Consider the following 57,671-nt stretch of genomic DNA (forward strand, 5'->3'; position numbering starts at 1 on the left):
CCCGGACCTCTTTGAATGGATTAATTTTAATGTGGTGCTGGATACCCGTAATGATTTTGGTTGTATCAATGATTTTTATACGAATTATGAAACCTTCGAAAGTCTGTACAGTGTAAGGTCCTCCTACATTAACGATGCTTATGTGAAGGATGAAATTTTGTACAGGAATGAATTTATTGAGCAGAGGGGCTATGAGGTAGTTAAAATGATGCTTTCCAAATTTGGGAGAGTAGATGAAAGCCATGTCTCGAAGCTGATTAAGGACTATTATATTCAGATATATTTCCGAATGTTTCATTATAGAAAGCCTTCTGCGGGGATGCCGATAGAGGCGCATCATGGCGGACCCTGTGTGCCTGGTGTACAGCGATTGTTTGCGGATGTGCATGGAAATCTGTATCCATGTGAACGGGTCAGTGAGCAGTCGGAAGTGGTGCAGATTGGAACGGTGGACACGGGCTTTGAAGTGGATAAAATCAACCGGATTTTGAATGTAGGGACAATCACGGAGGATGCATGTAAAAACTGTTGGAATTTCCGCTTTTGTACGTTGTGTGTTGCTGTAGCAGATGATTTGCATACCTTGTCCAAGGAAAAGAAGCTGAGTCATTGTTCGGTAGTCAAAAACGATATTCGGCACACCCTACTTGATTATTGCATGATGAATGAGCTGGGCTATGATTTCTCCGAGGATACGATTCTCGATTTTGAAAAAGCATGAGGGGTGTCTCCATGACCAATAAATTAATCATTTTTCCGTTTGATTATGAAACGATAGCCCTAGTTAGGAACTTGAATCTATTAGGAAGTTATGAGGAAGTTGTCCTTATTTCTTTTCAAGGGTCGGGGATGATCGGGAAAGATGCCTGTGTAACGGACAAGGGGGAAGTGACAGGCTTCATCGTGAAGCCAGAGTCTTGTTTGGAGCAAGAAATGGAGCGTTGTGATGCTATATTACTGGTGAAATCCAATTTCAAGCTGGATGTAGCTGAGGTGTATCTTCCCGTGATCAAGAAGGCTGGACAACTTGGCAAAAAAGTCATGTGTAATTTCACTTTGCCAGACTCATGTATGGAATTCATCGAACCCTGTGAGGAGCGTGAGGACAAGCTGATTTTTAAAAATACATTTGATGTACGCACGAAAGATATTTTACCGCCTGACCCGGGCTCTGTTATTCATGATTTTTTTACACCGGTTCTATTTGTATTAGGGTTGAACGAGCGAACGCATAAGCTTAATTTACAGTTTAACCTTCGGCAGAAGCTTGAAGCACAAGGATATCGGGTGTCACAAATCACATCTAATGGATGCGGGGAGCTGATTGGTGCACATTCTTTTCCACAGTTTATGTTTGAGAGCGGTATGACGGAAACCCAGAAGATTATCATGTTTAATCGGTATTTGAAAAAAATAGAGCAGAGCGAAAAGCCTGATCTAATACTCGTGGGCATTCCAGGTGGGATTGTTCCTTTTAACAATACGTTCACGAATTATTTTGGAGTAACCTCTTTTTTGGTATCCCGTGCTGTCAGACCGGATGGACTGATCTGTTGTCTTCACTATGATGAATACAATATAAAATATTTGGAGCATGTGAAACAGTACATGGAAAACCGCTTTTCCTCTTCCTTATTGGGATACGCCATATGTAACAATGTATTCGACAGTTACTCTTCTTCCACGGTCAATATGCAATATGCATCTGTTGATCATCGTTTCGTGGAAGAGAAAAAACAGGAATTTTCCAATTATTCCGTGCCCGTACTCCATCTGTCCAACGATGAAGATATGAATAGGCTGACGGAGAATATTTTATATTATTTTTCGGTTGATCATCATGTAGTTCAGTTGTAATGGAGGGAAGAACATGAACTTTACTCAGGATGTAACGGGAACAGGAATGACACTGGAAAATATATTTTGGAAGCTTTTTAAAATAAAAGCGGGCGAGATCAATAAAGAGGCTACATTACTGGGGCCTGATATGGGGTTGTTCCCCAGGGATCTGGTATATCTATTATTTGAAGTGGAAAAAAGTTTTGCTATCCTAATTCCGGAAGAGCGTATAGTGGGAGGGGGGTTGCTTACATATAACAGCTTGTATGAGACGATAAAGGGCTGCTTAACAGTGGAAAAGGAATGAAGGATTTGTGAAAATGATGATAAAACATACAAAAACATACAAAAATATCCGATATACCTCTAGAATCACTTATTTCAGGATTTTGCAAAATTCGATTTCAGTCGCTTACTCGATTTTTGAAAAAATCCTCATTTAGAAGAGAATTGGAGGTTTTAGGATGAATGTATCATTTACATCATCTCACCAATCGCCGTTCCGCACCGCAGATAACAACCGACTTGAACTACGGCATCCCTTTTCCGCTCAGGCTGAAAAGAAGGGTATAGGCAAGCCACAAAACAAGGTTATTCAACAATTGACAGAACAAAAGCAAAATTTGATGGAGAGGCGTTCGGACTATTTAAGTAATGCGCTCAAGCGTGGTCTCGGTCCAGAAGCTGTAAAAGCTGAAATGGAAGAGATAGATAAGCAGATTCAGCAAATTGACGAGAACATTCAAAAGCAGTCACTGGAAGAGCAAAAAAAGGCTTTAGGCATGGATGAGGAGAGTAAAAAAGAAGCTCAAAAAGGTAGAAAGGAAGAATATACGCCTAAGACTGCTGAGGAGCAGCAGCAAAGATTGGTCACCTATACAATGCATAGTGTTGTATCTGCAAACAATGAGTTGAAGAGTGCCAAAATAGCCAAAACGGCACAAATCGCATTGGGAAGCGAGGCTAAGGGGTGGGAAAACGCTAACCCTGCAAAATCAGCGTCTTTGCGTGAAAAGGCAGAAGGACTTAATGGAAAGATCATGGAAATCGCTGCGAATATTAATGAGCGTATCAGTGAAGCAGTGAATAACGAACCGATGATTACAGATCGGGTTGAACCTAAGGAAGAGCAGGAGGCAAATCCAGAGGCAGGCAGGGTGTGGACTGAACAAGAGCTCAATGCTTATCTGGACTCGGCCAAAGACGGGGCGAAGACTGCAGGCACGAAGGTGAATATTGCAGTCTGATCCAGCTATTATGTACATGGTTTGCTAAATTAGGAGGGTGCTTTCAGACGAACGCTATCGTTCGCAGAGGCACCCTCCGCTTACTCTAATAGAACGGAACAGAGCCGTGAGATTCATTCCACAATCCGAAGAGACAGGGGGAGAAAACATGAATGGCAAGATTCATGTAGCCATTATTGACGACGGGGTTAATGCTGGCTTTTTAAACACCCAATTATTATATAACGTCGAAATAGCTCATGGAGACGTAGAAGATGGACATACCTTAAATCACGGTACGCTATGTGCAGCTATTGTACAAACGTATTTTCCAGATGCGATCATTAGCAGTGTAAAAATAATGAACCATAGAAAAGGAAATGCAACTCAGCTTTGTGCTGCGCTGGATTGGTGTGTAAAACATGGTGTACAGGTAGCAAATATCAGCCTGGGGAGTATAAATTATCGAGATCGAAGCATGCTGCGGGAGGCTGTAAATGATGCAGCTATGGCGGGATTAATTATAGTATGTGCTGCACAAAACGGAGGACTTCTTACTTATCCGGCCTCCTTTGCCAATGTGATTGGTGTGCGCTGCGATCATAGCGGTATACTCACAGCAGGACAATATACATATGATGCTGAGTTAGCATTCTCAAGCGGTATCGATTTTATCGCTTTTGCCAAGCATGAACTAGTAGGTGCAGCTGGAGAGGCTGTACAATGTCCCAACAGCAATAGCTATGCCACTCCATTGATTACAGCACACATATGTAAAGTTTTGCAGCAGTCCAAAGCTGTTCCTTCCATAGAACAGCTAAAACATATGTTACATAAGTATAGCTATCTTCCGATACAGGATACTAAATTACCCGTAATGCGTTACGGACATCCGGATTGGATACGGCGCGCCTATGTGTTTATAGAGGAGTGTGCAATTAGTTCGAAAGCACCCTATTATTTTCAGACCCAATGTGAAGCTCAACCCTCTGGCGACAAAGTTGCCGCGATCATCGAACAAGCCATCCTGCGGGAGCGAGAACAACAGGATACAGCGCTCGAAGGTGGACAACGGGTATGCGACCTGACAGATACGATTGTCTTGCTAGGGGAAATGGAGCCAGTGAGCTTGCAGGAAGTGGAGCAATTGGCTTCACGGTATGGAAAACATGTCGTCTATATCTCTAAAGATCAACGACACACCCCATCACTGAATTTTTCGTCTTGCTATTTGCGCTGGTGGCAGCAAGAGGAGGGGCTCTTTATGGCGCAGGAGGAGACTAGCTCAATAGAGGATTCACGCATTCCGCATATTTGTATTTATTATGACAAGGGCATTGACATTATTTATTTTTTGCATGAGTTGAGAGGGGCCTTTGCCCGGGATGAATACCAAAGCTGGATCGCGGTGGACCAGTCCGCGGCAGTGTTGCATGATATGGAGTATACGCTCCCTTTGGATGCAAGCAATGGATTACAGGAACTGTTATATAATGCGGGTAAAATGGCATATAACGCTTATACGGATATTGCTATTTTGTGTGTAAAGGCTGCGAATACTGAGGATTGCACCAAAGAACGAGTTTTATTAGGCGTAGATATTGAGCTTTCTTTGCTGGTGAAAGTGGAAACTGAAGGTATTTACATATCTATACGGACAGAGCAGGGATATTTGAAAGAATGGGTCCTCTCAAACTTAAACGCGGGCGATATAGGTGGTATTTATACATATTTAGAACAACTGTTGGTAGACTGATATTCACTATTTAAAACAGACTGCAAGATACGGCAGTAGCACTATTTTGAACGCACCTATAATCCGTTATTATTATTATTATTTGGTAAAGTGGTTATTCACTCAATAAGTTTGTTTATAAAACAAAATATTTAGAAATACGTAACCAATTGCTTATCGTTTATTATAAATATTAATAAATATATTAAGTATTTAATGATAATATTGACTATGATAAATAGGGTGTGTTATATTAAAACCGTAAATAAAACGGCATCTTAATCTTGGTGGTAGAACGGATTTTATTTTCGCATTCAGAGAGGATGGTTTAGGTGGCAGCAGCTGTAGAAGCAAAGATGATTGTAGACAAATCTTTTCGTATTGCTGAAGTCGATAAACGCATTTATGGCTCTTTTGTAGAGCATCTCGGGCGTGCCGTATATGGCGGTATTTACGAGCCTACTCATTCAACTAGTGATGAAAGCGGTTTCCGTAATGATGTTAAAGAGTTGGTAAAACAGCTTGATGTTCCTATTATACGCTATCCGGGCGGTAATTTTGTATCCGGTTACAATTGGGAGGACGGTGTCGGTCCTGTTGCGTCCAGACCTAGACAGTTGGAGCTGGCGTGGAGAACAGTCGAGCCGAATGAAGTGGGTACGAATGAATTTTTCAAGTGGGCCAAGGATGTAGGTTCCGAAGTCATGATGGCGGTTAATCTGGGTACACGCGGAATTGATGCTGCGCGTAATCTGGTGGAATATTGCAACCACACAGGCGGCTCCTATTGGAGTGATCTACGTCGTAGTCACGGGGTTGAGCAACCACATAAGATTAAAACTTGGTGTCTTGGTAACGAGATGGATGGCCCATGGCAGATTGGTCACAAGACAGCAGAAGAATATGGCCGTCTGGCTGTTGAATCTGCAAAAGCTATGAAGCTGATTGATCCTGACATTGAGCTTGTATCCTGTGGAAGCTCCAGTTCCACGATGCCAACGTTCCCGGAATGGGAAGCAACCACACTGGATCATACCTATGAGGTAGCCGACTATATTTCCTTGCACCAATACTACGGCAATCATGACAATGATACGGCTAATTATCTGGCACGCTCTATGGATATGGATCATTTTATCCATACGGTCATTTCGACTTGTGACTATATCAAAGCAAAGAAACGCAGCAAGAAAAAAATGATGCTCAGCTTTGACGAATGGAACGTATGGTATCACTCCAATGATGCGGACAAAAAAATTGATCCATGGTCTGTGGCACCACCGCAGCTTGAGGATATCTATAACTTTGAGGATGCATTGTTGGTAGGCAGCATGTTGATCACGTTCCTGCGCCACGCGGATCGTGTGAAAATGGCTTGTCTCGCCCAACTGGTCAACGTTATTGCGCCAATCATGACCGAGAATAACGGAAAGGCGTGGAAACAAACGATCTTCTATCCGTATCTGCATGCCTCCCGTTATGGTCGTGGGATATCGCTGATGCCTGTCGTGGATTCGGAAAAATACGACTCCAAGGACTTCACAGACATCCCTTATCTGGACAGCGCTGTAGTTTATGATGAAGAGGGAGACGCGCTGACTGTCTTTGCAGTGAACCGTCATTTGTCTGAATCGCTGGAGCTGACAGTAGATGTACGCAGTTTTGAAGGCTACCGCATTGTCGAGCATACTGTATTGGAGCATGATGATCTTAAAGCGACCAACAGTCCAGCCGGTGAAAAAGTTACGCCTCACAACGGCGGTAACGCCAAGCTTGATGACGGAATTGTAAAAGCTCATTTGGGCAAAGCATCGTGGAACGTTATCCGTCTCGCTAAGTCTCATTAATTCTCTTCTGTAAAAGGGTACAGCTTCGACTGTACCTAAATAAGCTCGCATTCTCTCTTGTAAGAGTATTACAAGAGCGGCAATGCGAGCTTTTTGCGTAAAATGAGCCATTTGTCCCTCCATAGATATAGGGTTCTGAGAGAAGGGTGGATTTTAAATAAATATTATGTTTATTACTAAATTTAACTAGACAAAGATGATCCTTATTCACTAAGTGATCGTACTCCGTACATTTTTGTGAAGTTAATTAGACCCAGTGCCAGACTTCCCGGGTGAAAAAAGGCCCTGTTATATCGTTATCAACGTACTGATACCTGAAATGCAGGGTGTGCAATCCGACTTAAATCCACGTTATACTTTAAAAGACAGTCTATTTAAACCAGATGATGGCAGTAGCATTTCGAGAAAGGAATGATCTCTATGAGTCAAACAGACCAATATCGTTTTCAAGTGAACTTGGGCGGTATGATTGATATTTTGGCCAATCATTTATATAGCAGTCCACGAGTGTTTATACGTGAGGTTCTGCAAAATGCAACAGATGCGATCACGGCTCGCAAGGAGCTGCGGAAGGTTGCTGCTGAAAGTAAAGTATTGAAAGAAGACAAGACCCTTGAAGCTACAGCTTCTGAGAGTAACAACTATGAAGGCAAAGTCATCGTAGAGTTATCTGGTGCCGGGGAGCAACAGGTATTGATGATTCAGGATAACGGCATTGGGTTGTCAGAAGAAGACATTCACCGTTTTTTATCGATTATCGGTCAGTCTTCCAAGAAGGGAGCCGATTTGCTGGCTTCTGAGACTTCGTTTATCGGACGCTTTGGGATTGGGTTGCTATCCTGCTTTATGGTGAGCGATGAAATTGTAGTGCTGACCCGCTCGGTGAAGGAAGGCATCTCCATGGAATGGAGAGGGAAGCCGGATGGGACGTATACGATTCGTCGATTGGAAACCGAGCTGCCTGTAGGGACGCAAATTTATTTGCGCTGCAAGCCGGGAAGTGAGTTTTATTATGAGCCAGTGCATGTAGAGGAGTCTCTATTCTATTATGGGGCGTTGCTGCCGTATCCGGTCATGCTGTCTGTAGATGGGGAGACCAAGCGCGTCAATCTTCCGTCGACGAGCTGGATGCAGGACCCAGAGCAATTACGGAGTCGCCGTAGTGAGGTACTGGATTTAGGCTATCGCCTGATGGGCGAGCGCTTCAGTGATTTTATACCGTTGCGGACGGCATCGGGCAGAACAGGCGGGATTGCATTCATTTTGCCTCGCAGTGTTAATCTGAACAGCAAGCGGCTGCATCGGGTGTACCTGAAGCATATGCTGGTGTCCGACAAGGCGGAAAATGTTTTGCCGGAATGGGCATTCTTCATTAAAAGTCTGATTTGGACAGATGAATTGCAACCAACGGCATCACGTGAGTATTTTTATGAAAATGAGCAGCTTGACGATGTTCGTTCTGAACTGGGAAGCTGTATTCGGGAAGAACTGCTACGAATGGCGCAGTATGAGCCAGACCGCTTGCAGCACTGGATTCGTTTGCATGAGCTGTCCATGAAGGCGCTCGCCGTGGAGGATGATGAATTTTTGCGGATAATGTACCGTTGGTTTTCCTTCGAAAGTACATTTGGGCGGCGTGAGCTGAAAGAACTGATCCAAGAGGCGGACGGACGTCCACTGCATTACACATCGACAGTAGATGAGTATCGTCAGATTACGCATGTGGCGGCGGCGCAATCCATGTTGGTGATCAATGGCGGCTATATTTATGATTCAGACATTTTGGAAAGGCTGCATTGGATTGACCCTAACCTGCAAACAGAGCGTCTTAGCCCTGAGGAAGTATCTCTTTCATTTACCGGGCTAACGAAGGAAGAACGCGAGAGTTATTACGGTGTGCTACGTGTCATGGATGCAGCTTTGCAGCCGATGCGTTGCCGCGCTGAGTTGAAGCGTTTTGAGCCTGCGAGTTTGCCAGTGTTGTATACCATTTCTCAGGATGCACTGACCTTGCGCTCCATGGAAAACACGGTTGAGGAGACAACCTCACTTTTTTCCAATGTGCTTGATAGTCTGAAAGCAGGAGTCCAGCAAAATTCGGGCTATTCCACCTTATACTTTAATCTGAACAACCCGGTGGTGGCACGGATTCTTGAAGCTACCGATACGCAGATGGTCACGGCAGCTACAGAAATGATGTATGTGAATGCGCTTATGATGGGGCACTACCCGATGAACCGCAGTGAGTTGGGACTGATGAATCGGAGTGTACTGCATTTTATCAATTGGGGATTAGGGAATGGACAAAATGCGTAATTGCGTATTTATAGGGGGAGCCAAATGGAAGATACGATATATGAATTGATGGAACAGGCGCAGGATCTGCCCGGGGGTGCAGCAAAGCTGGCGATTCTGGAAGAAGCTGTCCGCTTGGCAGACACATCCGGGTTGAAGGAACTTGCTTATGAAATCCGGGGAGAGATTGTGGACTGCGCTATTTTTAACGGATATCCATTGAAGTCGCTGATTGCTTTTTCGTGGCAGTTGGGCCAATTTGATCAAAATCCAGAGGAATACGACGCAGATGAGCTGTTGTGGAATTATAAATGGATACTCGGGAAGGTGTGCAGCTTTTCCAATATATCAAAGACTCAAATAGAAGATCTGGCGGAGGATATGCGCAGACGTTATGCCGAATATGGGTATAATGAGCGTCCATATTACTATTATAAGTTCCGCATCGCGATGGACATGGGTGAACTGGATGAAGCACGGCGATATCTGGATACCTTCCGCTTGGTCGAGCGGGACAGTATGAGTGATTGTGAGGCCTGCGAGCAGAGCCAGATGGTGCGGTTCTATTATTTGACCGGAGAAGACGAGCAGGCGCTTGCCGTGGCAAAACCGATTTTGTCGGGTCGCATGAAATGTGCAGAAGTACCGCATGTGACGCTCTCGCAGGTGCTGTTGCCGCTTTATCGTCAAGGCGAGGTTGATCAGGCAAAGGACAATCATCGCAAAGGCTACCGCCTAATTCGGGATGATCGCGACTTCCTGAAAACGATAGCGGAGCATATCGAATATTTGGCGATTGCCGATCCAATTCAAGGAATCGAAGTGGTAGAGCGTCATCTACATATGGCACTGGACTATGAGAGCGGGCTGGAGCAGATGTATTTTTACGCGACGATGGTGAGTCTACTGCAAAAGTTGGATACTTCGGGAGAAAAACGGTTGATCCGGTTGCCGGCTTCCTTGGAATGGGGTAAAGAGGATCGCACTTTGACAGAAATCATTGCGTACTTTAGGCCACTGGCAGAGTCAGCGGCGGCTGATTTTGATCGACGGAACGGGAATACGTTTTATTCCGATTGGATCGGGAAAATTGTTCAAACGGCATAGAAGAAGTGGTAGCTGTGACGAATACTTTATACAGCCCAAACAATGAGCAGGTATAATGTTCCTGTGAAATGACAGGAGGGGTTATGTTGTGACTGTAACCGAAAAGGTGATTAATTTCGCACATCGCGGAGCTTCAGGTGTATGTCCCGAGAATACGATGGCGGCATTCTGCCACGCCTTGGAACTGGGAGCAACAGGTATAGAGACGGATGTGCAGCGTACCCAAGATGGGCATCTGGTGCTGATTCACGATGAGTCGCTGAAGCGTACGACAGGTTGCTCACTGGATGTAAAGGATATTACGCTAGAAGAATTAAATAAACTGGATGCGGGCAGCTGGTTTGATGAGAAATTCCGAGGTGAGCGGGTCCCGATGCTGGATGAGCTACTGGAACTAGCCCAGTCCTCGAATACAATTATTAATTTAGAGTTGAAAAATAGCATTTATCTCTATCCGGGAATGGAGGAAGAGGTCATTGCTGCCGTGAAGCGTTTTGGGTTGGAACAGCGGGTAATCATATCCAGCTTCAATCACGAATCGCTGGCGCTCTGTGCGCAGCTTGCTCCTGAAATCAAGACGGGGGCGCTGTATATCGAAATTATGGTTCGTCCATCGGAATATGCCACCCAATTCGGGGTTACAGCACTTCATGCCTACAAACAAGTTGTTACACCAGAAGCTGTATCAGAGGCTTTGGCATTAGGCGTCGTCTACCACCCATGGACGGTGAATGAGCCAGAAGAAATGAAGCGTCTGCTGGAGGCCGGGGTGAACGGCATCATCACGGACTACCCTGATCGGTTGGCGCACTTATTGGCTGTTCGCTCTCTCTAAGTCGAAGATACATCGGAACTGTGACTAAGGTCTGCAAGGATATGACTGTGGCTATTTATTGAAGCAAAAAAGACTCTCCTGTACGCACTCGTTTTTACGAGGCGAGGGAGAGTCTTTTTTGCCCTAAGCCGAAGAGCGTATCATCCACGATGACCTTGATTCCTTTCTACTTGATGCCGAGCCGCATCCGATAGCTGAACAGGATATCTAGTGTTCTGCCCTGAAAATGATTCTCTACCAGCTTCACGAAGCGGGCTATATCGTCGTCAAGCGCTCGATTGCCAAGTTTGAAGAGACTTTGAATACCCCCTTGGCTGAGAGCGAGCCCTGTATAGCGAGCTGCGTCACACTGCTCACGGTTATGGAAGACAATCTCCCGGGTATATCGGAATTGTCCGCTGCGGTGCAGATTAGCTAAATGCTGATCCTTGCTCCATTTATGAGCTTGTTGCTCTACTGGGGCTTCCTGTTCCAAAAGGGTATCCGCTTTGGTGATAAGCTCTGTATAAGCTTGCTCTATCTGCCATTGCAGCACCGGAGGCCAGTCACAGTCAAAGGCCGCGAACACGCCGCCCTGAGCCAAGACCCTGCCCGCTTCCTGAAGCGTGCTCTCGGGATCCATCCAGTGAAAGGATTGAGAGCAGGTAATGACGTCTACAGTTCCGTCTTCAAAGGGCAGGTTGTTGGAGAACCCGCTTTTGAAGGAAATGGTTCCTGCCCTTGTCGTTCCTGCTGTCTCCAGCTTGTGCTGCGCCTTTCCTCTCATATCTGGGTTAGGTTCGATACCGACGATTTGCCGAGCGGCGTTTTCCCATATGAAGGTTGAAAGTCCTGTACCGCAGCCAAGATCGGCAACTAGCTCTACGTCTCGCTCCAGATAGCGACTGATAATTTCCACGACGAGTGACGGCGCTTCCGGGCGGTGCTGATCGTAGTTGTCGGCAAAACCGTTGAAACGATCCACATTACTTTGCAGATTTCCCTCAGGGATCATAGGTCCTTTTCCTCCTTAGTATCGACCGGGCGGCCGTGTAGACTCAAATGCTGCTGTACTCCTATAGTGTACAATTTTACATGTTCATCCATCTACTCTCGTGATTTCACAGCACCCGTCGGATTTCGGAGGGAGGAAATCCCCCTATTTTATCATTGAAGCAAGCGCCCACTCGCGCATCATGGAGTCAAGCATTGGACGCAAATCTTCGCGTTGCATACCCATGTGGAGCACGGCTTCCAGATATCCAGCTTTATCTCCAATATCATAACGTGTGCCTTCCAGTTCTAATGCGAGCAGTTGGTTCTGCAATGCTACTTGATGAAGGGCGTCCGTCAATTGGTATTCACCGCCCGCTCCAGTGGACAGGTTTTCCAATATAGAGAAAATGGAAGGCTCTAATACATACCGACCAATGACTGCCTGCCGCGAAGGGGCATCTGCCGGAGATGGTTTTTCAACAAGTCTGCCGACTTCGTGAATGAGACCGTTCTGGTGAGTGGAGTCAATAATGCCGTATTTACTCACATCTTGTTCTTCCACTGTGCGCACGCCGACCACTTGCTTGCCAGTCGCTTCGTAAACATCCATCATTTGACGAATCGCCGGGGTGGAGGAATTCATAATATCATCGCCCAGCAACACGGCAAAGGGCTCATCGCCAATGAACTGACGAGCGCAGCTTACCGCGTGTCCCAGGCCGAGGGGTTCTTTTTGACGGATATAGTGAATGACTGCTTTGCCCCCGATGCTTTGAACTTCACGTAGGAGATCATATTTACCTTTGCTCTCCAGTACCTGCTCCAACTCCACAGACTTGTCAAAATGATCCTCGATGGCTTTTTTATTACGCCCCGTTACGATAATGATGCTCTCAATTCCGGACTTGATGGCTTCTTCTACGATATATTGAATAGCCGGCTTGTCTACGATGGGAAGCATCTCTTTCGGTAAAGCTTTCGTAGCTGGTAGAAAACGGGTTCCTAATCCGGCGGCTGGAATAACAGCTTTTGTAATTTTTCTCATAGAAACTCACTTTCCTTTCGGGATGGGGAACCGAATACCCAGTATCGGCTCCCGATATAATTGATGATCATTCCGGCTGCGGTCGCGATCAGCTTGCCTAAAGCAAGCGGCAACTCGGTTCCAGTGTGAAGCACTTGCAGTAATAAGGAGGTTATCCCCAATACGATGAGGTTAATGATGATGAATTTAGGTAATTGACCCTTATTAGTGTTGTTTGATAGTTGTTTGTTGAATGTCCATTTGCTGTTCAAAATATAACTGTTGGCTGTGCCGCAGCTGTACGAAATGAACTGCGCTACAATGACTGGCACTCCGCCCCAAGCCAGCAGCATAAAAATGATATAATCTACACCCGTATTCACCAGACCTACGATGCCAAATCGGATCATAGGAAGCAGCTGGGCCATGCGACTTTTCATGGGTTAGGCTCCATGACCGGATTTGGGTCCGGTATATACCGCACTGTTGCCGCGCACTGTGCGTCCTGTCGAAATCAGGCTCTCACGGGCTCCTTGCATGTACAGGGAGTCACGGGGTTCAGGGACTTTCATAGCATGCGTCGGACCGTTTTCGTATTGTCCACCCAGATGCTCACGGACAATGTAAAGCGGACGTGCTTTGGTTTCGTCATAAATGCGTCCAACATATTCACCCATAATACCGAGAATGATGAGGATCACCCCGTCGAAAATCAGGCTGATGCTAATCATAGACGACCAGCCCTTCATCACGTAGGAGTCGGTGAAAAAGTTGAGAAACAGTACGTACATCAGATACAGGAAGCCGGACATGGAGAGAAGTGCACCGATATACCCTGCCAGCTTGAGCGGCTTAATCGAAAAGGATGTGATCCCGTCCAGACTGAGCTTGATCATTCGTTTCAACGGATACTTGGTCTCGCCCGCGAGCCGCTCGTCGCGCTCATATTCTACAGCAGTTTGTTTGAATCCGATCCAGCTGACTAGTCCACGAACGAATCGGTTATTTTCCGGCAGTCTTTTCAATTCTTCTATGACCTTACGATCCATTAGGCGGAAGTCCCCGGTGTCGACCGGGATATTAATATCCGTGGATGCTTTAAGTACACGGTAGAAGAGGCTGGCAGACCATTTCTTGAAGCGAGTTTCGCCATTGCGTTTAAGCCGTTTGGCGTAGACCACTTCATAGCCTTCTTTCCACTTGTTAGCCATCTCTACAATCAGTTCCGGCGGGTCCTGGAGGTCGGCGTCAATGACGACGACCGCCTCCCCCACCGCATAATCCATCCCGGCGGTAATCGCTAGCTGATGACCAAAATTGCGAGAGAAATCAATCAATACAATGGTGTCATCTCTGAGACTGAATTCCTTGATCAATTGGACGCTGCGGTCCGAACTTCCATCATTTACGAAGATCAGCTCGTAGGGCTCACCCATTGAGCCCATGACTTGTTTCAGCCTCCGGTAGGTTTCCGTAATAACAGCTTCCTCGTTGTACATCGGAATAACTATGGAATAACGGATGGGTTCACTCATTCGTAGTTCCTCCTCATTTATAATGTGATTTCGTATAAAGTACCGCTTCCGCCACGATCGTCTCTGCCAGGGCCACCTTGACCATCCTGGGCGTTCGCATTGCTGTTCGTGGTGTCGCTTCCGCTCTCGGTGGCTTTAACGTCTGTACTTGTTTCGTCTGTTGTTGTTTTCCATTCATCTGTAGGGATCAACTTGCCGTGTTCTTTGATCCATGCAGTGACTTCAGAGTTACCGCCGTCCGGTTCGCCGCCTCCACCAGAAATCATGAAGTACTTCACTTGGCCGCTTTCGACCAGCGCCTTGATTTTATCGACGGTATAGACTGGATCGGAGGATACAAAACCGTTCATAATAATTACTTTTTGTCCGGCCTCGACCAGGTAAGGAGCAGCCGTTGAATAATTACTTGCTGCGAAAAGGTAGGTTTCACCTGTGTTATTTTTTTGCAAATAGCTCAACGTTTTTTGATCTAAACTTTGGCTACCGTTGGGTCCTCCCATTCCTCTGGAACGGGTAGAAGATTTTTGCTCCGTGTCTGTACTTGTTTGTGTGCTTGAAGTGTTTCCATCAGGACTGGAATTCTCTACATTATTGGTCTGGTTATTCGTTTGAGTTCCTTCGGCTTGTTGTCCATTAGCGCTCTGGCCTCTATTGCGATCATTGCTGCTTGGCATTCCGCCACCGCCACCGCCGCCAAATTGAGTGGGTCCGGCTTGTGGAATCATGCTGTTCCCTCCGTAGATGATCGGTGTCAATGCCCAATATGCAGGACCGATAAACATAGCGAGTACACTTGCAATGACGGCGAATCTTGTGAACTTCTCAGATTTCATTCGTGCTACTACCAGCAGCACCGTGCCGATGATCCCTAAGATCAATACCGCGATGGACCAGCCGCTGCCAATGGTATCGTTGTAATTTTGCAAAACAAACCAGCTAAATACCGAGGTTGCCAATACTGCTGCGGGTAACAGCCAGGAGAGCCAGCTGGAACGCTCACGATACTGGTTCCACAATTCTACGAATCCTGCTCCAAAGAGCGCTGCAATTGGTGGCGCGAGCATAATCAGGTAATAATGATGAAAGAATCCTGCTACGCTGAAAAATGCAGCTACGGGAATCAACCAGGTCAGCCAGAAGATGACCTCTTTGTGTTTTTGTGTGATATTACGACGTCGAATGCTTGCAAGCAGGCCGATGGAAGCAATTAATGCAAATGGAAGCAGCCAGCTGGCTTGACCTGACAGGGAGGATTGGAACAACCGTAAAGGTCCTTTTTCGCCAGTACCGAACATGCCGCCACCAGAATTCCCTCCCGGTCCACCGCCTGGACCGCCCTGGCCACCTTGCCCGTCTCCAGGACCACCTTGTCCGTTGCCGCCAAATCCACCCGGTGGCATTTGACCACCTGCACCCATGTTGTTGGCACCTGAGTCATCCGTAGAAGTAGTGCTGTCCAATGATGTGGTCGTCTGAGCCTGATCCGTGTTTGTGTTGCTGCTATTCGTTGCAGCGTTATTGTTCCGATCCGTACGTTCTCCGCCACGATTGCCACCTGTACCCTGATCTCCTGTCAGACGGGACAGGCCGTTATAACCAAAGGCCAAATTCAGCACAGAGTTCGTACCGCTACTCCCCATATAAGGGCGTTCATCTGCCGGAGTAGAGTCCACTACGACTGCCCAAGAGAGTGATACGATCAGGAGGACAACTGCTGATCCTACCAGTGTTGCTGCTTTTCGCTTCCAGTTAAACTTGGAAGCCAGCAGATAGAACAGACCCAGTGCGGGAACGATCATATAGGCTTGTAACATTTTTTCGTTAAAGGCGATGCCTACGACTGCGAAAGCAGCAAGGATCAGCCCGGTTTTGCTATTTCTAAGGCCTCTGAACAATAGCCATGTTGCGAGCAACAGTGTGAAAACCAACATAGCGTCGATGTTATTCGTACGGCTAACCGCTACGGCTATCGGTGTCGTTGCCATGGTGAAGGCGGCCAAACGTGCGGCCATCGTACCGAAGCTCGGTTTGACGAGCAAGTAAACGAGCAAGACCGATCCGACTTGAGCCAGCGCCTGTGGCAAGATAACGCTCCATCCGTGAAGCCCGAATATATAGGCGCTCAGTGTCTGAATCCAGAACACCACAGGGGGTTTGTCTACCGTTACCGATCCGGCAGAATCAAGTGAGGCGAAAAAGAAGTTGTGAAAGCTTTGTAGCATGCTTGCTACGGCCGTCGTGTAGTAGGTGTTTACATATTTGTCTTGCCAGATGTTGTATCCGTTCAAAAATGCGGATATCAGCATAATGATGATCAGGGGGATGTCCGCCCTGGTCTTAAACCATTTCTTAATCATGTTCATTCCACTCCTTGTGAAAGTTTCTTTGTATTTATTCCGATCTTGGCCCGGTGAACTACCGGCTTGCTATTATCATGCCAGACCTACCTTAATTGGTTCTGAGCGCTCCCTGAACGTTAGCTGAAAGCTGAGCAGGGGTGCTTTTTTTACGACAGGATTCAGGTATATTAGATACAGGTGAAAATGAATCGACTTTTATATGAAAAAAATGCAGCAACATGAAAGGGAAGATGAATAATGAATCCAATACACGGAGTTAAAATTATGCTGGCAGATGATGAGCCTCATATTTTGCAATTTTTAGAGCTTGGACTGATTAATGAAGGATATGAGGTCAGAACCGCGGAGAACGGGAGTGAAGCGCTCGATTTGGCAAAGGAGTTTCGCCCACATGTAGCGGTGCTGGATGTGATGATGCCGGAAATGAACGGTTTTGAGGTGTGCCAAAGTCTCAAGGAGACGGAGGATAACATCGCGGTCATTATGCTGACTGCCAAGGATGATGTAGACGATCGGGTAAAGGGCTTAAAACTCGGCGCGGATGATTATGTCGTAAAGCCCTTCAGTTTTAATGAGCTGCTGGCTCGCATTGAAGCGCGCTTGCGCAATCAGTTCCCCGATCTGCTGGGAGAAGTGGTTCACGGCCCCTTTCAAGTGGATGATCGACGGAAGGAAATCCGTTATCAGAGTCAGGTGCTGGAACTGTCGCCTACCGAATATGAACTATTGAAGTTTTTGGTGTTGAATCACGGGATTGTGTTAAGTAAAAGTCGTATTCTGGACCGGGTATGGGGGTACGATTTTGGAGGCGAGGATAATATTGTTGAGGTGTACATTCGCTCCTTGCGTGAAAAACTCAAAGACAAGGAGCACCGGGTCATCCGTACGCTGCGCGGTGTGGGATACCGGGTGGATCTGCTATGAAGCCGGGCGGGAAAAGTCGGAGAAAATATGCACTCCGTTCTCTCCGGTCCCAGCTTTTGGCCAGAACGTTACTTATTTTGGCTTTGCTGCTCGTATTGATTGGTTTTCTACAATATTTTCTGATGAAAGATTTTCTGTATCGCAGTCGGGCAGAAGCTATGAATACGCAGCTGAATTCAATTCCTGCCGATTTATTGATTAAGGATTCGCAGGAAAAGAGCGGGGCTGGGGTAACCGTTCCTCAAGATGAGTCCAATCGAAGGAGTAATCGACCGGGACCGTTTCTGTTTTGGCCGGATATGTCGCTTGCTTCTATAGGTATAGACGGCACCTTCCAGAGCTTGTCCAATGAAAATGGACTTAAACCGCCGCGTCTCACCACTCAGCAGTATCAAGCAATGCAGCAGAGTAAGCGCATGCGTCACGGCTATCAATTAATCACGGATGCCCAGGGGAAAGAGCAACTGGTTGTATTCCGTCCGCTTGGTCCACCTGACCGTTCTTCCGGTTTACTTCAAATGGGCGTATCCACGACTTCTATGCAAGAGCAGTTGATTAACCAGCTCCGCACCTTTATTTTATTGTCTCTGATTGCACTTGCGATTGGGTTGGCGCTTATGCTTCCGGTGCTGCGCCGCACGTTGGTACCCCTTTCCAGGATGGTTGAGGCAGTCAAACGTATTGATGCCGGCAATCTGGCCGAGCGCTTTGATGCAGAGCAGGGGCAGTATGAGGTGGATCGTTTGGCGGTTTCATTTAACGGAATGCTGGAACGGCTGGAGCATTCTTTTGCAGCCGAACGGGAATTGCAGATGCAGATGAGACGATTTATTGCGGACGCCTCCCATGAACTGCGCACCCCGCTCACGTCTATTCACGGCTTCTTGGAAGTGTTGCTTCGTGGGGCTGCATCCAATCCGAAGCAACTCCAATCAGCATTAGAAAGTATGTATGGTGAATCCAAGCGGATGAATAAGCTTGTCTCTGACTTGCTATTGTTGGCTAAGCTGGATCGAACACCGGAGTTAAAGCTGGAAGACATACCCCTAGATGCGTTGCTGCTGGAAATGAAACCGCAGCTTCTTATGCTAGCAGGTACACGTAAGGTGGTTTTTGATATGACGGCAGGTATACGGGTATTGGCAGAAGGGGATAAAATCAAGCAGGTCGTGCTCAACCTGTTTCACAATGCGGTTCAGCATACCGATATGGAAAGAGGTGTAATCCAGGTAAACCTGTCTGCAGGTAAGAAGTTGGTGGATATCCAAATTCGTGATAACGGGCCAGGCATGAGTAAAGAACAGCTGGAGCGGATATTTGAGCGTTTTTATCGTGGAGATGAATCGCGTACACGTAGCTCAGGCGGGGCAGGTCTTGGTCTGGCCATTACACAGTCTATCGTGGAAGCACACGGCGGGAGCATTACGGCCGAAAGTATCCCGGGAACGGGAAGTGTATTCAAAGTAACGCTACCTTTAGTGGGAACAGTATAGTATTGCAGATTATGGCGTAACATAAAAATAGCCTCCCGAACCGCAGCTTTGGTTATAACACGGCTCGGGGGGCTTTTTAATTGTTAGTTAATCAGCGAAGCTTTTTGTAAGAGCACATGCAGCACCTTGGCAGATGCCTCACGGGTTGTAGGTGCATTCGGCTGGAAGTAGGAGGAGCCTTTAATCGCTTCCCCGTTGATGATGCCTGTTGCACTTACTTTTTCAATACTGTCCTTGGCGTAGCCTGCAAAGGATGAAGCATCATGGTACGGTGTGCGTGCAGGACCATCGGCTGCTGCTTTGATTTGAAGCAGATCTACAGCTTTACCCAGCACGACAGCAATTTCTTGACGACTGATATTAGCATTCGGATCGAACTTGTCGCTGCTGCGGCCCGTAATCAATCCAGCTTCATAAGCGGCTGCCACATCGCCGGAGTACCAGCTACCTGCCGGGATATCACTGAATGGTCCAGCAGTACCTGGTGTCAGGCCGAGTGCTCGGGTTACCAGGGCTGCAAATTCTGCACGTGTCACGTTTTTCTTCGGTGAGAAAGTCGTGTCGGTCGTGCCGTTAATCAGCAACTTGTTTGCCAGCGATTGAATTTCGGATTGGGCATACGACGATGAGATATCTTCAAAGCTAACGGGACGTGTCGCCGCTGCATACGTCGAGAAGCCCGGACGGCTTACCTTGACGACGGTAGATCCATCAGCCTGCTTGGTGAAGACGGATGGAACGGGATAGACATTTCCGTTTGCCGTATAGAGTACACCGGCTGTATTAGAATCAATTTGACCAGGTACGGTAAAGGATCTGCTAATAAACTGTCCTGGAGCAACTTTGAGCGATTGACTCTTGCCACCAGTGACAATGTTAGCTTCAAACCCTACCGGGGTGCCGATCACATTGGAGCCTTTCAACTTGCCTGTAAATGTACCGCTCGCCTCTGCCTGGCTGCTGATGATCACTTCAATGCCTGCACCAGCAGGAACATTTTTCAGAGCGGATACTGGCAAAGCCAGAGAGGAGCCTGTATTGCTTACAATCAAGCTGCTTCCTGCTGCAGCCTTGCCCAGCGTTACCAGTTGTGTGGAAGTGAGCGATGCTTTCGTCGTTTGGCCTGCTTGGCTAGTAGCCGACAGTACAATAGCTGTCGGGCTGGAACCTGCTGCTGTCACGGCAGCCTGCAAATCTGCATCGGTTACTGTCAGCGACTGTACATTATTGTTCAATGCAACGGCTGTAGTGACAGTTTTAACAGCCTGTCCTTGCTTCACTACGCTTTGAAGTGAAGGAGCAGATGTAGGAACAGGGGGGGATGTGTTCGTTGCAGCAGAAGGTGTAGTATTGCTTCTGCCGCCACCTCCACCACCTCCGCCTCCACCACTACCGCTGGATGCGGCGCTATTATCCACACGAATAGCTTTAGTGGCGGTGAACAGTTTAGGGCCATCGGTATTGCGTTCAACTTCGCCCTTTTCATTCAGTTCAGGAGAACTGACTTCCAGCTTGTACACGCCATCTTTCAAGTGTTGAATAACGGGTTGACCATTAGCATCCAGCACAGGCTTGCCATTGTCATCTAATTCCACGTAACTTCCGTCAATACCCTTAAAGGAATATACGCCTTGTTTGAGGCGAGCGTTAGCTCCTTGTTCTTTGGAAGTCGTTATTCCATCAATCAGACCGATCAATTTATCATCTACGCCGTATACATAAAGCGCGATCTGGTTGGTTTTATCTGTGGTCAGGCGGAAAGCCAAATCTGTTGAGCGCTGAGCACCTGTCCGACTTGGGTAAATAATCGGGTTGGTAACACTCAGGTCCTGTAAGCCAAAGCCTGTCGTTGGATTTTCTTTGCCCACATGAACGACGAACGGCAAATGTAGTGTTGGCAGTCCGGCGCTTTTCAGAATAATTTCCCCTTCATATACACCTGTGGCTGCACCCGAATTTGGTTGCACAGACAGGAAGAACGGTTGCGATTTACCCGGTTCTGCCGAAATTGCTCCATTCGCGCCAACACCTTGCAACTGAACGGCAATGTTGCTCACGTCAGGTGTAGCAATCGGCTTAGTTGGATCAGAGGTTACATTATCATGTAACACGGTGCTGGCTTCATATTGCACAGTGTTAGCCGACAAGTTTTTGAGTTGAAGCTGAATCTGCTTCGCATCACTACCAGGTCGTAACACCCCGAAGCTGGCGGAAGGATTGTAATTCACAACCTCCTGCCGATTAAAGTTTTTGTCGAGAATCGTAATCTTTTCGACGGTTTCCAGCAGGGCTGGCGTCTGAATCGCATTAGCGATGTTTACAAGGCCTGCACCTTGGGAATACACATCATATTGGATTTTATCCTCATCAAAGAGTGTAACCGAAGTGTTTGCCAGAGCAGCGCGGATATCAAACGGTGTCCAGTTCGGATGTTGCTGCTTCAGCAACACGGCAAGTCCAGCCACATGCGGAGATGCCATACTCGTTCCGTTGCTGCGTTTGTAAGCTTGCTCATAGGATGCATCCGGATAGAACTTGGCGAAGGCAGGGTAGGTTGACATGATGCTAACCCCTGGTGCGCTCACGTCCGGCTTGATGCTCAGCAGTTCATCGCCATTGGGTCCGCGGGAGCTAAATCCGGCCATGGTATTACCAGGATTGTCAGTACGATGATACTCTTCTCCAAAAGCAATAAAGAATTTTTGTTTGTGGTTTTGGCTTTCAATGATTTGTCTTGCCAGTGCTCTACCTTCTTTTCCTGTCATGTCAAAGGTAGGGATATAATCTACATTGTCTCCTTGATTCGAATTAATGTAACCATCGTAACCAGGGATAGCTTCACTCAGATTGGCTCGTGTGCTGTCGCCAGATTTCGCTTGACCATTAAAAATAATAATAGCCTTTGCACCATTTTGTTGTGCGTTTGCGATCTTGTCTACGAAGCCCAAGACGCCACGCGATACGATCACAACCTTATCTTTTACATCTTTAGAAGTGAAATCATCTGGATATCCCAAATTGGCATAAACCAATTCCAATGGTTCTGTCCCCATAATAGAAGAAAAATCCTCATGAAAAGTTTGCCAAGCCATCATATTAAAATTGTAATAGGTATCTGATGTAACTGTTAAAGGCTTTTCATCATTACCATAGGTTACAAGATTGACGGATGCTTTATTTGAATAGCTATGGCTCGGGGAAGTGGCTGCACCGACGGAAATCGCCAGCTGGGATGTTGCGGGAGAACCCATGGAATAAAAGTAGGGTCCTTGTTGGGCCGCATTACCATTCGCTATGACCGCGACTACGCCGGAAAGTACAGCATTATTAATAGCAATGGAATCCGGGGAGTTCGGGTCCTTTTCAGAATCCGAGCCCAGCGACAGGTTAATGACGTTCATACCATCTTTGACAGCACGTTCAATACCATCAATGACCTGTGCGGAGGAACCGGAGGAGCGACCCGTCTTGGTATTGCGTCCAAGCACTTTATACACGTATAAGTCCGATTTATAGGCAATACCCTTTTGCACAATATCCGAGGATTTATTGGTGGCTTTACCAGCAATTGTGCCAGAGACGTGAGTACCATGTGTCGTTCCGCTAAAACCTGTGCCGAATGGATCATTCTCCTTTTCGAGGAACGGTTCCTCGTAAGGGTCGTTGTCCTGTTCAAAAGAGTCATATCCGCCTTTGTAGGCTTCTTTCAAGTCCGGATGCTCATAATCGATACCGGTATCAATAACCCCGACCTTGATTCCCGCGCCATTCAATCCTTTGGCCCAGGCTTCAGGAACACCAATCTGGTCCAGCGGTGCGTTATCATAAGTGGCTTCACTGGCTGTAAGTGTTGGCGGGTCCTGTACGGGGATGGAATAATACGTTTTGTTTTCATGAATGGATTTTACGCCTGGCAGTTTAGCCAGTTCTGGAATCTTATTGGCTGGCAGTGTGACCTCCAAGCCGTTAAGCACCGTGTTGTACTGGTAATTCACCTGAAGAGAAATACCATGCTCAGCGGCTTGGTCTACGAACGTAGTTTGCTCAGTGGCAATCGCGGATTCCGCTTTTTGCTCAGATTGAGCTGTAAAAGCTTGGACGCCTGAACGTGCTGCATATTTGTCCACGGCTAAGGGCTCACCATCAAGCTGTACGATGACTCTGACCTGACGGGAAGAATCTGTGCTGAGCTCTGGCGAAATGAAGGCCGGAGCCGCCTCAATAGTCAATGCTTGCTGAGCTTCCAGAAATGAGTTGATTTGCAGATCTGCGCTAGCAGCAGAACTGACAGACGGCAGAGACAAGCTTACCGTCAAGGCAAGAGCGAGTGATACGACAGGTATTTTTTGCAAAATGATCGGCTTTTTCAAAGATTTCCCTCTTTTCAATCAAAATATGATATCTCTACATACTAGGATTTGAAGCCACTGCCGTTATTCTCACGCCTCCCTTAATATCTAAAATAATAGAATTGACCACTGGTGACTAACTTGCCAGTTTTGAGGCATATCTTACCATATTGGTGGGATATATTACTATATGTTTTTTATATTTTTAGAAAAAATAAGGTTAACATTACATGTAGATTCCATGGAAATGTTATGAATTTACTAGATTATTTTTGAAAACAATCGAAGAGGAATGGGAGAATGCGAGATTTAATGATATAATCTGCATTGGAATTGTTGAGGTTTCACAATCATGTAAAATGCCTAAGGCAAAGGAGTCGATTATGTTGGCAAAAACATTGATTTTCGGGCATAAAAATCCGGATACGGATACCATTTGCTCAGCTATTGCTTATGCAGACTTAAAAACCAAACTGGGCGCGGACGTAGAGCCGGTTCGTCTGGGCGAGGTGAACGGGGAAACGCAGTATGCACTGGATTATTTCAAAGTGAGCGCGCCACGTCTGGTTGAGCAGGTTGCTGCTGAAACGGACAACGTCATTCTGGTCGATCATAATGAACGCCAGCAAAGCGCCGCTGATATTGACAAGGTACGTGTAACTGAAGTCATCGACCATCACCGGATCGCTAACTTTGAAACAAGCCAGCCGTTATACTTCCGCGCTGAGCCAGTGGGTTGCACAGCCACCATTTTGAACAAGCTCTACAAGGAAAATGGTGTAGCAATTCCGAAAGATATCGCAGGTCTAATGTTGTCCGCGATTATTTCCGATTCTCTGTTGTTTAAATCCCCAACCTGCACGGATCAAGACGTAGCTGCTGCTCGTGAACTGGCTGAAATTGCTGGTGTGGATGCAGATCGTTACGGATTTGACTTGCTTAAAGCGGGAGCTGACTTGAGTGGTCATACCATTGAACAGTTAGTAAGTCTGGATGCCAAAGAATTTCAGATGAATGGTCGCAAAGTGGAAATTGCTCAAGTGAACGCAGTAGACGTAAACGATGTGTTGTCCCGTCAAGCTGATCTGGAAGCTGCATTGGCCCAAACCATTGAAGCTAAAAATCTTGATCTGTTCTTGTTCGTCGTAACAGACATTGTGAACAGTGATTCCATTGGTATTGCGCTGGGAAGCCAAGCCCAGGCAGTCGAAAAAGCCTATAATGTTCAGTTGGACGACAATAAGGCTGTTCTGAAAGGCGTCGTATCGCGCAAATCGCAAATTGTACCTGTATTGACTGACGCTTTTAACAGTTTGTAATGATAAATAATAAGCCTCCTGAACCCGACTGCATAATGGCAGTGGCAGCAGGAGGCTTATTTTTATTTCTTCAGTTCTGCCAGACGTTCCGATGCGGAACTCAAATGCCAATTTCAACTTCAGCGCTGCCCATCATGAAACCGCTACCATGAAAAATGAAGAATACAGGGAGTGGATGATCCTTTCTTTCCGATGTACTTTGGGAGAATACGAAGGTTTGAAATCGGACGCAGCACCCATTCTGCCAGCAGATATGCGGGCAAGTTTGACGAACAGTTTTTGCCTCAGTCTTCGCACCATTTTTCTCTCTTCTCTCTGGAGTCGGTTAGACGCGAACCTTTGACATCTTCAAACGCAGAACGTACGCGTGACAAATAGGTTTGGAACTGACAGATTTCCGACTCACTAAAGTCTGACATCAGACGTGAAGCCAGCCCTACGAAAAAGGGATCCATCTGTTGAATTTTACTTTTTCCTTTATCGTTCAGGGACACGAACACTCCCCGCTTGTCATTGGGATCGTCATATTTATTAATGAATCCCTCTTGTTCGAGAGAAATAACCATGGAACTGATTGCTGCCCGGCTTACACCCATCTTTTCAGCCAAAGCAGAAGGAGAAGACATTTCATCTCTTTGTGCTGAAAGTACACAAAGCGCGATATATTGCCCGTAGGAGAGACCAAATTCACGTGAACGCTTCTCCATGTTTTTACGTATTTCATAAGTTATGGAAAATAAATCTACCAAAACACCAATTGGTTTATTGCCACCTGGAAAGAGATTATAGGCCAGTTGACGAATTTCGGAGTCCAAAAAAAAGAACATGCGATCCACCTCGATGTAGTTAATTAGTTAACTGTAATTTAATTAACCACTGGTTGCAATGATTTATACAAACTTTGTTCCGCATTTTTTGAAAATATATCTGTAAAACGTCACATCCAGGGGCCGATACACTGATCGAGGTCCTGATTCACAAAGGCTTGTATGGAGGGCTGACGCAGGGTACGTCCTTCTTGCCACCGCCACTCACTATATTGAACCTTGGCGGTATACATGGGTTGCACCCAAAACGCATCTTGATGCCGATCCGGTTTATTGCTAAAGGGTCGTTCCGATATGGTATGTGGTAGCAGGCGCTCGGTAAGCTGACGCCAATCTTCCCGAGTCAGCTTGCCCGTACCCACATGCCCGATATAGCGCAGCATTCCTTGTTTATCATATTGGCCCAGCAACACAGCGTTGATAATGCCTCCGTTCAGGGTATAGCCACCGATAACGGCAATGATATCGCCATAATTTTTGACCTTGAGCCATCGTCCGTCCTTTCCGCCCAATGTGTACGGACTATCCAGCTTTTTACACACAATACCTTCCATTCCTTGGCTGCACATAACCTGAAATAGAGCTTGTCCATCAGGATGAGCGGGAGCCAGTTGAATCCGTTCATTCGGTATGATGATCTGATGCAGCAGTTCAAGCCTTTCCTGTAACGGTTTAAGATGAACCCACTCCCCGTTCAGATAAATAATATCAAACAACATGTAAGTAGCAGGCACAGCTTCATAGGCTGACTGAATTCGATCCGTCCGACGAATCAGATCCCGTCGCATAATTTCATGGAACGATGGTTTACCGTCGGCACCGAGTGCGATCATTTCCCCGTCCAATATGACCGAATCAGCCTTGCAGTAGGAGGGGAAGAGAGCAAGCTCCGGGTATAAAAGCGTTCGTTCGTGCTGTTTGCGGTTGAACAGGCGTGTGCTGCCCTGGTTGTGATACGTCAAAATTCTCGTACCGTCCCATTTTATTTCGTAACGCCAAAGGCCTGTTGCATCTACAGGTACTTTTTCGCTCAGTTCCGGTTCAAACGGGATGACGGGTTTTATTTCTGTACGCAACGCAGCACCTCCCTTGCCTTTATATGAATAAATATAGTGTCGACGATAGATCTTATTTTATGTATCAGGATTTTGCAAAATTTGATTCCAGTCGCTCCGAAGTGCAAGATATAGACGAACTAAACCATTTCGATCTATATCTTGTTCATTGGAAGTCGCTTATGGGATTTTTGCAAAATCCTCGTATGTGATGTTTCTCTGATCCCTAAATAGGGGAATGATAAGAATATCTAGCGTCGGCATGAAGTGATTGCATTAATTCGTTAGCATGAGTTTTACGGGATTTTCTTCAGTCAGAAAGGGGATTGGTCTCATGAGACAAATTCGCGAGGAGGACCATGCAGTAGTCATGGTGGATGATGGACAGGTAGTTGCAGAAGTAGGTTATAAATCCGTAGATGACCACTCATTGGTCATTGACCATACATTTGTATCCGAGCAGTTACGGGGTCAAAAAATTGGCAAGGAGCTCATCGACAGAGTGGTTGAGATGGCAAGAAATCAGCATAAAAAGGTTATCCCTGCTTGCTCGTACGCACTTGCTCTGTTCAAGCGCCATAAAGAATACAGTGACGTGTGGCAGCAATGAATATGGATCATCAAGGCTGCTTAACTGCATAACCGACACAACACCGGAGCGGGTAATCAGACTCTTCCGGTGTTTTTTTGTGTGCATAAAGCTTTTAAAAAGAATGCATTCTACCGTTGATATAGGGAAACAAAGGGCTATCCTCAAATGTTGAAGCACATTTCTTGCCGGATGGCTGTGAAATTGTTCATACTGTTGTCACTTCACAGGCTAACTATGAGTTCTATATAATATATTATGGTTATGACCGCAAAAATAATGAAAACCTGAATTTAAACGAAGGAGACGCTCATGATGAATAAAGCGAGTGAGGACAAGCAGTACGTTCCAACGAGCAATCGTAATTTTACAACCTTGATTATCACCGTTTCCATTATAGCCAACGTGATTATTTTGCTGCTATTCTTTTCGCCGATCGGATACCAGGGGAGTGTCAGTTTTGATCTCACTATTTTCCCAAGGTTGAATGCGATTTTTAACAGCTTCACGTTTATTTTCCTGGTGGCTGCATTGGTTGCTATTTTCAAGAAGAACATCAAGGTGCATAAAACCTTTATTCTGCTGGCCTTTGCCAGTACCGTTTTATTTTTATTTTCCTACCTGACCTTTCACTACATTTCGCCGGAAACTGCAAAATATGGCGGTGTGGGTATCCTTCGTCCGATTTACTTTACATTGTTGATTTCGCATAGCATACTGGCTGCGATTATTGTACCGCTGGCACTGTTCACGGTTGTATGGGGATGGACGATGCAGGTAGCAAAACATCGTAAGATTGCGCGCTGGACGATGCCAATTTGGCTATATGTGAGTTTGACCGGGGTATTGGTGTACGTTTTCATGGCCCCATACTATTAATAGATGTGAACCCTTTGATGGGTTGATTTAGGGAAATGGCGTCTCTGCTGAAGAGGCGTCTTTTTTGTATCCAATAAAAGAAAAATTATTCCTTCTAAATTTATTTTATTAAAAAAACGTTCCTTCTATAACGGTATTTCTGCTATAATTTGCCTTAATCAACTAAGAACAAGGGGGTCACCATGTGACAAAGAAAGCGAAAGGCAGGTTACGGTTGCTTGTATCTATGCTGGCGCTGGTTGTACTGCTGAGCAGCTGCGGTGGTGGAGGATCAAAGTCGGAAAAGGTTGACGGAGGGAAAGTAACACTGCAATTTTGGACCATTGCACTACAACCTACATTTACCCCGTATTTCAATCGGGTGATTGCCGATTATGAGCAGAAGAACCCCAATGTCAAAATTGACTGGAAGGATTACCCTTATGACGCAGTAACCAACAAGCTGTTGACAAGTATCGCTAGCAACAGCAGTCCGGATGTAGTTAATCTCAATACAGAATTTGCTAGCCAAATGGGCTCCAAGGGTGCGGTTGTTGATATGAACGAGCATTTGTCGCCCGAGGAAAAGGCTGCTTATTTCGAGGGTATTTATAATTCCACAGTCATTAACGGTAAAGCTTATGCGCTACCCTGGTATACCGGTACAGAAGTGCTTTACATGAATACAAAGCTGGTCAAAGCCGCCGGATTGGACCCTGCTCATCCGCCCAAAACCCGGGAGGAATTGTCTGAATGGGGCCGTCAGATCAATAGAAAAATTGGCAAGGCAGGCTATGCTCAGCAGCTTGTATCCAAGCTTTTCGCTGTGGACGGCATTCCTATTCTAAATAAAGAAAAGACAGCGGCGGCGTTCAATACACCAGAAGCAGTCACCATGATTGATAATCTAAAAAAACAGATGGAAGATGGCGTTGTACTCAAGGAAGACGCTGACTTCTCACAACAAGTGAAATATTATGCCGGCGAGCAGGTTGCTTTCGAGCTGGCAGGCCCCACGTTCATCAATTTTATCAAAACGGCAGCGCCAGACGTTTATAAGAACACAATTGCTGTCCCTGTCCCAACTGGCAAAGCCGATGTGCGGCTCTCCAACTCTATGGACTTGGTCGTACCTGCTAAGTCTGTACATGTGGACGAAGCAGTGAAATTTGCTGTTTTCTTGACAAACGCAGAGAGTCAAACTGCTTTTTCTAAAGCGGCGAATACACTACCTTCCACGAAAGACTCCATTAAGGATCCATATTTTACTCAGTCTGACAAATCATTAGAAGCACAAGCCAAGGTAGTATCCGCGCAAAGTTTGGATAAGGCGACAGATTATATGGTTGGTGTGCCCAATGCCAAAGATGTGAATAGTGCCATCGCGCGAGCCTTGCAAAATATTTTATTGAACGGAAGAGATACGAAGGAGACGCTAACTGCTCTGGAGCAGGAAGTAAACGATATTTTAAAGCAATAGGTTTGACAGGGGGGAGTGAATACTCCCCTGTTCATTTATCGAAATCAGGTGGTGATGCAGCATGATCAAATGGTTGAGGTCGGAGTCTTTTACGGCCTGGGCTTTTATGACGCCGGGACTGTTATTGCTTGCCGTCTTTGTATTTTGGCCTATTATTTACAGCATTCCGCTGGCATTGACAGACTACTCTGTCATATCAGATACCCATTTTGTCGGTTTGGATAATTTTGAAGCGGCGTTTAAGGACCGTAACTTTCTTATTTCGATTTGGAACTCATTGTTGTACGTGCTCATTGTCCCCTTTCTCCAAATTTTCTCCATCCTGATGGCTGTGCTTGTGAATAGCCGTATCCCGGGAATCAAAATATTCCGCACGACCTACTACATCCCTGTTGTGACTTCAATGGTAGCGGTAGCCTTAATTTGGAGCTGGCTGTTGGGCAATAACAGCGTAGTGAACTACTTGCTCATACAGATCGGCCTGATTAGCAAAGACATACACTGGTTATCGGACAGCAACTTGGCCTTGTATGTACTGATGTTCATCACAATGTGGAAGGGACTCGGGTATTATATGATGCTCTATCTGGCTGGATTACAAAACATTCCTCAAGATCTGTACGAAGCCGCTAGAGTCGACGGTGCAAGCCGATGGCGTCTGATTGTTCATATTACTCTTCCACTACTGAGACCTTATGTTCTATTCTGTACCCTCATATCGCTCATGTCAGCTATTCGCGTATTCGATGAAGTATATGTACTAACCAAGGGTGGACCAGGAACGGCCACGCTGACATCCAGCTTGTATATCTTCCAAAAGGGCATGGAGCAATTCAATTTTGGGTATGCCTCCGCGCTTGGTTTAATTGTCGGTGCAATGATTGCCGTACTTAGTATTATCGTATTCCGATTCAATAGGAAAGGCGGTGTCAATCCCTATTGATGAATCTAAAGGATGACAAAATGCTACGCTCATCTCTTCCTAAAAAGGAAAGCAGCCGCATCATGCGCAGTCTTGCTCGAATGCTCAGAATGATGGTCATCTACGTGCTTCTAGTGCTACTCGCCCTCTTTTTAATGGGACCGTTCCTCTGGCTGCTCAGCGTATCCCTCATGCCAGGCCGTAACATTTTTTCGACGCCGCCCGCTATTTTTCCGACCTTTATTAATTTCGACAACTATGTTCAGGTGTGGCAGTTCATGAATTTCCCGAAATATATGCTGAATACGGTCATCATTACGGTGTTGGGCGTTGTGCTCAATGTGGTACTCGCCAGTCTGACAGGATATCCCTTGGCTGTGTTTCGTTTTAAGGGTAAAAATCTGGTGTTTACGCTGCTGATTGCCACGATGATTATTCCTTCCTACACCGCATTTATTGTGCATTATCTGACCATTCAAGGGCTTCATCTGGGCAATACATATTTGGGTGTAGTGTTGCCTGGGGCAGTCTCCGTGTTCAACATTTTTCTGATGCGACAGACGTTTATTCATATTCCCACCGATGTACGTGATTCCGGTAAAATGGACGGCGCTTCGGAGTTTCGAATTTGGTGGCAGCTGGTGCTTCCGCTGGTCAAGCCAGCGCTTGCTGTAATTTCTCTGTTGGAGGCGATGTCGTTCTGGAACAGCTTTCTGTGGCCTATCGTTATTTTGAACGATACGGAGCTATATCCGCTAGCAGCTGCGCTCACGTATCTCAACGGTCAATTTGCCTATAACTTCGGCTGGATTGCTGCCGGCACAATGATTTCGGTACTGCCGATCATTATATTGTTCCTGTTTACACAGCGCTACTATATGGAAGGTTTGGCGGGAGCGGTAAAAGGATAGCCAGTAGTCACGGCTACGAAGAGCCTGTGAATGGAAGGAGACGATTGCGATGGAACTGTCCGAAGGAACGGGGCCTTATTCGAGTGTAGGGCTAGCACCGCAGGAGATTCAATATTATTTTCGTGATGTGTATGACAGCGGGGAAAGGCTGGTTATCTCCGAACCGCGACTGATCTGTGAACTGTCCTCTCGCTTTGCAATGAATCAGGAGTATGAAGGTGTGCTGGACCCTGAGGGACCGATCAAGCTTATTGTGCCTCCAGGGCCGGGTGTACCGACTGAAACACGGGGAAGCGTGCAGTTGGTGCTCGAATATGACGGAATGCTTGCTGCAGACGGATATCGGTTGGACATTCAGAAGGACGGGCGGATTGAAATTCATGCTTCCAATAAAAGAGGGCTCAAATACGGTATGGATGCCCTGCATCTCCTGCTTCAAGTGGAACAGGAGCGATGTACTTTGCCGGTGATGTCTATTCGGGATGAGCCTTCCTTCCCGGTCAGAGGAATTATTGAGGGCTTTTACGGGAAACCGTGGAGTTTCGCGGATCGGCTGGATGCCGTTCGGTTTATGGCTACGCATCGGATGAACACATTCATGTATGCCCCCAAGGATGATCCATATCATCGTGAGCTATGGAGAGAGCCGTACCCTGAGGATACGTTTGCCCAGATTTGCGAATTAAAGGAAGCCTGCGAACGGCATGAGGTTGATTTCCATTATTGTATCAGCCCAGGGAACGACCTGAGCTTTGGCAGTGATGAAGACTTCCTTAAATTGACTGAAAAGCTGGCGGCCGTGATTGCGATTGGCGTACGTCATTTTTCTGTGTTAATGGATGACATTGACTACGTACTCAAAGGGGGAAATCGACATTTGCTGGGCCGCTCGGGTCACGCTCATGTCTTTTTGACGAACAAGGTGCATGCATGGCTAGCTGAACGACTGCCTGAATTTACGCTGACGGTCTGTCCTTCGGAATATTGGTCATATTGGGATACCGAATACAAAAAGGATTTCCGTGAGCGGCTGCATCCGGAGATTAAGGTGTTCTGGACCGGGTACTTTGTTTTTGCTCCACAGATTAGTCGCGAGCACGCCGCTGATAATCATGCATTCTTCGGGCATGAGCTGTGGCTGTGGGATAACATCCCGGTGAATGATTGTGACCATGATCGGTTATTCCTTGATCCGCTGCGCGGACGATATTCCGGGCTACCAGACTGTGGACATACCGGTATGGTGGCCAACCCGATGAATCAGTGGGAATGCTCCAAAGTGACGCTCATTACGATGTCCCACTATATGTGGAACAGTGAACGGTATATGCCTGAGCGATCTTGGGAATGGGCTGCGCAGGAGTTAGTGGGAGAGCGTGCGGATGAATTGATGTTTTTTTGTCGTCAAAACAGGAACAGCCGACTAGGCGGCAACGCGTATGAGGACGTGGACCTTGCTTTGCAAATGCGCGATATCCCTGCGCTGGATATGTACTTTGAGCGGCTGCTTCAGGCCGTGAGCGTCCTACGGAGCGTGCCTGCCGGTGATCCAGCAGCAGGATTCGTGTCCCAGGCCGCACCGTGGCTGGAACGTGCCGAGCTGGATGCGAGCCTGTGGCAGGTGCTGCGTCAAGCTGCACTCAGCAGCGAGCGACAGGACGATGCACAGTCGGGGGAGAGCGGCACGCCGAGGGAAGCTGTTGACGAGCAAGAGCCGTCACCTCTGACAGACGAAATCGTAGGAGAACTGCGAAGCGGTATCACTGCTTGCTTAGAAGCGGAGGCTCGGCTGGGTAGCAATCCGGCGATCCGTGCTGCTGCGCAGTGGGGTTATGTCGATCAGGACGAACAAGGAAAATATCGGCTGATTTTGTGAGTATTTGCGCTGGATTAAGCAACCAAGGCAGCATAGCTGCCCTGAAAATAATCATTTGCCGTTAGGATAACGGTAATTTTCAGGAGAGGTGGAACGTATGGTGAAGCCCAAAACCCGATTACTTTTTATACCGCTGGATGAGCGGCCCTGTAATTATCAATTTCCTTATTTACTGGCACAGGGCACAGACTTTGAGATGGAGCGGCCCCCATTAGAATGGATGGGACAAAAGAAAACCCCTGGCGATACGACCAGACTATGGGCATGGCTCGAAGAACGCGCAGCGGCGGCTGATGGAGCCATTGTTGCGATGGATACGTTGCTGTACGGAGGAATCGTACCTTCTCGACTACACAGTATGTCGAGCGAGCAGGTCAAAGATAGAGTGAATCGGCTTCGCAGGCTAAAACAGCTATATCCGCAACTGACCCTGTATGCATTTCAACTGATTATGCGCTGTCCGCAATATTCTTTGGCTGATGAAGAACCGGATTACTATGCCGATTGGGGTCGTGAGATATTCAGAAAGGGCTTCATTGAGCATCGTCAGGAGCTGGGGATTGCTACCGCAGAAGAGTTACTCGAATTAGCTGATATCAACGAGCGTCTGCCAAGGGAAATATTGGATGATTACCTAGGGCGTCGCCATGTGAATTTGGAGGCCAATGAAGTTGCGCTGGATCTCGTAGCAGAAGGTATCATTGATTTTATGATCATCCCACAGGATGATTCGGCTCCCTACGGCTATACCGCCAAGGATCAGCAGCGGCTAAGAAGTCGTATTTCTGAGCTTGGGCTGGATTTGAATGTATACATGTACCCGGGGGCAGATGAAGTGGGTTGTACGTTGCTGGCTCGTTGGGTTAACAAGATGAATAATGTAGTCCCACTGGTGTATCCCCGATTGTCTGCTTTGCAGGGGGCATTCGTAGTACCGCTTTTTGAAGATCGCTATTTTTACGAAACCTTAAAATATCAGATTATGGCGGCAGGTGGGCTGATCGCTTCCTCAGCAACGGAGGCTGATTTGATTTTGTTGGCTAACACACCTGGTGACACGATGGCAGAGGCTTCATCCCAGCAGCGTGCAATGACCGGATATGATGTGCATCGGAATGTAGTAGAGCTGGTTGAGTACGGTTCTTATATGCTGCAATATGCAGGTCAAAATGTTGCAGTTGCTGATGTGGGCTACGCCAACGGCGCAGATCTCAAGCTACTTAGACTATTGAAGCAAAAAGGACTGCTTTTTAAGCTGGCGGGTTATGCAGGCTGGAATACCAGTTCTAACACGCTGGGCACCGTCATTGCCCAGTCCATGCTGTATACCCACTATGGCTCTACGGAGGAACATTTGGATTTTCTGTCGCTGCGCTACGCCGAGGATGCCTGTTATTGCGCTGTGGTACGTACGGCTATGAATAACGGAATTGTGGAGCAGATGGGTTTTACCAAGTTTATGCTCGATGGACCGAGAGGCTCGGTAGCTGCGGTTATTCGCGGACGGCTGGAGCAGGCGCTCAATGAATATGTGAACGGGCCGGAAGGCCGCGTGGAAATTATAGATTGCTACATGCCGTGGAACCGCACCTTTGAAGTCGCATTAACCGTACGGCATCATGCTGAGAAGAGAGGGTGATTCCTATGGGAATGGAAGGTGTATTATCCAAAGTTCAGCACGGACTGATCGTGTCCTGTCAGGCGCTACCAGGCGAACCGTTACATGGAGCAGATTCTATGGTCAAAATGGCGCTTGCCGCACAGCAGGGTGGAGCTGTGGCGATACGCGCCAATGGCGCATCGGATGTACGTGCGATTAAACAGGCAATTTCTCTACCAGTGATTGGCTTGGTTAAGCGGGATTATGATGATTCTGATATTTACATTACGCCTACCCTTCGTGAAATGGAGGAACTGGTGGAGGCAGGCGCGGATATCATTGCGCTGGATGCCACATTACGACCGCGCCCAGCGGGATGCAAGCTGAAGAGGCTCATAGATTATGCCCATGAGCAGGGAGTCACTTCCATGGCAGATATATCGACACTGGAGGAGGCACTTCATGCGGCCTCCCTTGGCGCAGACTGCGTATCCACCACGTTATCCGGGTATACGCCGTACTCTGCTCAGATTGAGGGTCCTGATCTGGAGCTGGTTCGGAGAGCGTCGGAACTGGTTCCCGTTCCTTTAATTGCAGAGGGCAAAATCTATGATCCAGCGCAGGTTGAGGAAGCATTCCGAATGGGAGCACATGCAGTGGTTGTAGGCTCGGCGATTACCAGACCCCAATTGATTACGCAGCGGTTTGCCGATGCCGCAAGGAAGGCAGTGAAATGCATCTATGGAGATGAACGACCGAATTAAAACGTATTATCCTTCATTAACGAAATCGGAGCAGAAAGTTGCCTTGTGCGTACTGGAGCATCCCGCAGACATCATATATTTCTCTGTGACGGAGCTGGCGGATTTTGCAGGTACAGGCGAAACGACCGTCATGCGCTTTTGTCGGAAGATTGGTTTCAAAGGTTATCAGGATTTCCGACTGTCCCTAGCACAAAACCAGACTTATCGTAAAACTGATATGGGCGAGGAGAACATCGACCCAGATGACGAACAAGATATTACGCGTACGGTGTATCACAACATGCTCGATATTTTGCACTCCAGTATGGGGCTGCTGGACCATTCAGAGCTTGGTCGTGCGATTGCGTGTCTCGATCAAGCGGGCTATGTTCAATTTTTCGGCGTAGGTGCTTCGGGGATTTCCGCGCAGGATGCTAAAAACCGTTTCTTACGCATCGGGCGTCGCGCCGAGGCTGTGGCAGACGGACATATTCAGTCGATGATGGCGGTGTCCATGAACCCGGGTGATGTGGCTATCGGCATTAGTGTATCAGGAAGTACGCTGGATACGAACGATATGCTGTATAAAGCCAAGCAAAACGGTGCAACTGTTATCGCAATTACAAATTATGCGAAATCACCCATTACCTCCATTGCAGATATCGTGTTGCTAACAGCGGGCAAAGAAGCGCCGATAGAAGGTGGTTCAATCGGTGCTAAAATCTCACAACTATTCGTGATTGACCTCATCTGCGAAGGGCTTGCTCGCAAGCACACGAGTCACACCAAACAGATGAAGGAAAAAACAGCGAGGGCCGTTATTGAACGAAGCTATTGAGATTTTTCAGTTGTGAATTGAAAACTGTGCGTTTCGACAGGTTCAATGACTTGTGTTTGTGGTGCTTATGAATGGCTATTTCATGTATTGCTATTAATAGAAGGTTTGTACAAAGAGCTAGTAAGCTTTTATGTAGGGTAACAAGGAGGTTGGTGTGGTGGCAGCTGCTGTGAACAGAGTCATTGGAATCGACATTGGGGGCACATCGGTGAAGGCCGCCATAGTGGCACGGGACGGATCGGTGCTTGATGAAATCCGGCTGGATACGGACGCTTCCCGGGGACGTGAATGGGTATTGTCGCAGGTGTCAGAATCTGTGCTCGGACTGTTGCGTTCTTTTGGAGATACCAGCCTCGGTGCCCATATAGATGTAGGCGCTCTTGGCATTGCTACTGCTGGCAGAGTAAATGTGGAGAGCGGCGAAGTTGTGTATGCCACAGATAACCTACCTGGCTGGCAAGGTACATCCTTAGTAACATGGGCTAGGGAAAAACTGGCTTTACGAGCGGTTGCTGATAATGATGCGAACGCCGCTTTACTTGGAGAAGCGTGGCAGGGAGCGGGGAAGGGCAAGCGACGCTTGGTGATGCTCACGTTGGGAACAGGTGTCGGAGGTGCATATATGGAAAATGGCCTCTTGTGCAGAGGGGCTCATTGGAGCGGCGGTGATTGGGGGCACAGTATTCTATTCCCCGAAGGACACCCCTGTAATTGCGGAAGAAAAGGGTGCGCCGAGCAATATGTATCGGGGAGCGCCCTCTTACGTCGAGGTAGGGAACACGTCGGTAAATTGTACCGCTCGGGAAACGAGATTGTGAAAGAGGCCATTCACGGTAACCAGGAGGCAATTCAGGTGCTGGATGATTACACCGCAGATTTAGCTGTACTTCTAGCTAACATCTCAGTGACTCTTGATCCTGAGAGGATCATTGTAGGCGGAGGAGTATCGGACACGGGAGAGGTCTGGTGGCCCATGCTGGAAAAGCATCTGCACCAATTTGGAGTTCAAACGGAAGTAAGTCGGGCATTGTTGGGCAATCGCGCTGGAATTATCGGTGCTGCACGGCTTGCCTTCGAAATGACCGAGTCCTAGTACAAGAATGAAAGGGGAACGAACCATGACGCAAAAACGGCTTGATACCGACATTGTTGTGATTGGCGGAGGCCTGGGGGGGACATCGGCAGCTCTCGCGGCGGCGAAGGCTGGCATGAGAGTCATCGTGACAGAGGAGACGGACTGGTTAGGGGGGCAGTTAACTTCACAGGCGGTTCCCCCAGATGAGCATCGATGGATCGAACAATTTGGTTGCACAGCAACATACCGTGAGTTCCGTAATCGTGTACGTGACTATTACCGTCAGAACTATCCGTTAACCGAAGAAGCTCGAAATAATCCCATTCTCAACCCTGGGAACGGTTGGGTAAGCCGTCTGGCCCATGAACCACGGGTAGCTCTGCGGGTGCTTGAAGATATGCTCGCTCCCTATTTGAATACGGGGCGCGTTCATGTATACTATCACACCGTGCCTATTGCCGTTCAGACGGATGGGGACTGTATTACTTCTGTAACTGTCCGTACCTCGAATAGCGCTGATCATAAGTGTGGATTTAGAGTGCTGCACGGAGCGTTTTATCTGGATGCAACAGAGTGTGGTGATCTCCTTCCAATGGCAGGAGTGGAGCATACGAGTGGAGCGGAGTCGCGGGCTGCTACGGGTGAGCCTCATGCACTGGAGTGTGCTAACCCTTTTGATATGCAATCTATCACACATGTGGCTGCCGTAGACTATATTCCCCAGGAAAGCTTCATTATAGAGCGGCCGCAACAATATGATTTCTGGAGAAATTATATTCCTTCCTTTTCCCGTTTTCCGATTTTGAGCTGGTTTGCTACTGACGCGGATGATACCAGTAAACTAAAACAGTTCACATTGTTTCCTAACGATCAGGGCATTGTATCCTTATGGGATTATCGTCGTATTGTAGATCCCTCGATATGGAGCAAACCGCTAAATGATGGTGAGGTAACTCTTTTAAACTGGGCGCAAAATGATTATTACCTTGGGCCATTGATCGGTGTCACTGCTCAGGAGCAGGCAAAACATCGAGAAGGAGCGCGTGAGTTGACTCGTTCATTAATATATTGGCTTCAAACCGAAGCGCCCCGGTTAGATGGAGGGTTCGGCTATCCGGGAATTCGACTACGGGGTGATGTTCTCGGCACATCTGACGGTCTGGCTAAAACGGCTTATATTCGCGAGTCACGCCGAATTCAGGCCAAGTATATGATATCTGAGTTTGATGTAAGTCGTGAGCTTCGGGGAGAAGAGGGACCCAAGCGATATATAGATAGTGTAGGTGTAGGTAGCTATCATTTGGATCTTCATCCAACTACGGTATCTCAGCGAACATTCTACATCCCTAACTATCCTTATGAAATTCCATTGGGCTCACTTATTCCGGTGAGGGTGCGCAATTTACTTCCTGCCTGCAAAAATATAGGGATGACCCAAATAGCCAATGGCTGCTATCGATTGCATCCTACAGAATGGAATATAGGAGAATCATCAGGAAGTCTAGCGGCTTACTGTGTCTCCAACGAAGTATATCCCATTGAAGTGAGCCGATCAGCAGAGCATCTTGGATGTTTTCAAAATGTTCTTCTTCGCCAAGGTGTGGAACTGCACTGGCCTGCAGAGGTATTTGAGCCAGAGGAAGTCATCAGCTAATGAAGGGGCAACTAGCCCCTCGACTGATTTTAAATGAGCTGAAAGATGAGTGGATTTATTCTAAAATAAAAAAAACAAAAAAAGTGCTTGCTAAGTTGCTGGGGTTTATGATATATTATTTGAGCTGACAACAAAACAGCAGTTTCAAAAGCGAAAAGCTTGGGTGAAATGATTTTTTAAAAAAAAGAAAAAAATAACCCTTGCATTTTTGAAACGAACATGATATGATCTTATAGCTGCTGAAAAACGCAGCGAAAGAGAAATGTTTGATCTTTGAAAACTGAACAACGAGTGAGTAAAACGATTTTGTTCGCAAAATCAAAACAAGAGATATTTTATCTCGTCAGTTTCAAAATGAGCTTATCGCTCTTTCTATAAACCAGCTTCGGTTGGTCTTTAATGGAGAGTTTGATCCTGGCTCAGGACGAACGCTGGCGGCGTGCCTAATACATGCAAGTCGAGCGGGGTTATTTAGAAGCTTGCTTCTAAATAACCTAGCGGCGGACGGGTGAGTAACACGTAGGCAACCTGCCCACAAGACAGGGATAACTACCGGAAACGGTAGCTAATACCCGATACATCCTTTTCCTGCATGGGCGAAGGAGGAAAGACGGAGCAATCTGTCACTTGTGGATGGGCCTGCGGCGCATTAGCTAGTTGGTGGGGTAAAGGCCTACCAAGGCGACGATGCGTAGCCGACCTGAGAGGGTGATCGGCCACACTGGGACTGAGACACGGCCCAGACTCCTACGGGAGGCAGCAGTAGGGAATCTTCCGCAATGGGCGAAAGCCTGACGGAGCAACGCCGCGTGAGTGATGAAGGTTTTCGGATCGTAAAGCTCTGTTGCCAGGGAAGAACGTCTTGTAGAGTAACTGCTACAAGAGTGACGGTACCTGAGAAGAAAGCCCCGGCTAACTACGTGCCAGCAGCCGCGGTAATACGTAGGGGGCAAGCGTTGTCCGGAATTATTGGGCGTAAAGCGCGCGCAGGCGGCTCTTTAAGTCTGGTGTTTAATCCCGAGGCTCAACTTCGGGTCGCACTGGAAACTGGGGAGCTTGAGTGCAGAAGAGGAGAGTGGAATTCCACGTGTAGCGGTGAAATGCGTAGAGATGTGGAGGAACACCAGTGGCGAAGGCGACTCTCTGGGCTGTAACTGACGCTGAGGCGCGAAAGCGTGGGGAGCAAACAGGATTAGATACCCTGGTAGTCCACGCCGTAAACGATGAATGCTAGGTGTTAGGGGTTTCGATACCCTTGGTGCCGAAGTTAACACATTAAGCATTCCGCCTGGGGAGTACGGTCGCAAGACTGAAACTCAAAGGAATTGACGGGGACCCGCACAAGCAGTGGAGTATGTGGTTTAATTCGAAGCAACGCGAAGAACCTTACCAGGTCTTGACATCCCTCTGACCGCTGTAGAGATATGGCTTTCCTTCGGGACAGAGGAGACAGGTGGTGCATGGTTGTCGTCAGCTCGTGTCGTGAGATGTTGGGTTAAGTCCCGCAACGAGCGCAACCCTTATGCTTAGTTGCCAGCAGGTCAAGCTGGGCACTCTAAGCAGACTGCCGGTGACAAACCGGAGGAAGGTGGGGATGACGTCAAATCATCATGCCCCTTATGACCTGGGCTACACACGTACTACAATGGCCGGTACAACGGGAAGCGAAATCGCGAGGTGGAGCCAATCCTAGAAAAGCCGGTCTCAGTTCGGATTGTAGGCTGCAACTCGCCTACATGAAGTCGGAATTGCTAGTAATCGCGGATCAGCATGCCGCGGTGAATACGTTCCCGGGTCTTGTACACACCGCCCGTCACACCACGAGAGTTTACAACACCCGAAGTCGGTGGGGTAACCCGCAAGGGAGCCAGCCGCCGAAGGTGGGGTAGATGATTGGGGTGAAGTCGTAACAAGGTAGCCGTATCGGAAGGTGCGGCTGGATCACCTCCTTTCTATGGAGAATCGTTTCCTGCAACGGAAACATTCAAATATGAAGCATTAGCTTCAAAACTCAGGTTTAGGCCTGTTACTCACTCGTTGCTCAGTTTTGAGAGCTCAAACTCTCAACATACTGCATGAATATCATCTACTCGGTTGAGTTAGACCGATATTCACACAGGCTACAGTTTCATCGAAACTGTATTGCACCTTGAAAACTGGATACCGAAACGAAATTGCGTTTTAGAATATTCCTTTAAGCTGATCTTGTGTAAACAAGTGAAATAAAGGTAGCTGCCTTGAATTTCATTCACACGTAAGTGTTGAACCGAAATTCAAAGCAAATCGTATTTACGATGTAAATACTAGGTTAAGCTACAAAGAGCACACGGAGGATGCCTAGGCGCCAGGAGCCGACGAAGGACGTGGCGAACAACGATAAAGCCTCGGGGAGCTGTAAGCAAGCTTTGATCCGGGGATGTCCGAATGGGGAAACCCGGCTGTCTTCATCGACAGTCACTTTCTGCTGAATACATAGGCAGAATAGAGGCAGACCAGGGGAACTGAAACATCTAAGTACCCTGAGGAAGAGAAAACAATAGTGATTCCGTCAGTAGCGGCGAGCGAACGCGGATTAGCCCAAACCAAGGAGCTTGCTCCTTGGGGTTGTGGGACGTCTCACATGGAGTTACAAAGGAACCGGTTAGATGAAGAGGTCTGGAAAGGCCCGCCAGAGAAGGTAAAAGCCCTGTAGTTCAAAACTTGTTCTCTCCGAGACGGATCCCGAGTAGTGCGGGGCACGTGAAACCCCGTATGAATCCGGCAGGACCATCTGCCAAGGCTAAATACTCCCTGGCGACCGATAGTGAAGCAGTACCGTGAGGGAAAGGTGAAAAGCACCCCGGAAGGGGAGTGAAATAGATCCTGAAACCGTGTGCTTACAAGAAGTCAGAGCCCTATTTATGGGTGATGGCGTGCCTTTTGTAGAATGAACCGGCGAGTTACGTTCCCGTGCAAGGTTAAGGTGAAGAGCTGAAGCCGCAGCGAAAGCGAGTCTGAATAGGGCGAATGAGTACGTGGACGTAGACCCGAAACCGGGTGATCTACCCCTGTCCAGGGTGAAGGTGCGGTAACACGCACTGGAGGCCCGAACCCACGCATGTTGAAAAATGCGGGGATGAGGTGGGGGTAGCGGAGAAATTCCAATCGAACCCGGAGATAGCTGGTTCTCCCCGAAATAGCTTTAGGGCTAGCCTCGGAAAGAAGAATCGTGGAGGTAGAGCACTGATTGGGTGCGGGGCCCGCAAGGGTTACCAAGCTCAGTCAAACTCCGAATGCCATAGATTTAGTTCCGGGAGTCAGACAGTGAGTGCTAAGATCCATTGTCGAAAGGGAAACAGCCCAGACCATCAGCTAAGGTCCCCAAGTGTGTGTTAAGTGGGAAAGGATGTGGAGTTGCACAGACAACCAGGATGTTGGCTTAGAAGCAGCCACCATTGAAAGAGTGCGTAATAGCTCACTGGTCGAGTGACTCTGCGCCGAAAATGTAACGGGGCTAAACACACCACCGAAGCTATGGCTTGATGCTTGCATCAGGGGTAGGGGAGCGTTGAATGCGGGTTGAAGGTGTACCGTAAGGAGCGCTGGACTGCATTCAAGTGAGAATGCCGGTATGAGTAACGAAAAGATCTGTGAGAATCAGATCCGCCGAAAGCCTAAGGGTTCCTGAGGAAGGTTCGTCCGCTCAGGGTAAGTCGGGACCTAAGGCGAGGCCGATAGGCGTAGTCGAAGGACAACAGGTCGAAATTCCTGTACCACCGTAATCCGTTATGAGCGATGGGGTGACGCAGTAGGGTAGTGACGCGGACTGATGGATGTCCGTCTAAGCAGTGAGGCTGGTGTGTAGGCAAATCCGCACATCGTTAAGGCTGGGCTGTGATGGGGAGCGAAAATTGTAGTAGCGAAGGTCATGATCTCAGACTGCCAAGAAAAGCCTCTAGCCAGGAGAAGGTGCCCGTACCGCAAACCGACACAGGTAGGCGAGAAGAGAATTCTAAGGCGCGCGGAAGAACTCTCGTTAAGGAACTCGGCAAAATGACCCCGTAACTTCGGGAGAAGGGGTGCCTCGGTAGGGTGAATAGCCCGAGGGGGCCGCAGTGAAAAGGCCCAAGCGACTGTTTAGCAAAAACACAGGTCTGTGCGAAGCCGCAAGGCGAAGTATACGGGCTGACGCCTGCCCGGTGCTGGAAGGTTAAGGGGAGTGGTAAGCTCGCAAGAGCGAAGCTATGAACCGAAGCCCCAGTAAACGGCGGCCGTAACTATAACGGTCCTAAGGTAGCGAAATTCCTTGTCAGGTAAATTCTGACCCGCACGAATGGCGTAACGACTTGGGCGCTGTCTCAACGAGAGATCCGGTGAAATTTTAATACCTGTGAAGATGCAGGTTACCCGCGACAAGACGGAAAGACCCCATGGAGCTTTACTGCAGCTTGATATTGAATTTGGGTACGATCTGTACAGGATAGGTGGGAGCCGTCGAACTTTGAGCGCCAGCTTGAAGGGAGGCATCCTTGGGATACCACCCTGATCGTATCTAGGTTCTAACTTGGTACCGTAAACCGGTGCGAGGACAGTGTCAGGTGGGCAGTTTGACTGGGGCGGTCGCCTCCTAAAGAGTAACGGAGGCGCCCCAAGGTTCCCTCAGAATGGTTGGAAATCATTCGAAGAGTGCAAAGGCAGAAGGGAGCTTGACTGCGAGACCTACAAGTCGAGCAGGGACGAAAGTCGGGCTTAGTGATCCGGTGGTACCGCATGGAAGGGCCATCGCTCAACGGATAAAAGCTACCCTGGGGATAACAGGCTTATCTCCCCCAAGAGTCCACATCGACGGGGAGGTTTGGCACCTCGATGTCGGCTCATCGCATCCTGGGGCTGAAGTAGGTCCCAAGGGTTGGGCTGTTCGCCCATTAAAGCGGTACGCGAGCTGGGTTCAGAACGTCGTGAGACAGTTCGGTCCCTATCTGTCGTGGGCGTAGGAAATTTGAGAGGAGCTGTCCTTAGTACGAGAGGACCGGGATGGACGTACCGCTGGTGTACCAGTTGTTCCGCCAGGAGCACCGCTGGGTAGCTATGTACGGAAGGGATAAGCGCTGAAAGCATCTAAGCGTGAAGCCCCCCTCAAGATGAGATTTCCCAGTATGTAAGACCCCTTGAAGACGACGAGGTAGATAGGTTGGGGGTGGAAGTGCAGTAATGCATGGAGCTGACCAATACTAATCGGTCGAGGGCTTATCCTAAAGATAAAGCGCAATGAGTTTCGGATCCAGTTTTCAGGGTGTAACCTTGAAGGTATGTACAAGTGACATACGACAAGCGCATGGCTATTCATTCACACAATAAGTGATGAACCGAATAACCTTACGGAAGAATTTGCGTAGCAAATTCATGTTTGGTGGCGATAGCGGAGGGGTTCCACACGTACCCATCCCGAACACGACCGTTAAGCCCTCCAGCGCCGATGGTACTTGGACCGCAGGGTCCTGGGAGAGTAGGACGTCGCCAAGCAACCCCACAATGGGGATTTTTTTCGCCTATCAGGCTATTGATTATACATACAAAATTGATTTTTTAGATGGGGCTATAGCTCAGCTGGGAGAGCGCCTGCCTTGCACGCAGGAGCTCAGGGGTTCGATCCCCCTTGGCTCCACCAATATTCCCTGATAGCTCAGTTGGTAGAGCACTCGACTGTTAATCGAGTTGTCACAGGTTCGAGTCCTGTTCGGGGAGCCATGTGGAGAGGTGTCCGAGTTGGCCGAAGGAGCACGATTGGAAATCGTGTAGGCGCCAAAAGCGTCTCGAGGGTTCGAATCCCTCTCTCTCCGCCAGAATTATTTTATTGCATGGCCCGTTGGTCAAGGGGTTAAGACACCTCCCTTTCACGGAGGTAACAGGGGTTCGAATCCCCTACGGGTCATAGTAATTCGGAGGCTTAGCTCAGCTGGGAGAGCATCTGCCTTACAAGCAGAGGGTCGGGGGTTCGAGCCCCTCAGCCTCCACCATTTGAAAAATAAATAATTATTACTGTCGCGGGGTGGAGCAGTTCGGTAGCTCGTCGGGCTCATAACCCGAAGGTCGCAGGTTCAAATCCTGCCTCCGCAATTACTTTCAACTAAGAGAGTTGCCTCTGGAACCGTGGTGTAGAGGCCCAACATGCCTGCCTGTCACGCAGGAGATCGCGGGTTCGAATCCCGTCGGTTCCGCCATTTAACTTAATATGCCGGTGTAGCTCAACTGGTAGAGCAACTGACTTGTAATCAGTAGGTTGGGGGTTCAAGTCCTCTCGCCGGCACCATTTTGGAGGATTAGCGAAGTGGCCAAACGCATCAGACTGTAAATCTGCTCCCTTACGGGTTCGGTGGTTCGAATCCATCATCCTCCACCAGTCTTTTCATAATCATATGGCGGTCGTGGCGAAGTGGTTAACGCACCGGACTGTGACTCCGGCATTCGTGGGTTCAAGCCCCATCGGCCGCCCTTTATTCTTAATTTATTGGGGATTAGCCAAGCGGTAAGGCAACGGACTTTGACTCCGTCATGCATAGGTTCAAATCCTATATCCCCAGCCATTAAGAGCCATTAGCTCAGTTGGTAGAGCACCTGACTTTTAATCAGGGTGTCGAAGGTTCGAGTCCTTCATGGCTCACCATTTATAATTATTTTGCGGTCGTGGCGGAATTGGCAGACGCGCACGGTTCAGGTCCGTGTGGGCTAACCCCCCGTGGAGGTTCGAGTCCTCTCGACCGCACCATATTTTGCGGACGTGGCTCAGCGGTAGAGCATCGCCTTGCCAAGGCGAGGGTCGCGGGTTCGATTCCCGTCGTCCGCTCCATTATCCATACGGCGCCATAGCCAAGTGGTAAGGCAAAGCTCTGCAAAAGCTTCATCCCCAGTTCAAATCTGGGTGGCGCCTTGACTACTCATTATGGAATTTAATATGCGCCCTTAGCTCAGCTGGATAGAGCGTTTGACTACGAATCAAAAGGCCGGGAGTTCGAATCTCTCAGGGCGCGCCATTTCTTAAAAAAATGTATAATGTCGGGATGTAGCTCAGCTTGGTAGAGCACCTGGTTTGGGACCAGGGGGTCGCATGTTCAAATCGTGTCATCCCGATACTGTTTTGCGGGTGTAGTTCAATGGTAGAACTCCAGCCTTCCAAGCTGGTAGCGTGGGTTCGATTCCCATCACCCGCTTTTTGCTATAGCGGATTCTTGTTGCCTCAGTGGTGACACCTTATAAATAAAGAGAGCCTGTCTGGGGACAGAGCTCTCTCTTTTTTTGTATTTATCCTCATGTAATCCACAATGTGTTGATTATCCATAATCTTCGGTATCGGTGTATATCGTTCTGATCATGCAACTGGTATACACCGATAACCGATCTAGTGGACAGTTTTTACACGGGAATGGTCAGCTGGATGGAGGTTCCCTCGTCTGGAGCAGAGGTTATGCTCATAAATCCCCCTACCCCTCTAGCTCGTTCTTCCATACTGAACAATCCAACTCCCTCTCCTTGGGACTTTCCAGAGAATCCAATGCCTTTATCCCGAATGGTCACTTGTATCATTTCATTTTGATCCTCAACGTCGACATATGCCTCTGCTACATCTGCGTATTTGGCTACATTCGTTAATGCCTCTTGTACAATCCGATAAATTGCAATTTCCTTGCGAATATCAACCCGTTTACGTAGATTGCATTGAAAATGCACCTCAATCCCGTAATGAGAACAGAAGTTTTCAATATAGGTTCTTATGGCTGGGACGACACCCAGATCATCCAGAACTGAGGGACGAAGTTCCCACGCTAGACCACGAACATCTTTGATGATGTCGGTCACCTGCGAACGGAGATTCTCCAGAGTAGCACTAGGTTGTTCGGCAAGTTGGCTATCCAATTGGATAATAAGTGAAAATAAGCTTTGCCCTATCCCATCATGCAGCTCTCTTGAAAAGCGTTTACGTTCTTCTTCCTGTATTTGCATGACTTGTGTCATCATAGACTGAAGTTCAGCTTCTACTCTCTTCAGTTTAGTGACCTCATTGCGGATCGCTAAGTACTGATAGGGTTTACCTTCCTCGTCCATAAACGGAACGATCGTAGTATTCACCCAGTAGTAGCTGTTATCTTTAGCACGATTACGTATTTCTCCTTGCCATACCTCACCTGAACGGATCGTAGTCCACAGGTTTTTCATGAAGGCGGGGGTATGATAGCCTGAATTAATGAGACGATGATCCTGACCGATCAGCTCTTCACGACTGTATTGCGAAATCTCACAGAACTTGTCGTTTACGTACTGAATAATACCTCGATGATCGGTCAAAGCAACGATGGAAGACGTATCTAGAGCAAATTTCAGATTGGATAATTGGTGGAGTGAGTTACGCAGCGCATGAAGAAAAGGGGATTCTGGTATATAAATTTCCAGATCATTCAGCAGTTTATCGGTTGATTCACCAAAGGCATGCTGCAGTAAAGGGTTAGAAGGTTCATTCATAATGGAGCAGCCCCTTTTTTAGTGCAAATTTGACTAGCTCAGGTCGTGTTTTCAAGTTAAGCTTCTCCATAAGATTGCTTTTATGGGACTCTACGGTTTTGACACTAATCACCAGATGCTCGGCAATTTCCTTGTTGGCATAACCTTTGGCTACCCAGGATAGAATCTCTTTCTCCCGCTCAGACAAGGATTCATAGGGTCCGGCTATGCCTTCCTGTTTGATTTTGTCCAGATATTCACTCATCAGTCGTTTGGTTGCATTCGGGTACAAATAGGCACTACCTTCGGCCACAGACTGGATGGCAGCGAGTAACTCCTCGTGAGGTGCGCTTTTTAAAATATATCCGGATGCTCCAGCTTGAATGGCTCGGAACAGATATTCTTCATCGTCATGCATCGTTAAAATAAGGACTTCTGTATCGGGCAGCTGTTTTTTTAATTCAGTGGTTGCTGTGAGACCATCTTTTCCAGGTGGCATGCTAAAATCCATGAGCACAACATGAGGTTGTAGCTCCACTGCCTTGCGGATTGCCTCATCCCCGTCTGCTGCATCTCCTACTACCTTAATACCGTTTTTGCCGTCCAATAGGGCCATGAGGCCAGAACGTACGACAACGTGATCATCCACTACTAGTATACGAATCAATTTGTCATCCCCTCGAACGGTAAAAAACCGTACGTTTTGTCATAATCATAGCAAATTTTAGGGATTTCAATCAACAAAGATAGTTAGGGACAGCTATATCAAGTATCTGATGAGGATCATTATCTATAGAAACATTGTTGAGCTATGGAGTGAGAGGGTAAGCACATAGTTGGCTAAGGCGTTGAGCTACTTGAGTAGCCTCGGCTATATCAGACTCTGTGAACATCCTCACATCACGATTACCAAGAAGCAGCACACCGTTGGGCAGATCCCCTGTGCTGGAAAAGGGAATGGCAACAGCAGAGTGAAGCTGCTCGGCCAGCATTAGTGCACATTCCTGACGCAGACGTATACTACCTGATAGCAAAGCACTTACAGTTACGGTACGTCCCAAGCGAACAGCCATACCGGCAATACCATGGCCAATCTTAAAAGAAATAAGGCGATAGCGATTGCTTCGGCTACCAGAGGCGTAATACCAATGCAACTTACCACCTGACTTAGACATAAATGCAAGGGCAGTGAGATCACCATAAATAGTATCTCTCAACTGGTTCAGTTCTTTTCGCATTTCATCCGTTATTTTTAGCATAGAAGACACATCCTTTTTCATAACCAAACTATATCTCTAGTTCATTGTAGTTTCGACAGTTGCAAAAGTAGATCGGGGAACCCCCTGATCTATAGGCGCAGGAAACACTGACTTTTCATCTGGTCGGATAAGGAGTAGGGAAATGGTCGATAAATGGGGCGTTAGCTTACTTCAGAAGTGATATTTATCACAGCAAATCAGGGAGTAGGAAGGTATAAAATCAGGTGTTCTCCCGATAACAACCCAGGCGTTAAAACATTATGATATAGATATCAGGTAAACACGAGGAGGACGCTAACATGCAAGCCACTTGTATGGAACGGTTTGGGGACGAAGCGGAACGCACGGGAATTCAGATTTATTTGACAGATGAGCATTTTGATCTGCTAAAAGATATTATGTCCTGGAAGAAGGTAAAGGCAGGCGTTATGCTTTTCCGAGAGGGCGATGATGCAGAGCAGCTTTATTATATACATTCAGGTCATGTCAAACTTCGTAAATCGACAGAAGATGGTAAAGAACTGATTCTGACCATTCAGCATCAAGGCGACTTAATTGGGGAATTTAGCGGGATAGATGGAGAAGAGTATAGTTGCACTGCGGAAACAGCTGATGTGTGTGAGTTAGGCGTCGTGCTTGTTAAGGATCTGGAGTCGCTCTTGTCCAAAAATGGGGAAATGGCACTTCAGTTCATCCAGTGGATGGCGATGAAGCAACGCATTATGCAATCGCGTTTTCGGGACTTACTGTTGTATGGTAAAACTGGAGCGTTAGCGTCTACATTGATCCGTGCTAGCAATACATGTGGCGTGGCTGTGAAGGATGGCATTTTACTAAATATGAAGCTAAGTCACTCCGAATTAGGTGAGATGATTGGAGCGACGCGCGAGAGTGTGAACCGGATGCTGAGCGCGCTGAAAGAGCAGGGAACCCTAGATACAAGGGATGGAAAGATTGTCATTCACGATCTCAAGGTATTACGTGGCATGTGCTGCTGTCCTTCGTACGGCCAATGTGCCCATGAAATTTGTCGCCTCTAATATATGAATACCATTAGGCGGGGTCCAAGAGACTTCGCCTTGCCGCAGGTCTTATAGCAATCTAGCACATGGGGTACGAACAACATAGATTACCAAATAACTAATTAACGTCGTATAGCGGCTAATTAGCAATAAAGTATATATATTAAATGGAACTGAATGCATGACATTTTATGCACCAACCGTTTTGAAGTAACAGTGGAGCTAATTCTAATAATGGTTGAATAAAAGGAGGAAGAAATCCCATATTTAAAAAAAAAGGATATTTTTACAAGTTGCTTTCTCTGGCCGAAAATGATATATTATTTGAGCTGACAACAAAACAGCAGTTTCAAAAGCGAAAAACTTGGGTGAAATGATCTTTTTTTTAAAAAAAAAGCCCTTGCATTTTTGAAACGAACATGATATGATCTTATAGCTGCTGAAAAACGCAGCGAAAGAGAAATGTTTGATCTTTGAAAACTGAACAACGAGTGAGTAAAACGATTTTGTTCGCAAAATCAAACAAGAGATATTTTATCTCGTCAGTTTCAAAATGAGCTTATCGCTCTTTCTATAAACCAGCTTCGGTTGGTCTTTAATGGAGAGTTTGATCCTGGCTCAGGACGAACGCTGGCGGCGTGCCTAATACATGCAAGTCGAGCGGGGTTAGTTAGAAGCTTGCTTCTAACTAACCTAGCGGCGGACGGGTGAGTAACACGTAGGCAACCTGCCCACAAGACAGGGATAACTACCGGAAACGGTAGCTAATACCCGATACATCCTTTTCCTGCATGGGCGAAGGAGGAAAGACGGAGCAATCTGTCACTTGTGGATGGGCCTGCGGCGCATTAGCTAGTTGGTGGGGTAAAGGCCTACCAAGGCGACGATGCGTAGCCGACCTGAGAGGGTGATCGGCCACACTGGGACTGAGACACGGCCCAGACTCCTACGGGAGGCAGCAGTAGGGAATCTTCCGCAATGGGCGAAAGCCTGACGGAGCAACGCCGCGTGAGTGATGAAGGTTTTCGGATCGTAAAGCTCTGTTGCCAGGGAAGAACGTCTTGTAGAGTAACTGCTACAAGAGTGACGGTACCTGAGAAGAAAGCCCCGGCTAACTACGTGCCAGCAGCCGCGGTAATACGTAGGGGGCAAGCGTTGTCCGGAATTATTGGGCGTAAAGCGCGCGCAGGCGGCTCTTTAAGTCTGGTGTTTAATCCCGAGGCTCAACTTCGGGTCGCACTGGAAACTGGGGAGCTTGAGTGCAGAAGAGGAGAGTGGAATTCCACGTGTAGCGGTGAAATGCGTAGAGATGTGGAGGAACACCAGTGGCGAAGGCGACTCTCTGGGCTGTAACTGACGCTGAGGCGCGAAAGCGTGGGGAGCAAACAGGATTAGATACCCTGGTAGTCCACGCCGTAAACGATGAATGCTAGGTGTTAGGGGTTTCGATACCCTTGGTGCCGAAGTTAACACATTAAGCATTCCGCCTGGGGAGTACGGTCGCAAGACTGAAACTCAAAGGAATTGACGGGGACCCGCACAAGCAGTGGAGTATGTGGTTTAATTCGAAGCAACGCGAAGAACCTTACCAGGTCTTGACATCCCTCTGACCGCTGTAGAGATATGGCTTTCCTTCGGGACAGAGGAGACAGGTGGTGCATGGTTGTCGTCAGCTCGTGTCGTGAGATGTTGGGTTAAGTCCCGCAACGAGCGCAACCCTTATGCTTAGTTGCCAGCAGGTCAAGCTGGGCACTCTAAGCAGACTGCCGGTGACAAACCGGAGGAAGGTGGGGATGACGTCAAATCATCATGCCCCTTATGACCTGGGCTACACACGTACTACAATGGCCGGTACAACGGGAAGCGAAATCGCGAGGTGGAGCCAATCCTAGAAAAGCCGGTCTCAGTTCGGATTGTAGGCTGCAACTCGCCTACATGAAGTCGGAATTGCTAGTAATCGCGGATCAGCATGCCGCGGTGAATACGTTCCCGGGTCTTGTACACACCGCCCGTCACACCACGAGAGTTTACAACACCCGAAGTCGGTGGGGTAACCCGCAAGGGAGCCAGCCGCCGAAGGTGGGGTAGATGATTGGGGTGAAGTCGTAACAAGGTAGCCGTATCGGAAGGTGCGGCTGGATCACCTCCTTTCTATGGAGAATCGTTTCCTGCGATGGAAACATTCAAATTAGCAGGTATAACGTACCTGCGACCGGATATTCAATTCGGTTCATCACATTCGTGTGAATGAAATGAATATCCTGAACTTACTCACTCGTTGCTCAGTTTTGAGAGCTCAAACTCTCAAGCTTCGACGAATACTTCATTCACACGTTCGTGTGGAACCGAAATATTCATCGGGTTTCGCTTCGATGAAGCGAATTGCACCTTGAAAACTGGATACCGAAACGAAATTGCGTTTTAGAATATTCCTTTAAGCTGATCTTGTGTAAACAAGTGAAATAAAGGTAGCTGCCTTGAATTTCATTCACACGTAAGTGTTGAACCGAAATTCAAAGCAAATCGTATTTACGATGTAAATACTAGGTTAAGCTACAAAGAGCACACGGAGGATGCCTAGGCGCCAGGAGCCGACGAAGGACGTGGCGAACAACGATAAGGCCTCGGGGAGCTGTAAGCAAGCTTTGATCCGGGGATGTCCGAATGGGGAAACCCGGCTGTCTTCATCGACAGTCACTTTCTGCTGAATACATAGGCAGAATAGAGGCAGACCAGGGGAACTGAAACATCTAAGTACCCTGAGGAAGAGAAAACAATAGTGATTCCGTCAGTAGCGGCGAGCGAACGCGGATTAGCCCAAACCAAGGAGCTTGCTCCTTGGGGTTGTGGGACGTCTCACATGGAGTTACAAAGGAACCGGTTAGATGAAGAGGTCTGGAAAGGCCCGCCAGAGAAGGTAAAAGCCCTGTAGTTCAAAACTTGTTCTCTCCGAGACGGATCCCGAGTAGTGCGGGGCACGTGAAACCCCGTATGAATCCGGCAGGACCATCTGCCAAGGCTAAATACTCCCTGGCGACCGATAGTGAAGCAGTACCGTGAGGGAAAGGTGAAAAGCACCCCGGAAGGGGAGTGAAATAGATCCTGAAACCGTGTGCTTACAAGAAGTCAGAGCCCGATCTAGGGGTGATGGCGTGCCTTTTGTAGAATGAACCGGCGAGTTACGTTCCCGTGCAAGGTTAAGGTGAAGAGCTGAAGCCGCAGCGAAAGCGAGTCTGAATAGGGCGAATGAGTACGTGGACGTAGACCCGAAACCGGGTGATCTACCCCTGTCCAGGGTGAAGGTGCGGTAACACGCACTGGAGGCCCGAACCCACGCATGTTGAAAAATGCGGGGATGAGGTGGGGGTAGCGGAGAAATTCCAATCGAACCCGGAGATAGCTGGTTCTCCCCGAAATAGCTTTAGGGCTAGCCTCGGAAAGAAGAATCGTGGAGGTAGAGCACTGATTGGGTGCGGGGCCCGCAAGGGTTACCAAGCTCAGTCAAACTCCGAATGCCATAGATTTAGTTCCGGGAGTCAGACAGTGAGTGCTAAGATCCATTGTCGAAAGGGAAACAGCCCAGACCATCAGCTAAGGTCCCCAAGTGTGTGTTAAGTGGGAAAGGATGTGGAGTTGCACAGACAACCAGGATGTTGGCTTAGAAGCAGCCACCATTGAAAGAGTGCGTAATAGCTCACTGGTCGAGTGACTCTGCGCCGAAAATGTAACGGGGCTAAACACACCACCGAAGCTATGGCTTGATGCTTGCATCAGGGGTAGGGGAGCGTTGAATGCGGGTTGAAGGTGTACCGTAAGGAGCGCTGGACTGCATTCAAGTGAGAATGCCGGTATGAGTAACGAAAAGATCTGTGAGAATCAGATCCGCCGAAAGCCTAAGGGTTCCTGAGGAAGGTTCGTCCGCTCAGGGTAAGTCGGGACCTAAGGCGAGGCCGATAGGCGTAGTCGAAGGACAACAGGTCGAAATTCCTGTACCACCGTAATCCGTTATGAGCAATGGGGTGACGCAGTAGGGTAGTGACGCGGACTGATGGATGTCCGTCTAAGCAGTGAGGCTGGTGTGTAGGCAAATCCGCACATCGTAAGGCTGGGCTGTGATGGGGAGCGAAAATTGTAGTAGCGAAGGTCATGATCTCAGACTGCCAAGAAAAGCCTCTAGCCAGGAGAAGGTGCCCGTACCGCAAACCGACACAGGTAGGCGAGAAGAGAATTCTAAGGCGCGCGGAAGAACTCTCGTTAAGGAACTCGGCAAAATGACCCCGTAACTTCGGGAGAAGGGGTGCCTCGGTAGGGTGAATAGCCCGAGGGGGCCGCAGTGAAAAGGCCCAAGCGACTGTTTAGCAAAAACACAGGTCTGTGCGAAGCCGCAAGGCGAAGTATACGGGCTGACGCCTGCCCGGTGCTGGAAGGTTAAGGGGAGTGGTAAGCCCTTCGGGGCGAAGCTATGAACCGAAGCCCCAGTAAACGGCGGCCGTAACTATAACGGTCCTAAGGTAGCGAAATTCCTTGTCAGGTAAATTCTGACCCGCACGAATGGCGTAACGACTTGGGCGCTGTCTCAACGAGAGATCCGGTGAAATTTTAATACCTGTGAAGATGCAGGTTACCCGCGACAAGACGGAAAGACCCCATGGAGCTTTACTGCAGCTTGATATTGAATTTGGGTACGATCTGTACAGGATAGGTGGGAGCCGTCGAACTTTGAGCGCCAGCTTGAAGGGAGGCATCCTTGGGATACCACCCTGATCGTATCTAGGTTCTAACTTGGTACCGTAAACCGGTGCGAGGACAGTGTCAGGTGGGCAGTTTGACTGGGGCGGTCGCCTCCTAAAGAGTAACGGAGGCGCCCCAAGGTTCCCTCAGAATGGTTGGAAATCATTCGAAGAGTGCAAAGGCAGAAGGGAGCTTGACTGCGAGACCTACAAGTCGAGCAGGGACGAAAGTCGGGCTTAGTGATCCGGTGGTACCGCATGGAAGGGCCATCGCTCAACGGATAAAAGCTACCCTGGGGATAACAGGCTTATCTCCCCCAAGAGTCCACATCGACGGGGAGGTTTGGCACCTCGATGTCGGCTCATCGCATCCTGGGGCTGAAGTAGGTCCCAAGGGTTGGGCTGTTCGCCCATTAAAGCGGTACGCGAGCTGGGTTCAGAACGTCGTGAGACAGTTCGGTCCCTATCTGTCGTGGGCGTAGGAAATTTGAGAGGAGCTGTCCTTAGTACGAGAGGACCGGGATGGACGTACCGCTGGTGTACCAGTTGTTCCGCCAGGAGCACCGCTGGGTAGCTATGTACGGAAGGGATAAGCGCTGAAAGCATCTAAGCGTGAAGCCCCCCTCAAGATGAGATTTCCCAGTATGTAAGACCCCTTGAAGACGACGAGGTAGATAGGTTGGGGGTGGAAGTGCAGTAATGCATGGAGCTGACCAATACTAATCGGTCGAGGGCTTATCCTAAAGATAAAGCGCAATGAGTTTCGGATCCAGTTTTCAGGGTGTAACCTTGAAGGTATGTACAAGTGACATACGACAAGCGCATGGCTATTCATTCACACAATAAGTGATGAACCGAATAACCTTACGGAAGAATTTGCGTAGCAAATTCATGTTTGGTGGCGATAGCGGAGGGGTTCCACACGTACCCATCCCGAACACGACCGTTAAGCCCTCCAGCGCCGATGGTACTTGGACCGCAGGGTCCTGGGAGAGTAGGACGTCGCCAAGCACGATAAAAGAGAGCACAGCCCGTTAAGGCTGTGCTCTTTTTCCTATAACCGATTTATTTATCATTCACCTGAAAGATCACCATTATGGATTCGGTCAAAAGTTTTATGGTATCTTGGTTGTCCTTTATATAGTGGTGCCTAGTCAGTATTTTTAACTGAGGACAGTATTAACTGGGGCAGTTAATCTATTTCAACCTGTTCTGTCTGAAGGACACTCAAGGCTTGAAGTTTACGGGTAATTTCTTTTTGCCACTTGGTATCTCCGACTTGTACGGCAAGATTGAGAAGGTCCAAATAATCATCAATATGCAGGGAGGTTTTACTGAAAGTTTCTTTCACTGCGGTCCTGCCTCCTTTAAAGTCTATGTGTATTTATCATTTAATAATGATAATCATTATCAAATGATGATCTTATTCATATTATGCCTGTGTTCTAGATAAATTGCAAGTTATGATATGAATGAATTTTGAAGCACGCAAATGAGGGCTTGAAAAAACAAACCCTTCTCCTTAAGTTCACGCATTGTTCACGTCTTTTCTATGGAACATAATGAAAAGAACAAGCGGGCATTGAGTGTCCACCAATAAGGAGGGCAAATTGCGCAATGCTTCAACAAGAGGAGGAAAAAGACCATGAGCAGAACAAAAATGAAAGCGTTTGCTATTATGATGGCGAGCGCCTTGGCATTGACGCTGGCAGCTTGTAATAACGGACAAAGCGCAAGTCCGGGAAATTCAGGAGAACCGAGCAAAGGCACCGCAACGAAAGATGTTACGATTACCTTTCAGAACATCAATCCTGATCCGAGCACCCCTTCGTACAAAATGATTAAGCAAATTGTAGGTCAATACGAGCAGGATCATCCTCATGTCAAAATTGAATTGGATTCGCTAAATACAGATCAACAAAAGCTTAAGCTGAAAACACAGGCAGCGGCGAAGGAAGTGCCTGATATCACGATTGTAAACCCTGCTGCACAGATGAAGCCATTCGTAGATGCCGGGCTGCTAGCTCCATTAAACGATGTGGCTGATAAAGAGGGGTTAAAAGATACGTTCCAGAATGGACTTCTTAATTACTATAGCTTCGATGATAAGCTCTACGCTTTTCCGGACGGCAACAATATAGAAGTGGTGTTTTACAATAAGGAACTGTTCAAGCAGGCGGGAATCCAGAAGTTGCCGACCACCTTTGACGAGCTGATTACGACGGTCAAAACGCTGAAGGCGAAGGGAATTACTCCGATTGCCATTGGGGAAAAGGATTCATGGACGGGGTCCCTCCTTTTTATGAACATTTTGTTGCGTACGAATGAAGGACCGAATTTTCTCAATGATGTACTGGACGGCAAAAAGACGTTTAACGACCCGGCTTTTGTGGAAGCGGTGGATGCATTTCAGGAATTGGTGCAGGCAGGAGCTTTCCCGGATGGAGCTACGTCTATTGACTACAATGCAGGTGGTAATATTTTTAAAACAGGAAAAGCCGCGATGTATATCATGGGTACGTGGGAAACGGGGTCAATTGATGCTTCTTCGGTAGCGGGTAAGGTAGGAGCGTTTCAATTCCCTACGGTGAATGGCAAGGGTGATGTGAATGAGTACGTAATTGCGCCGGGCAGCGCATTTGCGGTATCTGCGAACAGTGAACATTTACAGGAGACGAAGGATTTTCTGCATTATTTTATTAAGGAGATGCCCAAAATTCAGTTTGATCTGAAAAATGCGATTGGCAGTGGTCAGAAAATGAAAGGGGACCTGAAGGAAGCGGGCTACTCCGAGTTAGCAATTAGTCTTAATGAGCTGTTCAAGAATGTAAAAGGGGGCGATCTCGCCTTTGATAATACGATGAATCCGGCTATTGCGCAGGCGCATCTGAGTAGCA

Annotated in this window: 37 protein-coding genes, 18 tRNA genes and 6 rRNA genes (2 of these 61 cut by a window edge); 49 read left to right on the plus strand and 12 right to left on the minus strand. The window is 47.7% G+C overall.

The features are described 5' to 3' along the window. From ccpM to MHH57_RS01590, 9 genes are all read left to right on the plus strand, one after another. Positions 1-721: the end of a Cys-rich peptide radical SAM maturase CcpM gene (ccpM, locus tag MHH57_RS01550; RefSeq protein WP_245231681.1), read on the plus strand. It extends 734 nt beyond the left edge of the window; 721 of the gene's 1,455 nt are visible here — the last part of the coding sequence; its start codon lies beyond the left edge, outside the window; the stop codon is at positions 719-721. An 11-nt stretch (positions 722-732) separates the two neighbouring features. After that, positions 733-1,857: a TIGR04066 family peptide maturation system protein gene (locus MHH57_RS01555; RefSeq protein ID WP_342434741.1), complete on the plus strand. Its 1,125-nt coding sequence runs from the start codon at positions 733-735 to the stop codon at positions 1,855-1,857. Positions 1,858-1,903: 46 nt separating this feature from the next. After that, entirely contained in the window at positions 1,904-2,146 is a 243-nt protein-coding gene (locus MHH57_RS01560) for a peptide maturation system acyl carrier-related protein (RefSeq protein WP_342434742.1), read from the plus strand. A gap of 157 nt (positions 2,147-2,303) precedes the next feature. After that, entirely contained in the window at positions 2,304-3,086 is a 783-nt protein-coding gene (locus MHH57_RS01565) for a muscle M-line assembly protein unc-89 Uncoordinated protein 89 (protein ID WP_342425547.1), read from the plus strand. A 148-nt stretch (positions 3,087-3,234) separates the two neighbouring features. Further along, positions 3,235-4,821: a S8 family serine peptidase gene (locus tag MHH57_RS01570; protein WP_342434743.1), complete on the plus strand. Its 1,587-nt coding sequence runs from the start codon at positions 3,235-3,237 to the stop codon at positions 4,819-4,821. 311 nt (positions 4,822-5,132) lie between these two features. Continuing rightward, positions 5,133-6,647 (plus strand): alpha-N-arabinofuranosidase, encoded by a 1,515-nt coding sequence (locus MHH57_RS01575; RefSeq protein ID WP_342434744.1) that lies wholly within the window; start codon positions 5,133-5,135, stop codon positions 6,645-6,647. A 420-nt stretch (positions 6,648-7,067) separates the two neighbouring features. Next, entirely contained in the window at positions 7,068-8,963 is a 1,896-nt protein-coding gene (locus MHH57_RS01580; RefSeq protein ID WP_342434745.1) for an HSP90 family protein, read from the plus strand. 24 nt (positions 8,964-8,987) lie between these two features. Further along, the gene (locus MHH57_RS01585; protein ID WP_342419320.1) at positions 8,988-10,049 is read left to right on the plus strand and encodes a hypothetical protein; all 1,062 of its coding nucleotides are present in this window, start codon (positions 8,988-8,990) and stop codon (positions 10,047-10,049) included. Positions 10,050-10,137: 88 nt separating this feature from the next. Continuing rightward, the gene (locus MHH57_RS01590; RefSeq protein ID WP_342434746.1) at positions 10,138-10,884 is read left to right on the plus strand and encodes a glycerophosphodiester phosphodiesterase; all 747 of its coding nucleotides are present in this window, start codon (positions 10,138-10,140) and stop codon (positions 10,882-10,884) included. 166 nt (positions 10,885-11,050) lie between these two features. Here the strand turns inward: MHH57_RS01590 and MHH57_RS01595 are convergent, their stop codons facing one another. The 5 genes from MHH57_RS01595 to MHH57_RS01615 all read right to left on the minus strand — a co-directional run bounded on the left by MHH57_RS01595 (position 11,051) and on the right by MHH57_RS01615 (position 16,775). Further along, the gene (locus MHH57_RS01595; RefSeq protein ID WP_342434747.1) at positions 11,051-11,878 is read right to left on the minus strand and encodes a class I SAM-dependent methyltransferase; all 828 of its coding nucleotides are present in this window, start codon (positions 11,876-11,878) and stop codon (positions 11,051-11,053) included. 144 nt (positions 11,879-12,022) lie between these two features. Then, a complete protein-coding gene (gene galU / locus MHH57_RS01600; protein WP_342434748.1) occupies positions 12,023-12,904 on the minus strand; it encodes a UTP--glucose-1-phosphate uridylyltransferase GalU in 882 nt (293 codons plus the stop codon). Beyond that, positions 12,901-13,323, minus strand: coding sequence for a GtrA family protein (locus MHH57_RS01605; RefSeq protein WP_342434749.1), 423 nt, complete (start codon positions 13,321-13,323; stop codon positions 12,901-12,903). The genes galU and MHH57_RS01605 overlap by 4 nt, the downstream gene beginning before the upstream one ends. Positions 13,324-13,326: 3 nt before the next feature. Next, the gene (locus MHH57_RS01610; protein ID WP_028541969.1) at positions 13,327-14,418 is read right to left on the minus strand and encodes a glycosyltransferase family 2 protein; all 1,092 of its coding nucleotides are present in this window, start codon (positions 14,416-14,418) and stop codon (positions 13,327-13,329) included. Positions 14,419-14,435: 17 nt separating this feature from the next. Further along, positions 14,436-16,775, minus strand: coding sequence for a glycosyltransferase family 39 protein (locus tag MHH57_RS01615; protein WP_342434750.1), 2,340 nt, complete (start codon positions 16,773-16,775; stop codon positions 14,436-14,438). A 240-nt stretch (positions 16,776-17,015) separates the two neighbouring features. Between MHH57_RS01615 and MHH57_RS01620 the strand changes: the two genes are divergently transcribed. Beyond that, positions 17,016-17,702, plus strand: a complete 687-nt coding sequence (locus tag MHH57_RS01620) for a response regulator transcription factor (protein WP_274483638.1) — start codon at positions 17,016-17,018, stop codon at positions 17,700-17,702. Continuing rightward, positions 17,699-19,195, plus strand: coding sequence for a HAMP domain-containing sensor histidine kinase (locus tag MHH57_RS01625; RefSeq protein ID WP_342434751.1), 1,497 nt, complete (start codon positions 17,699-17,701; stop codon positions 19,193-19,195). Before MHH57_RS01620 ends, MHH57_RS01625 begins: the two co-directional genes overlap by 4 nt. An 83-nt stretch (positions 19,196-19,278) precedes the next feature. On the opposite strand, the gene MHH57_RS01630 is transcribed toward MHH57_RS01625, so the two are convergent. Continuing rightward, positions 19,279-23,565, minus strand: a complete 4,287-nt coding sequence (locus MHH57_RS01630; protein ID WP_342434752.1) for a S8 family serine peptidase — start codon at positions 23,563-23,565, stop codon at positions 19,279-19,281. Positions 23,566-23,927: 362 nt separating this feature from the next. Between MHH57_RS01630 and MHH57_RS01635 the strand changes: the two genes are divergently transcribed. Next, on the plus strand, positions 23,928-24,863 hold the full coding sequence (locus MHH57_RS01635; protein ID WP_274386410.1) for a manganese-dependent inorganic pyrophosphatase: 936 nt from the start codon (positions 23,928-23,930) through the stop codon (positions 24,861-24,863). 284 nt (positions 24,864-25,147) lie between these two features. Here MHH57_RS01635 and MHH57_RS01640 read toward each other — a convergent pair whose 3' ends face one another. Both MHH57_RS01640 and MHH57_RS01645 read right to left on the minus strand, forming a co-directional pair. Beyond that, positions 25,148-25,690, minus strand: coding sequence for a MarR family transcriptional regulator (locus MHH57_RS01640; RefSeq protein WP_029516824.1), 543 nt, complete (start codon positions 25,688-25,690; stop codon positions 25,148-25,150). A 110-nt stretch (positions 25,691-25,800) separates the two neighbouring features. After that, a complete protein-coding gene (locus tag MHH57_RS01645) occupies positions 25,801-26,766 on the minus strand; it encodes an RNA ligase family protein (RefSeq protein WP_029516823.1) in 966 nt (321 codons plus the stop codon). A gap of 313 nt (positions 26,767-27,079) precedes the next feature. On the opposite strand from MHH57_RS01645, the gene MHH57_RS01650 reads away from it, so the two are divergent. The 32 genes from MHH57_RS01650 (at position 27,080) to MHH57_RS01805 (ending at position 46,478) form a co-directional block, all read left to right on the plus strand. Further along, the gene (locus MHH57_RS01650; RefSeq protein WP_029516822.1) at positions 27,080-27,355 is read left to right on the plus strand and encodes a GNAT family N-acetyltransferase; all 276 of its coding nucleotides are present in this window, start codon (positions 27,080-27,082) and stop codon (positions 27,353-27,355) included. Between the two features lie 294 nt (positions 27,356-27,649). Further along, positions 27,650-28,213: a DUF420 domain-containing protein gene (locus MHH57_RS01655; RefSeq protein ID WP_029516821.1), complete on the plus strand. Its 564-nt coding sequence runs from the start codon at positions 27,650-27,652 to the stop codon at positions 28,211-28,213. A gap of 184 nt (positions 28,214-28,397) precedes the next feature. After that, positions 28,398-29,672 carry a sugar ABC transporter substrate-binding protein gene (locus MHH57_RS01660; RefSeq protein ID WP_029516820.1) on the plus strand — a complete coding sequence of 425 codons (1,275 nt, stop codon included), beginning with the start codon at positions 28,398-28,400 and terminating at the stop codon, positions 29,670-29,672. Between the two features lie 61 nt (positions 29,673-29,733). After that, the gene (locus MHH57_RS01665) at positions 29,734-30,615 is read left to right on the plus strand and encodes a sugar ABC transporter permease (protein WP_318628202.1); all 882 of its coding nucleotides are present in this window, start codon (positions 29,734-29,736) and stop codon (positions 30,613-30,615) included. Beyond that, complete coding sequence (locus tag MHH57_RS01670; protein ID WP_342434753.1) at positions 30,615-31,505, plus strand: carbohydrate ABC transporter permease; 891 nt, start codon at positions 30,615-30,617, stop codon at positions 31,503-31,505. Before MHH57_RS01665 ends, MHH57_RS01670 begins: the two co-directional genes overlap by 1 nt. A 49-nt stretch (positions 31,506-31,554) precedes the next feature. Continuing rightward, positions 31,555-33,381 carry a beta-N-acetylglucosaminidase domain-containing protein gene (locus MHH57_RS01675; RefSeq protein ID WP_340953880.1) on the plus strand — a complete coding sequence of 609 codons (1,827 nt, stop codon included), beginning with the start codon at positions 31,555-31,557 and terminating at the stop codon, positions 33,379-33,381. Between the two features lie 97 nt (positions 33,382-33,478). Further along, on the plus strand, positions 33,479-35,020 hold the full coding sequence (locus MHH57_RS01680; protein WP_342434754.1) for a DUF4127 family protein: 1,542 nt from the start codon (positions 33,479-33,481) through the stop codon (positions 35,018-35,020). 5 nt (positions 35,021-35,025) lie between these two features. Next, entirely contained in the window at positions 35,026-35,745 is a 720-nt protein-coding gene (locus tag MHH57_RS01685) for an N-acetylmannosamine-6-phosphate 2-epimerase (protein ID WP_029516815.1), read from the plus strand. Further along, entirely contained in the window at positions 35,723-36,562 is an 840-nt protein-coding gene (locus MHH57_RS01690; RefSeq protein ID WP_318628205.1) for a MurR/RpiR family transcriptional regulator, read from the plus strand. Before MHH57_RS01685 ends, MHH57_RS01690 begins: the two co-directional genes overlap by 23 nt. 157 nt (positions 36,563-36,719) lie before the next feature. Then, the gene (locus tag MHH57_RS01695) at positions 36,720-37,655 is read left to right on the plus strand and encodes an ROK family protein (protein WP_342434755.1); all 936 of its coding nucleotides are present in this window, start codon (positions 36,720-36,722) and stop codon (positions 37,653-37,655) included. A 25-nt stretch (positions 37,656-37,680) separates the two neighbouring features. After that, on the plus strand, positions 37,681-39,291 hold the full coding sequence (locus MHH57_RS01700) for an FAD-dependent oxidoreductase (RefSeq protein WP_318628207.1): 1,611 nt from the start codon (positions 37,681-37,683) through the stop codon (positions 39,289-39,291). Between the two features lie 396 nt (positions 39,292-39,687). Further along, positions 39,688-41,243: ribosomal RNA gene (locus tag MHH57_RS01705) — 16S ribosomal RNA — on the plus strand. Positions 41,244-41,597: 354 nt separating this feature from the next. After that, positions 41,598-44,525 (plus strand): 23S ribosomal RNA (locus tag MHH57_RS01710). Positions 44,526-44,676: 151 nt separating this feature from the next. After that, positions 44,677-44,793 (plus strand): 5S ribosomal RNA (gene rrf, locus MHH57_RS01715). The 16S, 23S and 5S rRNA genes sit together here with 18 tRNA genes alongside, the layout of an rRNA operon. Positions 44,794-44,862: 69 nt before the next feature. Beyond that, positions 44,863-44,938, plus strand: a tRNA-Ala gene (locus MHH57_RS01720). A gap of 4 nt (positions 44,939-44,942) precedes the next feature. Beyond that, positions 44,943-45,018: transfer RNA gene (locus tag MHH57_RS01725), tRNA-Asn, on the plus strand. Between the two features lie 3 nt (positions 45,019-45,021). Further along, positions 45,022-45,113: transfer RNA gene (locus tag MHH57_RS01730), tRNA-Ser, on the plus strand. 17 nt (positions 45,114-45,130) lie between these two features. Then, positions 45,131-45,202 (plus strand) — tRNA-Glu (locus MHH57_RS01735). 9 nt (positions 45,203-45,211) lie between these two features. After that, positions 45,212-45,287 (plus strand) — tRNA-Val (locus MHH57_RS01740). Between the two features lie 26 nt (positions 45,288-45,313). Continuing rightward, positions 45,314-45,387: transfer RNA gene (locus tag MHH57_RS01745), tRNA-Met, on the plus strand. A gap of 27 nt (positions 45,388-45,414) precedes the next feature. Beyond that, positions 45,415-45,491 (plus strand) — tRNA-Asp (locus MHH57_RS01750). Positions 45,492-45,504: 13 nt separating this feature from the next. After that, positions 45,505-45,580 (plus strand) — tRNA-Thr (locus MHH57_RS01755). A gap of 4 nt (positions 45,581-45,584) precedes the next feature. Continuing rightward, positions 45,585-45,670: transfer RNA gene (locus MHH57_RS01760), tRNA-Tyr, on the plus strand. 19 nt (positions 45,671-45,689) lie between these two features. Further along, positions 45,690-45,762: transfer RNA gene (locus tag MHH57_RS01765), tRNA-His, on the plus strand. A gap of 17 nt (positions 45,763-45,779) precedes the next feature. Further along, a tRNA-Gln gene (locus MHH57_RS01770) sits at positions 45,780-45,854 on the plus strand. Between the two features lie 4 nt (positions 45,855-45,858). After that, positions 45,859-45,934 (plus strand) — tRNA-Lys (locus MHH57_RS01775). Between the two features lie 14 nt (positions 45,935-45,948). Next, positions 45,949-46,036: transfer RNA gene (locus MHH57_RS01780), tRNA-Leu, on the plus strand. A 6-nt stretch (positions 46,037-46,042) separates the two neighbouring features. Continuing rightward, positions 46,043-46,117: transfer RNA gene (locus tag MHH57_RS01785), tRNA-Gly, on the plus strand. A gap of 10 nt (positions 46,118-46,127) precedes the next feature. After that, a tRNA-Cys gene (locus MHH57_RS01790) sits at positions 46,128-46,198 on the plus strand. A 26-nt stretch (positions 46,199-46,224) separates the two neighbouring features. Then, positions 46,225-46,301 (plus strand) — tRNA-Arg (locus tag MHH57_RS01795). Positions 46,302-46,324: 23 nt separating this feature from the next. After that, positions 46,325-46,398: transfer RNA gene (locus MHH57_RS01800), tRNA-Pro, on the plus strand. A gap of 9 nt (positions 46,399-46,407) precedes the next feature. Beyond that, a tRNA-Gly gene (locus MHH57_RS01805) sits at positions 46,408-46,478 on the plus strand. 202 nt (positions 46,479-46,680) lie between these two features. Here the strand turns inward: MHH57_RS01805 and MHH57_RS01810 are convergent. From MHH57_RS01810 to MHH57_RS01820, 3 genes are all read right to left on the minus strand, one after another. Beyond that, entirely contained in the window at positions 46,681-47,784 is a 1,104-nt protein-coding gene (locus MHH57_RS01810; RefSeq protein WP_029516027.1) for a PAS domain-containing protein, read from the minus strand. Then, positions 47,777-48,430, minus strand: coding sequence for a response regulator transcription factor (locus MHH57_RS01815; RefSeq protein ID WP_029516026.1), 654 nt, complete (start codon positions 48,428-48,430; stop codon positions 47,777-47,779). The genes MHH57_RS01810 and MHH57_RS01815 overlap by 8 nt, the downstream gene beginning before the upstream one ends. A 142-nt stretch (positions 48,431-48,572) precedes the next feature. Beyond that, positions 48,573-49,022 (minus strand): GAF domain-containing protein, encoded by a 450-nt coding sequence (locus tag MHH57_RS01820; RefSeq protein WP_342434756.1) that lies wholly within the window; start codon positions 49,020-49,022, stop codon positions 48,573-48,575. 299 nt (positions 49,023-49,321) lie between these two features. On the opposite strand from MHH57_RS01820, the gene MHH57_RS01825 reads away from it, so the two are divergent. The 4 genes from MHH57_RS01825 to rrf (MHH57_RS01840) all read left to right on the plus strand — a co-directional run bounded on the left by MHH57_RS01825 (position 49,322) and on the right by rrf (MHH57_RS01840) (position 55,785). Next, positions 49,322-50,062: a Crp/Fnr family transcriptional regulator gene (locus MHH57_RS01825; protein WP_029516024.1), complete on the plus strand. Its 741-nt coding sequence runs from the start codon at positions 49,322-49,324 to the stop codon at positions 50,060-50,062. A gap of 577 nt (positions 50,063-50,639) precedes the next feature. After that, positions 50,640-52,195: ribosomal RNA gene (locus MHH57_RS01830) — 16S ribosomal RNA — on the plus strand. A 395-nt stretch (positions 52,196-52,590) separates the two neighbouring features. Continuing rightward, positions 52,591-55,517: ribosomal RNA gene (locus tag MHH57_RS01835) — 23S ribosomal RNA — on the plus strand. Positions 55,518-55,668: 151 nt separating this feature from the next. Continuing rightward, a 5S ribosomal RNA gene (rrf, locus tag MHH57_RS01840) occupies positions 55,669-55,785 on the plus strand. 181 nt (positions 55,786-55,966) lie between these two features. Here rrf (MHH57_RS01840) and MHH57_RS01845 read toward each other — a convergent pair. Next, entirely contained in the window at positions 55,967-56,125 is a 159-nt protein-coding gene (locus MHH57_RS01845; RefSeq protein WP_165147892.1) for a hypothetical protein, read from the minus strand. A gap of 294 nt (positions 56,126-56,419) precedes the next feature. Between MHH57_RS01845 and MHH57_RS01850 the strand changes: the two genes are divergently transcribed. Continuing rightward, positions 56,420-57,671: the 5' portion of an extracellular solute-binding protein gene (locus tag MHH57_RS01850; protein WP_029514650.1), read on the plus strand. Its footprint extends 80 nt past the window's final position; 1,252 of the gene's 1,332 nt are visible here — the first part of the coding sequence; the start codon lies at positions 56,420-56,422; the stop codon falls past the right edge of the window.

The organism is Paenibacillus sp. FSL H7-0442 (genome assembly GCF_038593105.1).
Lineage (GTDB): Bacteria > Bacillota > Bacilli > Paenibacillales > Paenibacillaceae > Paenibacillus > Paenibacillus polymyxa_D.

Bases quoted from the DNA above. Each gene is read 5' to 3' on its own strand.
- MHH57_RS01625 (WP_342434751.1), top strand. From the start codon at position 17,699: ATGAAGCCGGGCGGGAAAAGTCGGAGAAAATATGCACTCCGTTCTCTC.
- MHH57_RS01560 (WP_342434742.1), top strand. From the start codon at position 1,904: ATGACACTGGAAAATATATTTTGGAAGCTTTTTAAAATAAAAGCGGGC.
- MHH57_RS01690 (WP_318628205.1), top strand. From the start codon at position 35,723: ATGGAGATGAACGACCGAATTAAAACGTATTATCCTTCATTAACGAAA.
- MHH57_RS01615 (WP_342434750.1), bottom strand. From the start codon at position 16,775: ATGATTAAGAAATGGTTTAAGACCAGGGCGGACATCCCCCTGATCATC.
- MHH57_RS01650 (WP_029516822.1), top strand. From the start codon at position 27,080: ATGAGACAAATTCGCGAGGAGGACCATGCAGTAGTCATGGTGGATGAT.
- MHH57_RS01670 (WP_342434753.1), top strand. From the start codon at position 30,615: ATGAATCTAAAGGATGACAAAATGCTACGCTCATCTCTTCCTAAAAAG.
- MHH57_RS01655 (WP_029516821.1), top strand. From the start codon at position 27,650: ATGAATAAAGCGAGTGAGGACAAGCAGTACGTTCCAACGAGCAATCGT.
- MHH57_RS01620 (WP_274483638.1), top strand. From the start codon at position 17,016: ATGAATCCAATACACGGAGTTAAAATTATGCTGGCAGATGATGAGCCT.
- galU (WP_342434748.1), bottom strand. From the start codon at position 12,904: ATGAGAAAAATTACAAAAGCTGTTATTCCAGCCGCCGGATTAGGAACC.
- MHH57_RS01595 (WP_342434747.1), bottom strand. From the start codon at position 11,878: ATGATCCCTGAGGGAAATCTGCAAAGTAATGTGGATCGTTTCAACGGT.
- MHH57_RS01555 (WP_342434741.1), top strand. From the start codon at position 733: ATGACCAATAAATTAATCATTTTTCCGTTTGATTATGAAACGATAGCC.
- MHH57_RS01640 (WP_029516824.1), bottom strand. From the start codon at position 25,690: ATGTTCTTTTTTTTGGACTCCGAAATTCGTCAACTGGCCTATAATCTC.
- MHH57_RS01570 (WP_342434743.1), top strand. From the start codon at position 3,235: ATGAATGGCAAGATTCATGTAGCCATTATTGACGACGGGGTTAATGCT.
- MHH57_RS01610 (WP_028541969.1), bottom strand. From the start codon at position 14,418: ATGAGTGAACCCATCCGTTATTCCATAGTTATTCCGATGTACAACGAG.
- MHH57_RS01810 (WP_029516027.1), bottom strand. From the start codon at position 47,784: ATGAATGAACCTTCTAACCCTTTACTGCAGCATGCCTTTGGTGAATCA.
- MHH57_RS01825 (WP_029516024.1), top strand. From the start codon at position 49,322: ATGCAAGCCACTTGTATGGAACGGTTTGGGGACGAAGCGGAACGCACG.
- MHH57_RS01680 (WP_342434754.1), top strand. From the start codon at position 33,479: ATGGTGAAGCCCAAAACCCGATTACTTTTTATACCGCTGGATGAGCGG.
- MHH57_RS01565 (WP_342425547.1), top strand. From the start codon at position 2,304: ATGAATGTATCATTTACATCATCTCACCAATCGCCGTTCCGCACCGCA.
- MHH57_RS01700 (WP_318628207.1), top strand. From the start codon at position 37,681: ATGACGCAAAAACGGCTTGATACCGACATTGTTGTGATTGGCGGAGGC.
- MHH57_RS01665 (WP_318628202.1), top strand. From the start codon at position 29,734: ATGATCAAATGGTTGAGGTCGGAGTCTTTTACGGCCTGGGCTTTTATG.
- MHH57_RS01685 (WP_029516815.1), top strand. From the start codon at position 35,026: ATGGGAATGGAAGGTGTATTATCCAAAGTTCAGCACGGACTGATCGTG.
- MHH57_RS01585 (WP_342419320.1), top strand. From the start codon at position 8,988: ATGGAAGATACGATATATGAATTGATGGAACAGGCGCAGGATCTGCCC.
- MHH57_RS01580 (WP_342434745.1), top strand. From the start codon at position 7,068: ATGAGTCAAACAGACCAATATCGTTTTCAAGTGAACTTGGGCGGTATG.
- MHH57_RS01635 (WP_274386410.1), top strand. From the start codon at position 23,928: ATGTTGGCAAAAACATTGATTTTCGGGCATAAAAATCCGGATACGGAT.
- MHH57_RS01605 (WP_342434749.1), bottom strand. From the start codon at position 13,323: ATGAAAAGTCGCATGGCCCAGCTGCTTCCTATGATCCGATTTGGCATC.
- MHH57_RS01675 (WP_340953880.1), top strand. From the start codon at position 31,555: ATGGAACTGTCCGAAGGAACGGGGCCTTATTCGAGTGTAGGGCTAGCA.
- MHH57_RS01820 (WP_342434756.1), bottom strand. From the start codon at position 49,022: ATGCTAAAAATAACGGATGAAATGCGAAAAGAACTGAACCAGTTGAGA.